At 66.9% G+C, this 54,034-nt stretch carries 50 protein-coding genes and 2 tRNA genes; 27 read left to right on the forward strand and 25 right to left on the reverse strand.

The features are described 5' to 3' along the window. Positions 1-219 precede the first annotated feature (219 nt). The 4 genes from V7Q42_RS15035 to V7Q42_RS15050 all read right to left on the reverse strand — a co-directional run bounded on the left by V7Q42_RS15035 (position 220) and on the right by V7Q42_RS15050 (position 3,688). Positions 220-1,017 (reverse strand): ABC transporter ATP-binding protein, encoded by a 798-nt coding sequence (locus V7Q42_RS15035; RefSeq protein ID WP_333824910.1) that lies wholly within the window; start codon positions 1,015-1,017, stop codon positions 220-222. After that, complete coding sequence (locus V7Q42_RS15040) at positions 1,014-2,063, reverse strand: FecCD family ABC transporter permease (RefSeq protein ID WP_333824911.1); 1,050 nt, start codon at positions 2,061-2,063, stop codon at positions 1,014-1,016. Before V7Q42_RS15040 ends, V7Q42_RS15035 begins: the two co-directional genes overlap by 4 nt. Next, entirely contained in the window at positions 2,060-3,175 is a 1,116-nt protein-coding gene (locus tag V7Q42_RS15045) for an ABC transporter substrate-binding protein (protein ID WP_333824912.1), read from the reverse strand. Before V7Q42_RS15045 ends, V7Q42_RS15040 begins: the two co-directional genes overlap by 4 nt. Before the next feature lie 150 nt (positions 3,176-3,325). Beyond that, positions 3,326-3,688, reverse strand: a complete 363-nt coding sequence (locus V7Q42_RS15050; RefSeq protein WP_333824913.1) for a DUF2946 family protein — start codon at positions 3,686-3,688, stop codon at positions 3,326-3,328. 291 nt (positions 3,689-3,979) lie between these two features. Here V7Q42_RS15050 and V7Q42_RS15055 point away from each other — a divergent pair, with 291 nt between their 5' ends. Continuing rightward, a complete protein-coding gene (locus tag V7Q42_RS15055) occupies positions 3,980-4,411 on the forward strand; it encodes an Hsp20 family protein (protein ID WP_333824914.1) in 432 nt (143 codons plus the stop codon). Between the two features lie 80 nt (positions 4,412-4,491). Further along, complete coding sequence (locus V7Q42_RS15060) at positions 4,492-4,749, forward strand: DUF1150 domain-containing protein (RefSeq protein ID WP_333824915.1); 258 nt, start codon at positions 4,492-4,494, stop codon at positions 4,747-4,749. A 195-nt stretch (positions 4,750-4,944) separates the two neighbouring features. Here the strand turns inward: V7Q42_RS15060 and V7Q42_RS15065 are convergent, their stop codons facing one another. The 9 genes from V7Q42_RS15065 to V7Q42_RS15105 form a co-directional block, all read right to left on the reverse strand. Continuing rightward, positions 4,945-5,409 carry a PTS sugar transporter subunit IIA gene (locus tag V7Q42_RS15065; RefSeq protein WP_333824916.1) on the reverse strand — a complete coding sequence of 155 codons (465 nt, stop codon included), beginning with the start codon at positions 5,407-5,409 and terminating at the stop codon, positions 4,945-4,947. 199 nt (positions 5,410-5,608) lie between these two features. Next, entirely contained in the window at positions 5,609-6,181 is a 573-nt protein-coding gene (gene hpf, locus V7Q42_RS15070) for a ribosome hibernation-promoting factor, HPF/YfiA family (RefSeq protein WP_333824917.1), read from the reverse strand. A gap of 198 nt (positions 6,182-6,379) precedes the next feature. Continuing rightward, a complete protein-coding gene (gene rpoN, locus V7Q42_RS15075; protein WP_333824918.1) occupies positions 6,380-7,960 on the reverse strand; it encodes an RNA polymerase factor sigma-54 in 1,581 nt (526 codons plus the stop codon). Positions 7,961-8,098: 138 nt separating this feature from the next. Beyond that, on the reverse strand, positions 8,099-8,812 hold the full coding sequence (lptB, locus tag V7Q42_RS15080; RefSeq protein WP_442958210.1) for an LPS export ABC transporter ATP-binding protein: 714 nt from the start codon (positions 8,810-8,812) through the stop codon (positions 8,099-8,101). Positions 8,813-8,957: 145 nt separating this feature from the next. Next, positions 8,958-9,536 (reverse strand): LptA/OstA family protein, encoded by a 579-nt coding sequence (locus V7Q42_RS15085; protein ID WP_333824920.1) that lies wholly within the window; start codon positions 9,534-9,536, stop codon positions 8,958-8,960. A gap of 7 nt (positions 9,537-9,543) precedes the next feature. Next, positions 9,544-10,278 carry an LPS export ABC transporter periplasmic protein LptC gene (gene lptC, locus V7Q42_RS15090; protein ID WP_333824921.1) on the reverse strand — a complete coding sequence of 245 codons (735 nt, stop codon included), beginning with the start codon at positions 10,276-10,278 and terminating at the stop codon, positions 9,544-9,546. Positions 10,279-10,328: 50 nt separating this feature from the next. Beyond that, entirely contained in the window at positions 10,329-10,943 is a 615-nt protein-coding gene (locus tag V7Q42_RS15095; protein WP_333824922.1) for a ribonuclease D, read from the reverse strand. A gap of 126 nt (positions 10,944-11,069) precedes the next feature. After that, positions 11,070-11,543, reverse strand: coding sequence for a hypothetical protein (locus V7Q42_RS15100; protein ID WP_333824923.1), 474 nt, complete (start codon positions 11,541-11,543; stop codon positions 11,070-11,072). A 10-nt stretch (positions 11,544-11,553) separates the two neighbouring features. Continuing rightward, positions 11,554-11,967, reverse strand: a complete 414-nt coding sequence (locus V7Q42_RS15105; protein ID WP_333824924.1) for a bacteriohemerythrin — start codon at positions 11,965-11,967, stop codon at positions 11,554-11,556. A gap of 212 nt (positions 11,968-12,179) precedes the next feature. Between V7Q42_RS15105 and V7Q42_RS15110 the strand changes: the two genes are divergently transcribed. The 9 genes from V7Q42_RS15110 (at position 12,180) to V7Q42_RS15150 (ending at position 21,843) form a co-directional block, all read left to right on the forward strand. Then, positions 12,180-12,965: a 3-hydroxybutyrate dehydrogenase gene (locus tag V7Q42_RS15110; RefSeq protein WP_333824925.1), complete on the forward strand. Its 786-nt coding sequence runs from the start codon at positions 12,180-12,182 to the stop codon at positions 12,963-12,965. 224 nt (positions 12,966-13,189) lie between these two features. Further along, the gene (locus tag V7Q42_RS15115) at positions 13,190-13,681 is read left to right on the forward strand and encodes a hypothetical protein (protein ID WP_333824926.1); all 492 of its coding nucleotides are present in this window, start codon (positions 13,190-13,192) and stop codon (positions 13,679-13,681) included. Between the two features lie 95 nt (positions 13,682-13,776). Next, complete coding sequence (locus V7Q42_RS15120; RefSeq protein ID WP_333824927.1) at positions 13,777-14,469, forward strand: phosphoribosylanthranilate isomerase; 693 nt, start codon at positions 13,777-13,779, stop codon at positions 14,467-14,469. Then, positions 14,466-15,704 carry a tryptophan synthase subunit beta gene (gene trpB / locus V7Q42_RS15125; protein WP_333824928.1) on the forward strand — a complete coding sequence of 413 codons (1,239 nt, stop codon included), beginning with the start codon at positions 14,466-14,468 and terminating at the stop codon, positions 15,702-15,704. Before V7Q42_RS15120 ends, trpB begins: the two co-directional genes overlap by 4 nt. 8 nt (positions 15,705-15,712) lie before the next feature. Beyond that, positions 15,713-16,552 (forward strand): tryptophan synthase subunit alpha, encoded by an 840-nt coding sequence (gene trpA, locus V7Q42_RS15130; RefSeq protein ID WP_333824929.1) that lies wholly within the window; start codon positions 15,713-15,715, stop codon positions 16,550-16,552. A 180-nt stretch (positions 16,553-16,732) separates the two neighbouring features. Further along, positions 16,733-17,620, forward strand: coding sequence for an acetyl-CoA carboxylase, carboxyltransferase subunit beta (gene accD / locus V7Q42_RS15135; RefSeq protein ID WP_333824930.1), 888 nt, complete (start codon positions 16,733-16,735; stop codon positions 17,618-17,620). Between the two features lie 25 nt (positions 17,621-17,645). Next, the gene (locus V7Q42_RS15140; RefSeq protein ID WP_333824931.1) at positions 17,646-18,989 is read left to right on the forward strand and encodes a bifunctional folylpolyglutamate synthase/dihydrofolate synthase; all 1,344 of its coding nucleotides are present in this window, start codon (positions 17,646-17,648) and stop codon (positions 18,987-18,989) included. Positions 18,990-19,090: 101 nt separating this feature from the next. Beyond that, positions 19,091-21,361: an FAD-binding protein gene (locus V7Q42_RS15145; RefSeq protein WP_333824932.1), complete on the forward strand. Its 2,271-nt coding sequence runs from the start codon at positions 19,091-19,093 to the stop codon at positions 21,359-21,361. A 17-nt stretch (positions 21,362-21,378) separates the two neighbouring features. Then, positions 21,379-21,843, forward strand: a complete 465-nt coding sequence (locus tag V7Q42_RS15150; protein ID WP_333824933.1) for a MarR family winged helix-turn-helix transcriptional regulator — start codon at positions 21,379-21,381, stop codon at positions 21,841-21,843. A gap of 46 nt (positions 21,844-21,889) precedes the next feature. Here V7Q42_RS15150 and V7Q42_RS15155 read toward each other — a convergent pair whose 3' ends face one another. Together V7Q42_RS15155 and V7Q42_RS15160 are read right to left on the reverse strand one after the other, a co-directional pair. Then, complete coding sequence (locus V7Q42_RS15155) at positions 21,890-24,163, reverse strand: transglycosylase domain-containing protein (RefSeq protein ID WP_333824934.1); 2,274 nt, start codon at positions 24,161-24,163, stop codon at positions 21,890-21,892. Between the two features lie 124 nt (positions 24,164-24,287). Further along, positions 24,288-26,627, reverse strand: coding sequence for an NADP-dependent malic enzyme (locus tag V7Q42_RS15160; protein ID WP_333824935.1), 2,340 nt, complete (start codon positions 26,625-26,627; stop codon positions 24,288-24,290). Positions 26,628-26,995: 368 nt separating this feature from the next. Here V7Q42_RS15160 and V7Q42_RS15165 point away from each other — a divergent pair, with 368 nt between their 5' ends. The 3 genes from V7Q42_RS15165 to V7Q42_RS15175 all read left to right on the forward strand — a co-directional run bounded on the left by V7Q42_RS15165 (position 26,996) and on the right by V7Q42_RS15175 (position 29,116). Then, complete coding sequence (locus V7Q42_RS15165; RefSeq protein WP_333824936.1) at positions 26,996-27,304, forward strand: hypothetical protein; 309 nt, start codon at positions 26,996-26,998, stop codon at positions 27,302-27,304. A 278-nt stretch (positions 27,305-27,582) separates the two neighbouring features. Continuing rightward, entirely contained in the window at positions 27,583-28,542 is a 960-nt protein-coding gene (locus tag V7Q42_RS15170) for a CHAD domain-containing protein (RefSeq protein WP_333824937.1), read from the forward strand. A 52-nt stretch (positions 28,543-28,594) separates the two neighbouring features. Next, positions 28,595-29,116, forward strand: a complete 522-nt coding sequence (locus tag V7Q42_RS15175; protein WP_333824938.1) for a TIGR00645 family protein — start codon at positions 28,595-28,597, stop codon at positions 29,114-29,116. Between the two features lie 188 nt (positions 29,117-29,304). Here the strand turns inward: V7Q42_RS15175 and mepA are convergent, their stop codons facing one another. The 10 genes from mepA to V7Q42_RS15225 all read right to left on the reverse strand — a co-directional run bounded on the left by mepA (position 29,305) and on the right by V7Q42_RS15225 (position 39,726). Next, entirely contained in the window at positions 29,305-30,219 is a 915-nt protein-coding gene (gene mepA / locus V7Q42_RS15180; protein WP_333824939.1) for a penicillin-insensitive murein endopeptidase, read from the reverse strand. Positions 30,220-30,363: 144 nt separating this feature from the next. After that, positions 30,364-31,323, reverse strand: a complete 960-nt coding sequence (locus V7Q42_RS15185; protein WP_333824940.1) for an ornithine cyclodeaminase family protein — start codon at positions 31,321-31,323, stop codon at positions 30,364-30,366. 76 nt (positions 31,324-31,399) lie between these two features. Further along, the gene (locus V7Q42_RS15190) at positions 31,400-31,771 is read right to left on the reverse strand and encodes a LapA family protein (RefSeq protein WP_333824941.1); all 372 of its coding nucleotides are present in this window, start codon (positions 31,769-31,771) and stop codon (positions 31,400-31,402) included. Positions 31,772-31,805: 34 nt separating this feature from the next. Next, positions 31,806-32,102: an integration host factor subunit beta gene (locus V7Q42_RS15195; RefSeq protein WP_333824942.1), complete on the reverse strand. Its 297-nt coding sequence runs from the start codon at positions 32,100-32,102 to the stop codon at positions 31,806-31,808. Continuing rightward, positions 32,099-33,085, reverse strand: coding sequence for a signal peptide peptidase SppA (gene sppA, locus V7Q42_RS15200; RefSeq protein ID WP_333824943.1), 987 nt, complete (start codon positions 33,083-33,085; stop codon positions 32,099-32,101). The genes V7Q42_RS15195 and sppA overlap by 4 nt, the downstream gene beginning before the upstream one ends. Positions 33,086-33,177: 92 nt before the next feature. After that, positions 33,178-34,845, reverse strand: coding sequence for a Na/Pi cotransporter family protein (locus V7Q42_RS15205; RefSeq protein ID WP_333824944.1), 1,668 nt, complete (start codon positions 34,843-34,845; stop codon positions 33,178-33,180). Between the two features lie 372 nt (positions 34,846-35,217). Next, the gene (rpsA, locus tag V7Q42_RS15210; RefSeq protein WP_333824945.1) at positions 35,218-36,912 is read right to left on the reverse strand and encodes a 30S ribosomal protein S1; all 1,695 of its coding nucleotides are present in this window, start codon (positions 36,910-36,912) and stop codon (positions 35,218-35,220) included. Positions 36,913-37,156: 244 nt separating this feature from the next. After that, a complete protein-coding gene (gene cmk / locus V7Q42_RS15215) occupies positions 37,157-37,819 on the reverse strand; it encodes a (d)CMP kinase (RefSeq protein ID WP_333824946.1) in 663 nt (220 codons plus the stop codon). A 6-nt stretch (positions 37,820-37,825) separates the two neighbouring features. Then, positions 37,826-38,518 (reverse strand): glutathione S-transferase family protein, encoded by a 693-nt coding sequence (locus V7Q42_RS15220; RefSeq protein ID WP_333824959.1) that lies wholly within the window; start codon positions 38,516-38,518, stop codon positions 37,826-37,828. A 218-nt stretch (positions 38,519-38,736) separates the two neighbouring features. Beyond that, positions 38,737-39,726 carry a complex I NDUFA9 subunit family protein gene (locus V7Q42_RS15225; protein WP_333824947.1) on the reverse strand — a complete coding sequence of 330 codons (990 nt, stop codon included), beginning with the start codon at positions 39,724-39,726 and terminating at the stop codon, positions 38,737-38,739. A 158-nt stretch (positions 39,727-39,884) separates the two neighbouring features. Here V7Q42_RS15225 and V7Q42_RS15230 point away from each other — a divergent pair. The 13 genes from V7Q42_RS15230 to tcmP all read left to right on the forward strand — a co-directional run. Further along, positions 39,885-39,969 (forward strand) — tRNA-Leu (locus tag V7Q42_RS15230). A 165-nt stretch (positions 39,970-40,134) separates the two neighbouring features. After that, positions 40,135-41,349, forward strand: coding sequence for a tyrosine-type recombinase/integrase (locus V7Q42_RS15235; protein ID WP_333824948.1), 1,215 nt, complete (start codon positions 40,135-40,137; stop codon positions 41,347-41,349). Positions 41,350-41,444: 95 nt separating this feature from the next. Beyond that, the gene (locus V7Q42_RS15240; protein WP_333824949.1) at positions 41,445-42,137 is read left to right on the forward strand and encodes a hypothetical protein; all 693 of its coding nucleotides are present in this window, start codon (positions 41,445-41,447) and stop codon (positions 42,135-42,137) included. 134 nt (positions 42,138-42,271) lie between these two features. Next, complete coding sequence (locus V7Q42_RS15245) at positions 42,272-42,484, forward strand: helix-turn-helix transcriptional regulator (RefSeq protein ID WP_333824950.1); 213 nt, start codon at positions 42,272-42,274, stop codon at positions 42,482-42,484. Between the two features lie 7 nt (positions 42,485-42,491). Next, positions 42,492-42,983 (forward strand): helix-turn-helix domain-containing protein, encoded by a 492-nt coding sequence (locus V7Q42_RS15250; protein ID WP_333824951.1) that lies wholly within the window; start codon positions 42,492-42,494, stop codon positions 42,981-42,983. A gap of 4 nt (positions 42,984-42,987) precedes the next feature. Then, a complete protein-coding gene (locus tag V7Q42_RS15255) occupies positions 42,988-44,091 on the forward strand; it encodes a tyrosine-type recombinase/integrase (protein ID WP_333824952.1) in 1,104 nt (367 codons plus the stop codon). A 100-nt stretch (positions 44,092-44,191) separates the two neighbouring features. Further along, on the forward strand, positions 44,192-46,975 hold the full coding sequence (locus tag V7Q42_RS15260) for a class I SAM-dependent DNA methyltransferase (RefSeq protein ID WP_333824953.1): 2,784 nt from the start codon (positions 44,192-44,194) through the stop codon (positions 46,973-46,975). Continuing rightward, on the forward strand, positions 46,972-48,003 hold the full coding sequence (locus V7Q42_RS15265) for a hypothetical protein (protein WP_333824954.1): 1,032 nt from the start codon (positions 46,972-46,974) through the stop codon (positions 48,001-48,003). The genes V7Q42_RS15260 and V7Q42_RS15265 overlap by 4 nt, the downstream gene beginning before the upstream one ends. Before the next feature lie 10 nt (positions 48,004-48,013). Continuing rightward, positions 48,014-50,068 carry a DEAD/DEAH box helicase gene (locus tag V7Q42_RS15270; RefSeq protein ID WP_333824955.1) on the forward strand — a complete coding sequence of 685 codons (2,055 nt, stop codon included), beginning with the start codon at positions 48,014-48,016 and terminating at the stop codon, positions 50,066-50,068. Beyond that, positions 50,061-51,263: a GIY-YIG nuclease family protein gene (locus V7Q42_RS15275; protein ID WP_333824956.1), complete on the forward strand. Its 1,203-nt coding sequence runs from the start codon at positions 50,061-50,063 to the stop codon at positions 51,261-51,263. The genes V7Q42_RS15270 and V7Q42_RS15275 overlap by 8 nt, the downstream gene beginning before the upstream one ends. Before the next feature lie 511 nt (positions 51,264-51,774). Then, positions 51,775-51,864, forward strand: a tRNA-Ser gene (locus V7Q42_RS15280). 381 nt (positions 51,865-52,245) lie between these two features. Further along, positions 52,246-53,013 (forward strand): DUF5131 family protein, encoded by a 768-nt coding sequence (locus tag V7Q42_RS15285; RefSeq protein WP_333824957.1) that lies wholly within the window; start codon positions 52,246-52,248, stop codon positions 53,011-53,013. Next, the coding region (gene tcmP, locus V7Q42_RS15290) for a three-Cys-motif partner protein TcmP (protein WP_333824958.1) at positions 53,013-54,034 on the forward strand (1,022 nt) is incomplete at its 3' end. The genes V7Q42_RS15285 and tcmP, both read left to right, overlap by 1 nt.

The following is a 54,034-nucleotide window of genomic DNA, read 5'->3' on the forward strand; positions in this document are numbered from 1 at the left end:
ATAGCGGCCCGGCGGCTGGGCGGCGCGGGGGCCCGGCGGCATAGCGGCGGGGCGGCGGGCGGCGGGCGGCGGAGCGAAAGATGCCCGGGGCGGGCGCACGCGTGCGACGCGCGCGGCCGGGAACGCGGCCGCCGGAGAGCGGTGCGACGGGTCACGAGGGAAGAAGGGGAAGGTCGGGGAGACGCGGGGTGGGGCTGACCCGCGCGCCTCCCCGACCGCTCAGGCGCGGCCGCCAGGGGCGGCGGCGGCCGGCCGAGAGATGCCCGCGGCGAGGGCGCCGAGGGGGGTGACGGTGGGCAGAGCCTCGTCGTCGAGGGTGATGCGGGCGGTGACGCCCCACACTTCGGCGAGAAGGCCGTCGTCGATCACCGCATGGGGAGGGCCGCAGCGGCGAAGCCGGCCATCGTGGAGAACGGCGAGGCGATCGGCGAAGCGGGCGGCGGCGTTGAGATCGTGCAGGGTGACGATGGTGGTCAGGCCGCGGGAGCGCGTCTCGCGGCGGACGAGATCGAGGAGGTGAAGCTGGTTCCTGAGATCGAGGGCGCTGGTCGGCTCGTCGAGGAAGATCACCCTCGGCTCGCGGGCGAGCACCTGGGCGAAATGGACGAGCTGTCGCTGTCCGCCGGAGAGTTCGCCGATGTGGGCCTCGGCGAGATGGGCGACGCCGACGACGTCGAGGGCGCGCGAGGCGGCGGCGAGATCGCCTTCCGACACCTTGACCCCGAGCCGCGACAGGCGGCCGAGCAGCACCACCTCGAAGACGGTGAGCGCGGCGCGCGCGGCGGTGTCCTGCGGCATGTAGCCGATCACCTCGCGGGGCGTCGCCGCATGGTCGCCGAAGCGCACGCGGCCCCGGTGCGGGAGCATGCCGCAGAGCGTCTTCAGGAGCGTCGTCTTGCCCGAACCGTTGGGTCCGACCAGCGCCGTCACCGTGCCCGGTTCGGCGGAGAAGTCGAGACCGTGGAGAATGTCGCGTCCGCCGAGACGGACGCCGAGATCGTCGGCCGTGATCCTCACCAGAAGGCCCTCCGTGTGCGCATCACCAGGAAGAGGAAGAAGGGGACGCCGATCAGCGCCGTGACGATGCCGATCGGAAAGATCGCGCCGGGCACCACCGACTTGGAGACGATCGAGGCCGCGGACAGGACGAGCGCACCGCACAGCGCCGCACCCGGCAGGAAGAAGCGTTGGTCCTCGCCGATGGTCATGCGCGCCACGTGCGGGGCGACGATGCCGACGAAGCCGATGGTGCCGACGAAGGCGACCGCGGCGGCCGTCAGCACCGAGACCACCGCCAGCGAGCGCATCCTCAGCCGCGCCACGTCGACGCCGAGGGCGCGGGCCTTCTCGTCGCCGAGCTTCAGCGCGGTGAGTTTCCAGGCGTCGAGAGCGAGGATCGGCAGCATCACCGCGACGAGACCGGTGACGATCGCAAGCCGGCCCCAGGTGGCCCGCGTCAGACTGCCGAAGAGCCAGAAGACGATCTCGGCCAGCGCCTCGGGCGAGGCGATGAACTGCAACAGCGAGGTCAGTGCCTGGAACAGGAAGAGCAGGGCGACGCCGGCGAGGACCAGACCCTCCGGCGTCGAGCCGCGCGCCCGCCCGAGCCCCCAGACCAGGGAGGAGGCGAGCGAGGCGAAGAGGAAGGCGGCGAGCGGGATCGCCTCCGCCTCGGGCAGCGGCAGCACCGCGCCGAAGACGATGACCAGAGCCGCACCGAAGCCGGCGCCCGACGCCACACCGAGCGTGTAGCCGGAGGCGAGCGGGTTCGCCAGGATCGTCTGCATCACCGCCCCGGTGAGACCGAGCGCCGCCCCGACCACCAGCGCCATCGACGCCACCGGCAGACGGATCGACCAGACGATGGTGTCGACGGTGCGATCCTCGGCGAGGCGCAGGATCGAGCGAGCCACCGTCCACGGCGACAGGAACGCCGGGCCGGTGGCCACGTCGACGACGAAGGCGACGACGATCAGGGCGAAGACCACGCCGAGGGTGGCCCGGCGGCGACGGGCGAGCCGCCGCCAGGCTTCCGCGTGGTCCGGGGCGGCGACGCCGCTCATGCGAGCGACGCCATCCAGGTGCCGGAGAAGGGCACCGGCAGGTACTTCGCGTGGTACTCGGCGAAGGACTTCACCGGATCGACGTCGGCGAAGGCGGCCGGATAGAGCCGCTTGGCGATGTACTGCATCGCAACGTAGTCGAAGAGGGTGCGGGCGAGGCCGTGCTCGATGGCGTGGATCTCGCCCGATTTCACCGCCTTCAGACCCGCCCAGCCGGGCCGTGCGGCATAGGGCGCCAGCGTCTTGCGGGTGGTGGCGAGGTCGGTGTCGTAGCCGGTCTTCACCGCGTTCGGCCGGTTCACCCAGGACGATCCGGCGATGAAGACGAAGTCGGGATCTGCGGCCAGCACCATCTCGGGGTTGAGCGGCCCCCAGGGTCCCGGCAGCTTGCCCTCGGCGATGTTCTCGGCGCCGAGCAGAGTGGCGATCTTGCCCCACATGGTGCCGGAATAGGAGTTGCCGATCTTCTCGGCGCCGTCGCGGCCGAGTTCGAAATGGATCTTCGGCTTCACCTTCGGGGCGGCGGCGGCGATGCGGTCCATGATGTCGCGGTAGCGGGTCTCGTAGAGGCTCGCCAGTTCCTCGGCCCGCGCCTCGGCGCCCATCACCGCGCCGATCGCCCGGGTCGAGGCGAGATGGCGGTCGAGGAGCTGGGCGTTGTAGTCGACGACGACGATCGGGATACCCGCCGCCTCGAGCTGGGCGCGCTGGGTCTCCAGCACCTTCCAGCCCCATTCGGCGAGGAACAGCACGTCGGGCTCGAGCGCGATCACCTTCTCGACGTTGAACGAGTTCTCGTCGGTGTTGCCGATCTCGGGCATCGCCGCGAGGTTCGGAATGATCGGCTTGTATTTGGCGAAGATCGCCGGACGCCAACCCTCCCAGAGGCTGCGCGACATGCCGACGACGCGCTTCCAGCCGTCGACGCCGGAGACGGCGGTGAATTCCTCGAAGTTGAAGTTGACGACGACGCGCTCGACCCTGGTCGGCACCTCGACCTTGCGGCCGAGGGCATCGACGACGGTGCGGGTGGCGGCGTGAGCGCGGCGGGAAAGGGCCGGCAGTGCGGCGAGGCCGGCGGCGCCGGCGAGAAGCGAACGACGGGTGATCATGGGTCTGAAGTCTCTCGTCCGGATCCGCTCGGGTCGGCGCGACGGGCATCCGACGCATCGCGAGCGCTCGGACGGTCTGTCGTCGTCACCACGGGCCGCGTGGCGGATCGATCGTGTCTGGAACGGGGGCGCGCGCGTTCGCGCGGATGGTCAGACGAGAGCGGGAGGAGCGCGAGCGCGGGCGCGGTCGGGCGCGCGTCGGCCGACGAGGTCACGGCTCTCGTCGGTCCACACCACGGCGAGGACGACCTCGACCGCGACCGGCAGTTCGGCCGCTTCGACCGGCGGGGCCATGCCGCCCTTGCAGACGACGTCGCAGAGGCGACAGGCCTCATCCGTTCCGGCGGGCTGGTCGGGGTCGCCGGGGCCGGCGTGGCCGCAGATCCAGGCGCCGGCGAGGGGGTCGGTGGCGGCGGCGACCATGTTGGCGCCGGCGAGGACCGGGGCGACGATCTGCACGATCATCGCCAGCCACACGCCCAGCCAGATGGTTCGCTTGCGCAGCGACGTCACCGTTGCCGTTCCCCCTTCGAGGCGCCCAATGGACACCGCTCGAACCGATTTGTCGAGGGACGTGATGTCCCGGAGGGGATCACGCGCGATCGACCGTGAGCAGCTTCCCCCGAGGGGCGAGCGACCGCATTACCGGAAATCAACCGTTCCGCCGGCCGAACGCGCCGCGACGGCGCCGGCGCTTGAACCGCTTTCGCCGGCGCACCATATTGCGGAAGACGGGCTCCGCCCGGGCGGTCGCTCCGGAAATGGGGGCCGTGATCGACGGTCGCTTCCGGTGAGGACCTCGTGATGTCGCGTTTTCCGGGCTTCTCCAGCCCCTTCCTGCTCGGCTTCGACGAGATCGAGCGTGTGCTCGATCGGGTCTCGAAAGCCGCCGCCGACGGCTACCCGCCGTACAACATCGAGCGCATCTCGGCCGACGACGACCGGCGCGACGTCCTGCGCATCACGCTCGCGGTCGCCGGGTTCACCCGCGACCAGCTCGACGTGACGCTGGAGGACAGCCAGCTCGTCATCCGCGGACGGCAGGTCGACGACGATCGGCCGCGCCAGTTCCTGCATCGCGGTATCGCCGCGCGCCAGTTCCAGCGTGTCTTCGTGCTCGCCGAGGGCATCGAGGTCGCCGGCGCCGAGTTGAAGGACGGGCTTCTCGCCATCGACCTCGCTCGGCCGGAACCCGAACGCGTGGTCCGCCGCATCGACATCGCCGGCGGCGAATGAAACGACCGACCGCATTTCACTTCGACGCTCCCGCCGATCGCGGGGGAGCGAACGAAACCCCGTCCAACGAGGAGGGACCCATGAGCAACCAGACCGCAGGCCCGCTCTACACCGCGGAAGTCTTCGCCCATCTCGGCGAAGGACACGTCGCCTATGTGCGCGAGGTGAAGTCCGAGGATCTCGGCGCCCTCGTCCCCGACGCGCCGCCGGTGCCGCCGGGACTGAAGCTGTGGGCGCTGATCGGCGCCGCAGGCACCCCCATCCTGATCTCCGACGATCGCGACGCGGCCATCGCCGGCGCCGAGGAGAACGATCTCGTCATGGTGGCGCTGCACTGATACTGGGCTGATGAATTTCGGACTCGTCCGAAATTCATCAGCGTTACGGCCTGACCGGCCGACGCCCGTTCGGGCTTGCCATCGCCCATGAAGTTCTGAACAGGTCGGAACTTCATGGGCTCGGTATGACGCCCGGCGCGACGCGATCCGGCCGCGGACGGCGGTCGGATCCGGCGTCGCGGGCCGCACGCCGCCTCAGGCGGCGTCGGGGGTCGGGGCGTGGATGAGGAGCGCGTAGAGGGCGCTCGGGTCCGCGCTGGCGCGCAGTTTGGCCGTCACTGCGCCGTCGCGCAGGACGCGGGCGATGCGGGCGAGCGCCTTGAGGTGATCGGCGCCGGCGCCGACCGGCGACAACAGCGTGAAGATCAGATCGACCGGCAGGCCGTCTTCCGAATCGAAATCGATCGGCCGTTCCAGCCGCGCGAAGATGCCGACGAGCCGGGCGAGGCCCGGGACCGGTCCGTGCGGGATGGCGATGCCGTGGCCGACGCCGGTCGAGCCGAGGCGCTCGCGCTGGAGCAGCACGTCGAAGATCTCGCGCTCGGGAATGCCGGTGACGACGGCGCCGCGGCCCGCCAGTTCCTGGAGGACCTGACGCTTCGATTTGGCCTTCATGGCCGGAACGACCGCTTCGAGGCCGAGGAGATCGCCGAGATCCATGAAGGTGCCGTCGCGAATCCTGTCGAGGGACCACCGCGCCTTCGGCGCGTGTACCCATTCCGTCGCCTTCGTTTAGCGGAAGTTCGTGACGGATGAAACCGCGAGCCGTCACATCCGCGCGGTTTCCACCGCGAGAGTCGTTCGTCTCGCCGCCGAGGGCGAGCGGCCGCGACGCGTGGACGTCGCGGCCGAACTCGGATCAGGCGTTGCCGAGGGTCGGATCGACCCAGCCGATGTTGCCGTCGTCGCGACGATAGACGACGTTGAGGCCGCCGTGGCCGGCGTTCCGGAACATCACGAAGGGCGCACCGGTCAGGTCGAGTTCCTGGACCGCATCGCCGACCGACAGAACCTTGAGCGGCTTGGTCGATTCGGCGATGACCGCCGGATGGAAGTCGACCGGGACCTCCTCGTCCTCGCCCGGCGCCTCGAGCACGCGATAGGCGGTCTCGACGGCGTGGGCACGACCTTCGGCATTGTGGTGTTCGCGCAGACGGCGCTTGTAACGACGCAACTGCTTCTCGATGCGATCGATCGCCTGATCGACACTGAGATACGGATCCTGCGCCGCGCCGACCGCCTGTACGGTGATGCCGGTGCCCAGATGCAGGGCGCACTCGGTCCGAAAACCGATACCTTCCTTCTCGACGGTCGCGTGGCCCTTGTAGGTGCCCGCGAAATACTTGGCCAGCGCTTCACCGACGCGCTGCTCCGCGTGTCCGCGCAGCGATTCGCCGATGTCGACATTCTTGCCGGAAACCCTGAGGGTCATGGATTCTCGACCTCCCGGTCGGCCGCCGGACCCCTCACGAGGAGCGGCGGCCATCTTGCTTCGTCACGCCCGTCTCCCTGTCGGCGCCGGACCGAACCTCGGTTCGATCCACCTCGGGGAGGCGGTCAGTCGGATCGGTCCCGGTTCGCCGGCGGCCGGCCTCTGGGCGAGACGGCCGGGGGTGGGAGCGGGACCACTTCAGGCCAGCACCTGCTTTTCCCTGCGGCGCTGGACGGAAGAGGGTATGTTCATCGCCTCACGGTATTTTGCGACCGTTCGGCGTGCGATGTCGATTCCTGCTTCGCGCAGCATCTTCACGATCGTGTCGTCGGACAGGACGTCGTCCGCCGTCTCGCGATCGATCAGTTCCTTGATGCGGTGGCGAACCGACTCGGAGGAATGGGCTTCGCCACCCTCGGCGGAGGCTATGGCCGAAGTGAAGAAATACTTCAACTCGAAGATGCCTCGCGCCGTCGCCATGTATTTGTTGGAGGTGACGCGGCTCACCGTCGACTCGTGCATGCCGACGGCGTCGGCGATGATCCGGAGATTGAGCGGCTTCAGGTACTGGATGCCGTGGGTGAGGAAGGCGTCCTGCTGGCGGACGATCTCGCTCGCCACCTTGAGGATGGTCTTGGCGCGCTGATCGAGGCTCTTCACCAGCCAGTTGGCCGTCTGCATGCACTCCGACAGATAGAGCTTGTCCTTCTCGCCGCGCGCCGCCTTGGCGACCTGGGCGAAATAGGTCTGATTGACCAGGACCTTGGGCAGCGTCTCGGAATTCAGTTCGACGAGCCAACCGCCGTCGGGACCGGCCCGGACCACCACGTCGGGCACCACCGGCTGGACCACCGCCGAGCCGAAGGCGTTGCCGGGCTTGGGATCGAGGGCGCGGATCTCGGCCACCATGTCGGCGAGATCCTCGTCGTCGACCCGGGTGAGCTTGCGCAGGGCGGCGAAGTCGCGTCTGGCCAGAAGCTCGAGGTTCTCCACCAGGGTGCGCATGGCCGGATCGTAGCGGTCGCGTTCCTTCAGCTGCAGCGCCAGGCATTCCTGGAGATCGCGGGCGCAGACGCCGGCGGGATCGAAGCCCTGCAGGATCGCCAGAACCTCCTCGACCAGCTCGATCGGCGCGCCGAGCTTCTCGGCCACCGAGGCGAGGTCGGTGCGCAGGTAGCCGGCTTCGTCGACGGCGTCGAGGAGATAGCGGCCGATCATGCGGCGCATCGGATCGGAGACGGCGAGCGCCAACTGCTCGGCGAGATGATCGGCGAGCGAGGTTTCGGCCGCCACCCAGGATTCGAGATCGTAGCCCTCGTCGGAGCCGCCGGCGCGGCCGGAGGTCTGCGACCAGGTCTCGCCGACCAGCCGGCTCGGATCCAGGCCTTCCGGCGCGGCGTCGTCCTGGAAGACGTTGGTGTAATCGGCGTCGAGACGCTCGCCGAGATCGGGCGCGTCGTTGTCGAAGGCGGTGTCGAGCGCCGGCCCGGACCCGTCGATGCCGGCTTCGGCGGCCTCGGCGGCGAAGTCCGACGTCTCGCCGTTCGCCGCACCTTCGGCAGCGCCATCGGTCGCGGCCGGCGCTTCGGCGGCCGGCTCGAGGGTCGGCCGATCCTCGCTCTCGTCGCGTTCGAGGAGCGGATTGCGTTCGAGTTCGGCGTCGACGTAGGCGACCAGATCGAGACTACCGAGTTGAAGCAGCTTGATCGCCTGCATCAACTGCGGCGTCATCACCAGAGACTGGCTCTGTCTGAGCTCCAGTTTCGGGGTGAGCGCCATCCGGCGGTCGCATCCTCTCGTCGTGAAACCGGAGCGGTTGGTCCGGTTCTTGCCTGTCGAAAGACAAGTGTTATCCCACCCGGGCGGCCCGGCAAAGGGAATTCTGCCGATCCGACGGGACGGAAGAATCCGGATGGTTCAGAAACTGAATCCTTCGCCGAGGTAGAGGCGGCGGACATCCGGGTTGTCGACGATCTCGCGCGGGTGGCCCTCGGTCAGGACGTGGCCGCCGGCGATGATGAAGGCGCGGTCGATCAGGCCGAGGGTTTCGCGGACGTTGTGGTCGGTGATGAGCACGCCGATGCCGCGCTGCGTCAGGTGGCGCACCAGCGCCTGGATGTCGCCCACCGCGATCGGGTCGATGCCGGCGAAGGGCTCGTCGAGCAACATGAAGGAAGGGCGCGAGGCGAGCGCGCGGGCGATCTCACAGCGCCGACGCTCACCGCCGGACAGCGCGATCGACGGCGACTTCCTCAGGTGCTCGATGTGGAATTCGGCGAGCAGTTCCTCGAGGCTCTCCTTGCGGCGGCGGCGATCGCTCTCCACCACCTCGAGCACCGCCATGATGTTGTCCTCGACCGACAGGCCGCGGAAGATCGAGGCTTCCTGCGGCAGATAGCCGATGCCGAGGCGGGCGCGGCGGTACATCGGCAGATTGGTGATGTCGTAGCCGTCGAGTTCGATGCGGCCGGCGTCGGGGCGGATCAGGCCGGTGATCATGTAGAAGACGGTGGTCTTGCCGGCGCCGTTGGGGCCGAGCAGGCCGACCGCCTCGCCGCGATGGACGTCGAGGGAGACGTTCTCCACCACCCGCCGCTTCTTGTAGGCCTTGGCGACCGCATGGACGATCAACCCCTCGGCGTGGGCCGGCCCGTCGACCGGGTGGCCGCCCTCGGTGGGAGGCGCGAGAGTGCGCGCGGCGAGTGCGCCAGGAAGGGGAAGCAGTCTCACGGGTGGCTCCCGGGCCGAGATGGGTCGGACGATACGGCGATGCGGATCACTGGCCGGCGGGCTTGCCGCCCTCCTTCGGCTCGAGGATCAGCTGGACGCGGCCGCCGGTGTTCTCGAGCTTGTAGCGGCCGGTCTTCAGGTCGACCGACAGCTTGTCGCCACGCGCCACGTTCTTTCCTTGCGTCAACACCACCTGGCCGGTGATCTGCGCGGTCTGCGAGCGCATGTCGAACCAGCCCTGGTCGCCGGTGACCGTCTGGTCCTTCTGATTGATCAGGATGCGGCCCTCCGCCTCGAAGCGGCGGATCTGCTGGTTGGAACCGGCGGCCGGCTGGGCGACGCCGTCGGCGGCCTTGCCTTCGTAGAAGACCTTGAGACGCTGGGTCTTCAGCACGGTGTCGCGCTGGCGGACGTTGACGTTGCCGGTGAAGACGGCGTTGCGGTCGCGGTCCATGACGTCGAGGCTGTCCGCCTCGATCTGGATCGGATCCTTGCCGTTGGAGCCGAGGCCCTTGAAGGCTTCCGACATCGCGCCCTCGCCGGCGGCGAAGGCCGGCGCGACGCACAGGAGGCCGGCGGCGAGAGCCAGGCCGGCGCGGACGGGAGCGAGGTGCGATCGGGTCATGGTCATCTCACGGACGAGGTGGGGAGGCCGCCGGTCCCTCGCCGGTCGTCGCGCCGGGAAGGAGAAGCATACGGACGTTACCAGTGAAACGGATGCGGTGGCCACCGTCGGAGACGTCGACGCCGTCGGCGTCGATACTGCCGGTGCGGCCGGTGATGCGTACCGCCGATCCGGTGTTGATGTGACCGTTGCTCAGATCGGTCTCGGCGTGTTCGCTCACCGCCCGCCAGCCGTTGGAGGTGGTCACGGTCACCGAACCGTCGAGGGTGAGCCATTCGCGGGTGCCGTCGTAACGGCCGCGTGCCGACTCGATCTTGGTCCAGCTGCCGTCGGCCATCTCGATCCGGCCGTCGATGCCTTCGAGGCCGATGATCTTCGGGTTCTGGATGTTCTGGAAGGCGCGTGCGGCCGAGACGTCGTAGGCGCGGCCCTCGGCGTGGCCCGACAGGTGCGGCTCGACCATGGTCAGGCCGTCCTTCGAGAAGAGCACGTTCTTGACGTCGAGCGCGCCCAGCAGGCGCGACTGGACCCAGGCGACGGCGACGATGCCGAGGACGATCACGATCGCCGCCGTCGGCAGCAGGATCTTCAGGCGGCGGACGCGACGGGAATGACGATCGGCGGCGATGCGGGCGGCCGTCGGCAGGGGCGCCGGGCGCAGACGCGACGCCGGCGCGGCGTGACGCAGGTCGTCGTCGCCGATCCCTCCTCGTCCGATTGCTCCGTCCATCGCTTCGCTCATGTCGCGTCCGTCGGCGTGGTCCGCCCGTTCTCTTGGACCAGGATCGTGGCTCAGGAATGGTCGAGGATGTCGCCGTCGAGCCATCCCATGAGATCGAGCCGCGCCCGGGTCGGCAGGTAGTCGAAACAGGCCTGCGCGATGTCGGCGCGACCCTCGCGCTCGAGGACGGGCTTCAGCTTGTCGACCAGGGCGTGGAGATGGAGCACGTCGGAGGCGGCGTAGTTCATCTGCGCGTCGCTGAGGTCCGCCGCCCCCCAGTCGGAGGACTGCTGCTGCTTCGACAATTCGACGCCGAGGAGGTCGCGGCAGAGATCCTTCAGACCGTGGCGATCGGTGTAGGTGCGGGTCAGCTTGGAGGCGACCTTGGTGCAGAAGATCGGCTGCGGCATCACCCCGAAGGCGTGGAACAGCACCGCCAGATCGAAGCGGGCGTAGTGGAAGATCTTGGTGACCTTCGGATCGGCGAGGAGTTTCTCGAGATTGGGGGCGCGCTTCTGGCCGAGAGCGATCTTGACCACGTCGACGGTGCCGTCACCGGGCGACAGTTGCACGACGCAGAGCCGGTCGCGATGCGGCAGGAGCCCCATCGTCTCGGTGTCGATGGCGACGCTGTCGCGGTAGTTCGCCAGGTCGGGAAGATCTTCGTGATGGAAACGGATGGTCATGAAATGGGCTCACTCCGGCGCGTCCGCGCGATCGGCGCGAAGCACTCCGCTCCGCCCGCTTCGCGCCGGAATACCACGACGGGCGTCGCGAAACGACCCCCGGTGGCCGGCGCTCGGGTGCGGACGTCACAAACCTCCGTGAGCGCCGAGGACCGCACCTGTCACGGTGACGAGCGCGGCGAAGGAGAGCACGCGGTGCAGGCGCAGCACGAGGCGCATGGTGCCATCGGGATCGACGGCGGCGCGGTTCGAGAACCAGCGGTGGAGCACCAGCGGTTCGAGCACGAAGAGCACCAGGGTGAATATCGCCCACAGCGCCACCATCGCATGCATGAACCAGAAGCGGCCGGGATCGAGGAAACGATCGAAGGCCTCCATCCGCCAGGTGAGCCAGAAGCCGCTCGCGCCGGCGAGAACCGTGGAGATGCGTGCCTGGAAGGCGAAGCGATTCTCCACCTCCTCGAAGAAGGCGACACGCCGCGCCGGCTCGGCGAAGCGCGCGACCGCCGGCAGGATCACGAAGGTGACGAACCAGACGCCGCCGATCCAATGGGCGACGGCCGCGACGTGAACCGCGCGGAGGACCGTGAACTCGTCCATGCGGGTGACGTCACTCTGCCGGCAGGCGGAGATTGTCGAAGGCGTTCGCGGCGAGACCCCCGGTCAGGAAGCGCGACGTGACGAGATCGACGCTCGCCACGTGGCCGGCCAGCAGTTCGGCCAGCACTTCGCCGATCAGGCGGCGCACGGTGGCCGCATCGCCGCTCTCGACGATGCGACGCGCCGCGTCGAACTCGGAGAGCACGAGGGCGTGTTGGGTCTTGTGGCAGTGGGCGATCGGCAACTGCGCCTCGTCGATCAGCACTTCCTCGCGGGTGAAGTGGTCGCGCACCTCGGCGTCGATCTCGGCGAACAGGGCCGCCAGATCGGCATCGGCGGTCGATCCGACACGCTCGAACATCGCATGCAACTTCTCGTGATCGGCGTCCATCTCGGGCACACCGAGAACCAGGACTTCGCTCATCGTCGGCCTCGCCTCGATCTTCTCATCCGTCCGCTGCCTAGACCCGCGTGTCCCGCCACGCCTTGACCGATGTCGAGAACGACCGGAAAAAACAAACGTAGCGCTTGTCCGACGGCGAGCCTCTTTCCAAGATGCCACGCCAGCGCGGCGACGACACCCCGGACGGTTGTCGCACCCCGCGTCACGTTCAATCCCCGATCGAGGAAGATCCCATGAGCTTCAAAGGCAAGACCGCCCTGGTGACCGGTTCGACCAGCGGCATCGGCCTCGCCGTCGCCACCCGCTTCGCCTCGCTCGGCGCCAACGTCGTCCTCAACGGCTTCGGCGACGCCGCCGAGATCGAGAAGATCCGAGCGTTCCTCGCCGCGACCCACGGCGTCGAGGTGACCTACGACGGTGCCGACATGTCGAAGCCGGCCGAGATCGCGGCGATGGTGGAGAAGGCGATCGCCCGCTTCGGCGCCGTCGACATCCTGGTCAACAACGCCGGCATCCAGTTCGTCTCGCCGGTGGAGGACTTCCCCATCGAGAAGTGGGACGCGATCATCGCCATCAACCTCTCCTCGTCGTTCCACACCATCCGCGCGGCGCTGCCGGCGATGAAGGCGCGAGGAGCCGGCACGATCATCAACATCGCCTCGGCGCACGCGCTGATCGCCTCGCCGTTCAAGTCGGCCTACGTCTCGGCCAAGCACGGCGTCGCCGGCCTGACCAAGACGGTGGCGCTCGAGGTGGCGGAGATGGGGATCACCTGCAACGCCATCTGCCCGGGCTACGTGCTGACGCCGCTGGTCGAGAAGCAGATCCCCGACACGGCCAAGGCGCGCAACATGACCGAAGAAGAGGTGATCAAGAAGGTCATCCTCGAGGCGCAGCCGACCAAGCGCTTCGTCAAGGTCGAGGAAGTGGCCGGCATCGCCGCCTTCCTCGCCTCGCCCGACGCCGCCTCGATCACCGGCGCGACGATCTCGGTCGACGGCGGCTGGTCGGCGCGCTGAGCGCCGACCCACGAAGGAACATCGGCGCGTCGAGCGCCGGCGCGAGACGTATTTCGGCGCGGGGGCTCCCTCCCCCGCGCCGCATTCTCTTTCGCGGGAATCCCTGACGAAACGGCACGGATCTGCGTAGCGATACGGAATGGCGGGCCGGCGCGGACGGGTCCACGCTGAGCGATCGGACACCCGGCGACGAGACCGGGGCCGGGATGGCGGAGGGTACGGCGATGCGGACGGTCATGACATCGATGTTCGTCGCTCTGGCGACGGTCGCGGCGAATGCGGCGGAGACGGCGGCGGACAAGTTCGTCGGCGAGATCGTCTCGACCTGCGCCGTCTCGGCGACGGTCAAACAGGTCAGGGCGCACTATTCCAACCGCTTCGTGCCCGAGAACAAGACGGCGGCGACGGAGCTGCCGAAGGCGCTGAAGCCGTTCATCGGCGAGGCGGCGGCGGAGAAGAAAGAGGGCTACGTCGCGGTGCGCGTGCCGATCAAGGCGACGGTCAAGGGGCTGAAGGTGATGCGCGTCAACTTCACCATCGGGGTGGAGAACGGCATCGACGCCCAGGTGGTCACCTTCGCCGCACCCCTCGATCAGGTGGAGAAGAAGCTCGGCGACACGGTCAGGAAGATCCGCGCCAAGGGCGCCGAGGGCATCGAAGTGCTGCTCGAACCCGAAGGCGAGACGACCGACTACGTCTGCGACCACTCGATGTGAGGCGCGCCGGCGACATGCCGGCCGCGCCGAAACAATGGACATGAGCCGCGCGTCGTGGCACTGATCGCCGCTTTCGTGAGGAGACGGCGGCCATCATGGCGCTCGACGTGAAGATCTGCGGCCTGAAGACGGTCGAGGCGGTCGAGGCCGCCCTCGCCGCCGGTGCCGATCTTCTCGGTTTCGTCTTCTTCCCCAAGAGCCCGCGCAACGTGTCCGTCGCCGAGGCGGCGGCGCTCGCCGCACCGGCGCGCGGCCGGGCGAGGATCGTGGCGCTGGCCGTCGATCCCGACGATGCGCTCGTCGAGGCGATCGTCTCCGGGCTCCAGCCCGACCTCCTCCAGTTGCACGGCAAGGAGACGCCGGAGCGCGTCGCCGAGATCGGCGCGCGGTGGGGGATCGAGATCATGAAGGCGATCCCGATCGCCGAGGCGGACGACCTCGCCGTCGTGCCGGGATACGTGCCGCGCGTCTCGCGCATCCTGTTCGACGCCAAACCGCCGAAGACGCCGCAGGCGCTGCCCGGCGGCAACGGTCTTCCCTTCGACTGGCGGCTGGTGCGCGACCTCGACCCGGGTCGGCCGGTCATGCTATCGGGAGGGCTCGATCCCACCAACGTGGCGGAAGCGATCGCGGTGACCGGGGTTTCCGCCGTCGACGTCTCGTCGGGGGTGGAGAGCGCGCCCGGCGTCAAGGATCCCGAGAAGATCGCCGCCTTCGTTCGCAATGCCCGTGCCGCCGCGACCGGCGCGCGCCGCCCCCAGACCGCAACCGAGGACCTCGAGCCTTGAACACCACGCCCAATTCGCTGCGCAACGGTCCCGACGACCGCGGCTTCTTCGGCCTCTACGGCGGCCGCTTCGTCGCCGAGACGCTGATGCCGCTGATCCTCGAATTGGAGCAGGCCTACGCCGATGCCAAGGCCGACCCGAGTTTCGAGGCGGAGCTCTCGGCGCTGTCGACCCACTACGCCGGACGGCCGAGCGCGCTCTACTACGCCGAGCGGCTGACCGAATGGTGCCGCGAGAAGTCGGGTGGCAAGTTCGGCGCCGAGATCTGGTTCAAGCGCGAGGAGCTGAACCACACCGGCTCCCACAAGATCAACAACTGCCTCGGCCAGATCCTGCTCGCCCGCCGCATGGGCAAGACGCGGATCATCGCCGAGACCGGCGCCGGCCAGCACGGTGTGGCGTCGGCCACCGTCTCGGCCCGTTTCGGCCTGCCCTGCATGGTCTACATGGGCGCCGTCGACGTCGAACGGCAGAAGCCCAACGTCTTCCGCATGAAGCTGCTCGGCGCGGAAGTCACCCCGGTCACCTCCGGCGCCGGCACGCTCAAGGACGCGATGAACGAAGCTCTTCGGGATTGGGTCACCAACGTCGCGGACACCTACTACCTGATCGGCACGGCGGCGGGTCCGCATCCCTATCCGGCGATGGTGCGCGACTTCCAGTCGGTGATCGGCTCGGAGACCAAGGCGCAGTTCTTCGCCCAGAAGGGCAAGCTGCCGGACACCGTCGTCGCCTGCATCGGCGGCGGCTCGAACGCCATCGGCCTGTTCCATCCCTTCCTCGACGACCCGTCGGTCGAGATCGTCGGCGTCGAGGCCGGCGGCCACGGCATCGACGTCGAGAACGGCCATGCCGCCTCGATGACCGGCGGCCGTCCGGGCGTGCTGCACGGCAACCGCACCTATCTTCTCCAGGACGGCGACGGCCAGATCCTCGAGGGCCACTCGATCTCCGCCGGCCTCGACTATCCGGGCGTCGGGCCGGAGCATTCGTGGCTGAAGGACACCGGCCGCGTCAGCTACGTGCCGGCGACGGACAAGGAGGCGCTCGAGGCGTTCCAGGTCTGCTCGCGGCTCGAGGGCATCATCCCGGCGCTGGAGCCGAGCCACGCGCTCGCCCATGTGCTGAAGATGGCGCCGACCATGGACAAGGACAAATCGATCGTCCTGTGCCTGTCGGGCCGTGGCGACAAGGACGTGTTCTCGGTCGCCGACCACCTCGGCGAGACGATGTGAGAGACGCCATGACCGAAACCCGCATCTCCCGCCGCTTCGCCGAATGCGCGGCCGCCGGCCGCCCGGCGCTCGTCACCTTCGTGATGGCCGGCGATCCCGACCTCGAGACGTCGCTCGCCGTGGCGAAGACGCTCGCCGCGTCGGGCGCCGACGTCATCGAACTGGGCATGCCCTTCTCCGATCCGATGGCCGACGGCCCGGCGATCCAGGCGGCCGGCCAGCGGGCGCTGAAGGGCGGCCAGACGATGGCCAGGACGCTCGATCTCGTCCGCCGCTTCCGCGAGAGCGACGCGACGACGCCGATCGTGCTGATGGGCTACTACAACCCGATCTACGTCCGCGGCTCCGAGGCCTTCGTCGCCGAGGCGAAGGACGCCGGGGTCGACGGTCTGATCATCGTCGACCTGCCGCCGGAGGCCGACGACGAGCTGTGCCTGCCGGCGCTCGGCGCCGGCCTCAACTTCATCCGCCTGGCGACGCCGACCACCGACGACCGGCGTCTGCCGGCGGTGCTCGCGAACACCTCCGGTTTCGTCTATTACGTCTCGATCACCGGCATCACCGGCTCGGCGGCGCCGGACGCGACCAAGGTGGCGGAGGCGGTCGGCCGCATCAAGCGCCACACCGGCCTGCCGGTCGCGGTCGGCTTCGGCGTGCGCGACGCGGCGACGGCCCGCGAGATCGGCCGCAACGCCGACGGCGTGGTGGTCGGCTCGGCGCTGGTGGCGGCGATCGCCGCCTCGCTCGACGCGGACGGGCGCGCCACGGCGAAGACCGTGCCGGCGATCGGCACGCTCGTCGCCGACCTCGCCTCGGGGGTGCGTGCGGCGCGCCTCGCGGCGGAATGATGCCATCGGCCATCGAAACCGACCGATGGTATTCCTGGCGCGAATTTCTCATGCCTCTGATGCAGATGAGAAATTCGCGCGCCTTCAGAGGCCGGGCGCATCGGCGCCTCCGGCCTCTGGTATGATCACGGGCCGGCGCGTCCGCGCGCCGTTGCGAACCACGTCCGGAGTATCGACCCAGTGAACTGGCTCACCAACGTCGTCCGACCGAAGATCAAGAACCTCCTGACCAAGAAGGAGGTTCCCGAGAACCTGTGGATCAAGTGCCCCGAGACCGGCGAGATGGTGTTCCATCGCGATCTCGAGGCGAACCAGTACGTGGTGCCGGCGTCGGGCTACCACATGCGCGTTCCGGCCAAGATGCGCCTCGACACGCTGTTCGACGGCGGCGAGTGGGAGGCGATCCCCTTGCCGACGGTCGTCGCCGATCCGCTCAAGTTCCGCGACGAGCGCCGTTATTCCGACCGCATCAAGGACGCCCGCGCCAAAACCGGCAAGGAGGACGCGGTCCTGGTCGGCCACGGCACGCTCGACGGACTGCCGGTGACCGCGGCGGTACAGGACTTCGAGTTCATGGGCGGGTCGCTCGGCATGGCGGCGGGCGAAGCGATCGTCGTCGGCCTGGAGACGGCGCGCGAGCGCGGCACGCCCTTCGTGCTGTTCGTCGCCTCGGGTGGCGCGCGCATGCAGGAGGGCATCCTGTCGCTGATGCAGATGCCGCGCACCACCGTGGCGGTGCAGGCGCTGCGGCGGGCTCGGCTGCCCTATTTCGTCGTGCTCACCAACCCGACGACCGGCGGCGTCACCGCCTCCTACGCCATGCTCGGCGACGTCCACATCGCCGAACCGGGGGCGCTGATCGGCTTCGCCGGGCCGCGCGTCATCGAACAGACGATCCGCGAGAAGCTGCCGGAGGGCTTCCAGCGCTCCGAATATCTCTACGATCACGGCATGGTCGACATGGTCGTCCACCGCCACGAGATCCGCGCCACGCTCTCCCGCCTCGCCCATCTCTTCATGAAGAGGGCGTCGCCGGAGAAGCCGGGAACCGCCGTGGTGGCCGCCTGAGGCCGCCGCACTCGGGGAGGCGTCGATGACCGGCCCGTCGGGTGATCCGTCCCGGACGCCGTCCGCCGGCGCCTCGCCGCTCGACGCTCTCGTCGCGCGCATGGCGGTGACGATCCCCGCCGGCTGGGACTTCGGGCTCGAGCGGATGACGCGGGTGCTCGCCCGCCTCGGCGACCCGCACTTGCGGATTCCGCCACCGTTCCACATCGCCGGCACCAACGGCAAGGGCTCGGTCGGGGCGCATCTGCGCGCCATGCTGGAGGCGTCCGGCCGTACCGTCCACGCCTTCACCTCGCCCCATCTCGTCCGTTTCAACGAGCGCGTCCGCGTCTCGGGTAAGCTGGCGGGCGACGAGATGCTAGTCGACGCGATCGAACGGGCCGAGGCCGCCAATGCCGGCGAACCGATCACCTTCTTCGAACTGACGACGCTCGCCGCCTTCCTGCTCTTCGCCGAACATCCGGCCGACGTGACCCTGCTCGAGGTCGGCCTCGGCGGCCGGCTCGACGCCACCAACGCGGTCACCGACCGCCTCGTCTCGGTGATCACCTCGATCTCGATCGACCACGAGAAGTTCCTCGGAACCACACTCGCCGCGATCGCCGGCGAGAAGGCCGGCATCGTCGAGCGCGGCCGGCCGGTGGTGTCGAGCCCGCAGGCGGACGAGGTCGTCGCGGTGCTGGAGCGCGCCGCGGCGCGGGCCGGCGTGCCGCTCCTCCTCGGCGGGCGCGACTGGACGGCGACGACGGAGGACGGCCGCCTCGTCTTCCGCAGCGAACACGGGCTCATCGACCTGCCGCCGTCGCGTCTCGTCGGCGCGCATCAGACGATCAATGCCGGCACCGCCATCGCGGCGCTGGAAGCGAGCGGCCTCGACGTCGGCGCGGACGCGATCGAGCGCGGCCTCTCGACCGTCGACTGGCCGGCACGGATGCAGCGGCTGACCCGCGGCGCGCTCGTCGACCTCGTCCCCGGGGGCGAGATCTGGCTCGACGGCGGCCACAATCCCGGTGCCGGCGAGGTCGTCGCCGCGGCGCTCGCCGACCTCGGCCGGCGGGCGCCGAAGCCGCTCCATCTCGTCGCCGGCATGCTGGAGACCAAGGATCCGATCGGCTTCTTCCGCCCCTTCGCCGGTCTCGCGACGTCGGTCGCCTGCGTGCCGGTCACCGGCGACCATCCCGGACGGCCGCCGGCGGCGCTGGCCGAAGCGGCGCGCGCCGCCGGTCTCGCGGCGACGGTCCACGCGCGCCCGGAAGAGGCGCTGCGGGCGATCGCGGCGGCGGCACGCGAGCCGATCCGCCTCCTGATCTGCGGCTCGCTGCATCTGGCCGGCGAAGTGCTGGCGAAGAACGGCACCCCACCCGCCTGAACCGGCCTCCTCCGTCCGCTTCGGCATGCCCGCATCGGTGTCATTGTATCTTCATAGTTTATAATATAAACTGTTCATATGTGGAACTTTGGAGAAGAGCCATGGCCGAGCGGTGGGATGCGATCGTCGTCGGATCGGGGATCGGCGGTCTGAGCGCGGCGGGGCTTCTCGCCCGGGTCGCCGGCAAGCGCGTCCTGGTGCTGGAGAAGCACTTCGAACGAGGTGGGCAGACCCACGTCTTTCGTCGCGACGGCGCGCCCTGGGACGTCGGCCTGCACTATGTCGGCAATCTCGAGCCGGGAACCTTCGAACGAAAGCTGTTCGACTTCCTTTCCGGTGGTGCGCTCGCGTGGAACCGCATGGCCGACGACTTCGAGCGCTTCGTCTATCCCGACCTCGAGTTCCGTGTGCCTTCCGATCCCAAACGCTACGAGGCACGGCTGATCGAGCGTTTCCCCGAAGAGGCGGCGGCGATCCGGCGCTGGTTCCGAGACCTGCGCGCCGCCGCACGGTGGTACGTCCTCGCCCTCCAGCAGCAGATGATGCCGGCGCCGCTCGGTCGTCTCGTCGGTTGGTATCGCCGCTTCGGCGCCGATCTCGCCACCCGCACCACCGGCGAGCATCTCGACCGCACTTTCCGCTCGCCGCAGCTGAAGGCCCTGCTCGCCTCGCAGTGGGGCGACTACGGGCTGCCACCGAGGGAGAGCGCCTTCGCTCTCCATGCGTTGGTGGTCGCCAGCTATTTCCGGGGCGCCTGGTACCCCGAAGGCGGCGCCGGCCGCATCGCCCGCACCTTCGAGACCGGTATCGAAGCGGCCGGCGGTGAGATCCGGGTTTCGCACGAGGTGACCGAGATCCTCGTCCGCGACGGCCGCGCCGTCGGGGTCGAGGCGGTGGACCGACGCGGGCCGGAACCGGTCACGGTGAGGTTCGAGGCGCCGATCGTCGTTTCCGACATCGGCGCACGCCTCACCTACGAGACGCTGCTCGCCACCGACGGCGAGATCGGCCGTCGCACCGCGGCGATCCGCGCCCGCCTCGCCGGCCTCGACGGCGGTGTCTCGGCGGTGACGCTCTACGTCCGCCTGAAGGAACCCGCGTCGACCCTCGGGGTCGCCGGCGAGAACGTCTGGATCAACACCGCGTACGACCACGACGATCTCGACGGAGGCACCGCGGCGGCGATGGCGGGCGAACCACGCCACGCCTATCTGTCGTTCCCGTCGGCCAAGTCGGGCGACGACCGCTTCCACACCGCCGAGATCATCACCATGCTGCGGCCGGAGGCGTTCGACGTCTGGCGCGGCACGACGGGCGGTGATCGCGGCGCCGACTACGTCGCTCTCAAGGACCGCATCGCCGCCGGCCTCCTCGGCCTCGCGGAAAAGGCGGTGCCGGGTTTCGCGGCGCAGGTAGGTTACGCCGAATTGTCGACGCCGCTGACGGTCGAACAGTTCACCTCGCATCCGCGAGGTCGCTTCTACGGTCTGGCGGGACGGCCGGAGCGCTACCGCGGCGATCCGATCACCAGCCGGACGCCGATCGACGGGCTCCATCTCGCCGGCTGCGACGTCGCCAGCCTCGGCATCGTCGGGGCGATGATCGGCGGTGTCATCGCCGCGAGCGGCATCCTCGGGTCGGCGGGCTTCCCGCGCATCATGGCGAAGGTCGGCCGTGGTCCGGCAGCGGCCACCCCCGTGCCCGCCGCGCGACGTCCGCCGGAGAAGCGTCCGGCGCGGCTCGTCGCCTCGATGGCCCTGACGCCGACGATCCGGCGGCTCGAATTCGAGCTCGAAGCCCCCCTCTCCTTCGTTCCCGGCCAATACGTCAAGCTGCGTGTCGCGCCGTTCGAATGGCGCGACTATTCGATCGCCGGGGTCGAGGGGCGGCGGCTGACGCTCCTGGTGTCGAACCGCACCGGCGGCGACGGCTCGCGGTTCGCCGACACCGTAGCGCTGGGCGCCGAGACCGAGATCGAAGGCCCGCTCGGTGCCTTTCGGTCGGCGCCGGGCGACCACCGCCGGGTGTTCGTCGCCACCGGCACGGGGCTGGCGCCGTTCCTGGCGATGTTCCGGCAATCGGCGGCGGCGGGCGAGAGCGCGCGGGACGAGCTCTTCTTCGGCTGCGCCACGCCGGCCGACGACCTCACCCGCCATCTCTCCGGCCTGCCGGCAAAGACCACGGTGTGCACGAGCCGAGCCGAACCGCCGGCCGGCGGTGTGCGCGGGTGGGTGACCGCGGCACTGGCGCAGCTCGTCTTCGATCCCGCGACGACGGACTTCTACGTCTGCGGCTCGGCGGCGATGGTGGCCGACTGCCGTGCCGTCCTGGCGGCGGCCGGGGCGCGGCGGGTCTTGACGGAGCCGTTCTGATCGACCCACAAACGACGATGAAATCCTCGTCCTGGTTCACCGAGACCGAAGTCTTCCTCATGCACGAGATCGTCGCCCGCTTCGACCGGCTGGCGCGGCGCCTGGTGCTCGACGACCACGGCATCAGCTATGCCGAGTTCCTCATCGCCATGGCGGTGCGGGAGATGGGGCGGCCGACGCAGAACGAGGTGTGCGAACTGCTCGACACGAGCAAGTCGCTGGTCAGCCAGCGCGTGGGTGCGTTGGCGGCCAAGAACATCCTCGTCCAGCACCGCGATGCGGAAAACCGGCGGCAGGTCCGTCTCGAGTTGACGCCGACGGGTCGCGAGACGCTGGAGACGATCTACGGCGAACTGGCGACCCATGCCGCGCCGGCCTTCGAAGCGATGGGCGCCGCCCGCCCCGGCTTCCGCACCGCCCTCCTCCGCCTGCGCGACGCGCTGATCGAGAAGGAGACGGAGGGTGCGGGCGGGACGGGCTGATGGGCGCCGCGGCTCGCCGAAGTCGCCGAAGGTCCGGTGACGGGTCTCACCCGCCGAAGAGCTTTCCGAGCAGGTCCGTCAGGCCCCGCGGCCGCTCCTCGGTCCGCATCACGCTGCCGGTGGTCGCCGGGTCGGCCGGACGGGGGCGGGACGAGGTGGGCAGCGGCGCGGCGGTGGCGCTGGCGGCGGGGAGCGCCGCATCGGCGGACGACGGGGCGCCCGCCAGCCGCTCGATCGTGGTCGGCAGGCTGCTTCCGGGGATCGCCACCGCCTGATGGCCGCGGTGGGCGTCGAGCATGAAGCGCTGCCAGACCACGGCGGCGAGCGAGCCGCCGGTGCCGCGCTTGGTCGGGGCGCCGTCGTCGTTGCCGAGCCAGACGCCGGTGGTGAGCATCCCCGTATAGCCGATGAACCAGGCGTCGCGGAAATCCTGGGAGGTGCCGGTCTTGCCGCCGGCCGGCCAGCCGGGGATCTGCGCCTTCCTGGCGGTGCCGGAGGCGAGGGTCTCGGCCAGCATGGTGTTCATCTCGGCGAGCGGCACCGGATCGATCACCCGGCCGATGCCCGAGCCCTTGCGGGCGTAGAGCACCTTGCCGTCGGCGGAGGTGATGCGGGTGACGATGTGCGGGACGATGCCGAGGCCGCCGTTGGAGAAGGGCACGAAGGCGGCGGTGATCTCGAGCGGCGTCACCTCGGAGGTGCCGAGTGCGATCGAGGGCGTCGCCATCAGCGGCGAGGTGATGCCCATGCGCATCGCCGTCTCGGCGACGTTCTTCGGGCCGACCTCGACGGCGAGCTTGGCCGCCACCGTGTTGATCGAATGGGCGAGCGCGTCCTTCAGCGTCACCGGGCCCTTGAAGCCCTTCTCGTAGTTCTTCGGGCTCCACCCCTTGTAGGTGAAGGGTTCGTCGGAGCGGATGGTGTCGGGGGTGAGCCCCTTCTCCATCGCGGCCAGATAGACGAAGGGCTTGAAGGTCGAGCCGGGCTGGCGCTTGGCCTGGACCGCCCGGTTGAACTGGCTCTTGGAATAATCGACGCCGCCGACCAGCGCCTTGACCGCGCCGCTCGGGTCGATCGAGACGACCGCGCCCTGGCTGACGTCCTTCTTGTCGCCGAACTGCGCCATGCCGGCCTGCAACGCGGCTTCCGCCAGCATCTGCAGCGACGAGTCGATGGTCGTGGTGACGACGATGTCCTTGTCGACGGCGCCGATCCAGCTCGGCAGCTGATCCATCACCCAGTCGGCGACGTAGTTCTCCGAGCCGTTGTCGACCCGGGCGTAGCTCATGTGCGGCTGGGCCAGCGCCATGGCGCGCTGATCGGGGGTCAGCACGCCGGTGTCGACCATGGCGGCGAGCACCACTTCGGCGCGGCCGCGCGCCTTCTCCGGGTCGTGCGAGGGGGCGTAGCGCGACGGCGCCTTGAGGAGACCGGCGAGCATCGCCGCCTCCATCGGGTTCACCTCGCGCGCCGACTTGCCGAAGTAGCGCCGCGCCGCGGCATCGACGCCGTAGGCGCCGGCGCCCATGTAGACGCGGTTGAGGTAGAGCTCGAGGATCTGATCCTTCGAATATTCGTGCTCCAGCCACAGCGCCAGCAGCACCTCCTGGACCTTGCGGCCGAAGGTGCGCTCCTGGGTCAGGAAGAGGTTCTTGGCGAGCTGCTGGGTGAGCGTCGAACCGCCCTGGGAGACGCCGCGGCGGGTGAGGTTGACCGCGACGGCGCGCAGGAGGCCGATCGGATCGACGCCGAAATGCGAGCGGAAGCGCCTATCCTCGATGGCGACGACGGCGCCGGGCAGCCACGGCGGCATGTCGGCGAGGCGGACGGCCTCGCCACCGGTGTCGCCGCGATTGCCGACCAGTTTGCCGTCGGCGGAGACGATCTTGACGTTGGCGGGGCGCTTCGGCACCGCCCATTCGGAGGTCGGCGGCAGGCGGGCGCCGTAGTAGACGACGACGCCGGCGACGGCGATGCCGGCCCAGATCGACAGCACCAGTCCCCAATAGACGAGACGGCGCAGGGCCCGGCCGAAGCCGCCCGGCGGACGACCACCCTTGCGGCGAGAGCGGCGGGGCCGGCGTTCGGAAACGTCCTCGTCCATGATCTCGGTCTCGTCGGCGGAGCCGCTCCGGCGGCGGGACCGCTCTTCGGAGCGATACGAAGCGGCGACGTCGTCCTCGCCGGCGGCGAAGGAGGGCTCGTGGCGATCGCGACCACGGTCGCGCGACGGACGGCGGCGGGCGGGGCCGCGCATCGGCGTCGGCCGGTCCTCCGGGCCGAGGCGCAGGTCGAGGCGGTCCGGCTCGTCGGCAGGCATGTCGAAGACGGGTTCGCGTCTCGATTCCGACCGTCTCGCCAAATCGCCCTCCACCCTGGCGCCACGCTCGGCGCGCGGCGGCGCACCCCTCATCCGACGCTAATTCGGGCGATTTAAGGCGGAGTTAAGCCATCGCCGCGGCACGCGACCCGGCCTCGACGGCGGCGAGCGTCGACATGTTGACGACGCCGCGCGAGGTCACCGAGGGGGTCAGCACGTGCGCCACCTTGGCCGCCCCGAGCAGGATCGGTCCGACGTGGAGGGCGTCGGTCATCGCCTTGACCAGGTTCAACGTGATGTTGGCGGCGTCGAGCGAGGGGAAGACCAGCAGGTTCGCCTCACCCTTCAGCGGCGAATTCGGCATCATGCGCTCGCGCACCGCGGTGTTGAGTGCGGCGTCGCCGTGCATCTCGCCGTCGATCTCGAGATCCGGCTCGAGCCGGTGCACGATGGCCAGCGCCGCCCGCATCTTGGCGGCGGAAGCGAGGTCGCGCGAGCCGAAGTTCGACGCCGACAGGAGTGCCGCCTTGGGTGGCAGGCCGAAGCGGCGGATGTGACGGGCGGCGAGGATGGTGGTGCGAGCGATTTCCTCGGGCGTCGGCTCGGGCGTACCGTAGGTGTCGGTGAGGAACCACGAACCGCGCTGCGACAGGAGCAGCGACAGGGTGGCGAAATGCGCCTCCGGACTCTCCAGGCCGATGACGTCCTCGACCACCTTCAGGTGACGGATGAAGCCGCCCTCCAGGCCGCAGATCAGCACGTCGGCCTCGCCGCGTTCCACCGCCACGGCGCCGATCACGGTGGCGTTGGAGCGCACGATCGTCCTGGCGGCGTCCGGGGTGACGCCCTTGCGGCCGACCTTGGCGAAATAGGTGGCGACGTAATCGTTGTAGCGGTGGTCGTGGGCCGGATCGACGACCTCGAGGTCGACGTCGGGCCGGATCTTGAGACCGAAACGTTCGCAGCGCGTGGCGATCACCCTGGGCCGGCCGATCAGGATCGGCGTGGCGATGCCCTCTTCGAGCAGCACCTGGGCGGCGCGCAGCACGCGCTCGTCCTCGCCGTCGGAATAGACGATGCGGCTCTTGACCTTCGCCGCCTTGGCGACGGCGGTCACCGGCTTCATCACCAGACCGGAGCGGAAGACGAAGCGGACGAGGCGGTCGTGATAGGCGTCGAAATCGCGGATCGGCCGCGTCGCCACCCCGGTCTCCATCGCGGCGCGGGCGACGGCCGGAGCGATGCGCAGGATGAGGCGCTGATCGAAGGGCGAGGGAATGAGGTATTCCGGCCCGAAGGTGTGGGTGACGCCGCCATAGGCGCGCGCCGCAACTTCCGAGGGCTCCTCACGGGCGAGAGCGGCGATGGCCTCGACCGCCGCGCGCTTCATCTCCTCGTTGATCGCGGTGGCGCCGGCGTCGAGGGCGCCGCGGAAGATGTAGGGGAAGCAGAGGACGTTGTTGACCTGATTGGGAAAATCGGAGCGTCCGGTGCAGACCATGGCGTCGGGGCGCAGCCTGCGGGCGACTTCGGGCATGATCTCGGGCGTCGGATTGGCGAGCGCCAGGATCATCGGACGGTCGGCCATGCGGACGAGCAGCTCCGGCTTCAGCACACCGCCGGCGGAGAGGCCGAGGAAGACGTCGGCACCGTCGATGACGTCGGCGAGAGTGCGCTTGTCGGTCGCCTTGGCGTAGATCGCCTTGTAGGGATCCATGTGGACCGTGCGGCCCTCGAAGACGAGACCCTCGAGGTCGCAGACCCAGATGTTGTCGCGCTTCGCCCCGAGCGTGACCAGGAGATTGAGGCAGGCGAGCGCCGCGGCGCCGGCGCCGGAGGCGACGATCTTCACCTCGGCGAGCGACTTGCCGGCGATCTCCAGGCCGTTGCGGATCGCCGCGGCGACGATGATGGCGGTGCCGTGCTGGTCGTCGTGGAAGACCGGGATCTTCATCTTCTCGCGCAGGATGCGCTCGACCTCGAAGCACTCCGGCGCCTTGATGTCCTCGAGGTTGATGCCGCCGAAGGTCGGCTCGAGCGCCGAGACGGTGTCGACCATGCGCTCGACGGTGGGTGCGTCGATCTCGATGTCGAAGACGTCGATGTCGGCGAACTTCTTGAAGAGGACGGCCTTGCCCTCCATCACCGGCTTCGACGCCAAGGGGCCGATGTTGCCGAGCCCGAGCACCGCCGTGCCGTTGGAGACGACGGCGACGAGATTGCCGCGGGCGGTGTAGTCGGCGACCGTCTCGGGATCGTCGCGGATGGCGAGACAGGGGGCGGCGACGCCCGGCGAATAGGCGAGCGCCAGGTCGCGCTGGTTGCCGAGCGGCTTGGTCGCCTGGATCTCGAGCTTGCCCGGGCGCGGCATGCGATGGAAGAACAGAGCGGCTTCGGAGAGTTCGTCGTTGTGGCCGCGGCCGGCGTGATCGGCCCGAGCCGGAGAGATGTCGTCCGTCGCCATGCGCGTCCCCCTCCGGGATCGGGCGGAGCGGCGGCGCATCGTACCGTTGCGCGCCCTCTCGGGGATCCCCTTCGTCTTCGTGGAACCGGCCGCCGCTTCGTCTCGGTCTTCGGGGCTGCGACCTCTCGTCGCAACGGTTAACCGGAGCCGCTGCCCGGCGCAAGCGGCACGGAGAGCATAAAATTGCGCGTAATCGATTGAATTTCCCCGCTGAATCATGTTGCATCGCACACATCGAGGTCGTGAGACGCTTCCGGCGACGGATCGGTTGCGACACGCGGGGAGAAGCCCCACGTTTCATCGGGACGGACCGGCGAATCGACGGCAGGTCGGCGGCGTGGAGTGAAGGGTCGGACGGAATGCTCAGGATGATCGCGCGCACTCTCGGATTGTGGACGGTGGCGGGCGCCTTCGTCGCCGCGGTGATCGACGGCATGAGGTCGATCGCCGCGTCGCAGGTGGTGACGACCTCGAGCTTCGCCGCCTGGAGCGAACTGGCGCCGTCGTCGCTCGGCGCGCTGCGCGGCGTCGTCGAGGGGCGGATCGGCGCGGCGGCCTGGACGGCCACGACCGGGACGGTGCTGGCGTTGCCGACCTGGGCGCTGCTCGCGATCATCGGCGCGCTTCTCATCGCGCTCGGCCGCAAACGGGTCGCCCCGATCGGGGTCGTTCCGTGACGGGCGAGGCGGCGCGACGGGGTGGGCGTCACGGAATCGTCGAACGGCGCCCCTATCGGTGACCGGTCCCGCGTAGGACGCCCGCGGGAGCACCCATCGGCCCGACGACGAAGCGCCGAGGCGACGAAACGGCGTTCACCGGAGAGGAGGAGGCGCATGTTCGAACCCGAACTCCCGACGAAGCCCCTCGGGCTCGCCGGCGTACGCCCCCCGAGCGCCGACCGGGTCGGCCTCGCGGGTCGACGCGTCGCTCTTCGGTTTCCTTCGGGAGTTCGATCATGACCGCCCTCGAAGACGATCCGAGATCCTCGTCCTACGACGACACGCCGCTGGAGATCGCGCCGAACGCGTCCGGAAAGAGCCGCTTCGATCTGCTGCCCGGCGAAACGCTGGCGCAGGGACTGAAGCGGGTGTTGCTCGGCGAGATCGTCAGCGCCCGGGATGCGCTCACCGACCGGACGATCGCGCCGGAGGAGGCGATCCACCGTGTGCGGCGGCGGCTGAAGCGGGTGCGCAGCATCTTCTTCGTCCTCGACGAGGTGCCGGGCGCCAATCGCGAGAACCGGACGATCCTGGCGCGCGACACGGCGCGGCTGCTGGCCACGGCGCGCGACGCCGACGTGGCGACGTTCGAGGCGCGCCGCATCCTCGCCCGCGCCGAAGGGCGCGACGTCGCCGCCGCGGGTCTCCTGGTCGAACGGCTGGAGATCGAACGGGCCGTGGCCCATCGCACCCTGCCGCCGCTCGACGAGGTCGCGTCACGCCTCAGGGCGAGCGAGGCCGACGCCCGATCGCTGCCCAATCGCTTCGAGGCGGGACGCCTCCTCGCCGACGCGCTGATCGCGTCCTATCGCCGCGGTCGGCGCGACTGGCGCGAGTTGACCGACGGCTTCACCGTCGAGACGCTGCACGACTGGCGCAAGCGGGTGAAGCAGCGCCGCCATCTCTCGGCGCTGGTGCCGATCGAGACCGAACTCACCACCCACGCCCTCCAGCGCGATCTCGAAGATCTCGGCGAAATCCTCGGCGAGGAACACGATCTGGCGGTCCTCCAACAGCGGATCGAGACCGACGAACGGCTGCTGCGCCCACGCGAAGGCCGCGCCGGGGTGGTCGATCTCATCGCCGGCCGGCGCCGCAAATTCACCAAGAAGGCGTTGGAACTGGGGGAAGAACTCTACGGTTCGCGGACCCGGGTCGCCGCCGCGGCGCTGGATGAGCTCCGAGAACTCTGGTAACCGGGGGCCACCCCCGGAAAGTCGAACGAAAGGTACGGATGTGTCGAAAGGTGTGGAACGGTTCATCGAACGCGGGTTGTTCGCCAGTCGCTGGCTGATGGCGCCGATGTACATCGGCCTCGTCGGCGCGCTGCTCATCCTGATGTTCAAGTTCCTCCAGGGGCTCGCCGAGTTCGCCCTCCACGCGCTGACCGCCAGCGAGAGCGAGGTGGTGTTGGCGCTGCTGTCGCTGATCGACCTGACGCTCGCCGGCAACCTGCTGCTGATCGTCGTCTTCTCCGGCTACGAGAACTTCGTCTCCAAGATCGACGTCGGCGATCACGAGGACCAACCGGACTGGAAGGGCAAGGTCGACTTCGCCGGACTGAAGCTCAAGCTGATCGCCTCGATCGTCGCCATCTCGGGCATCCACCTGCTCAAGATCTTCATGGACATCCCGAAGTACACCGACCGCGACATCATGTGGATGACCATCATCCACGTCGTCTTCGTCGGCTCGGGCGTCTTCCTGGCGCTGATGGACCGCATCCACGTCCAGCACGAGGCGGAAGGCCCGGCGATCGGCGGGCACTGATACCGGGCTGATGAATTTCGGACTCGTCCGAAATTCATCAGCGTTACCGCCTGACCGGCCGACGCCCGTTCGGGCTTGCCATCGCCCATGAAGTTCTGAACAGGTCGGAACTTCATGGGCTCGGTATGATACCGGGCTCGTGAAGTTCACCAAGTCCGAATTTCACGAGGTCGGTCCGGGGCGGAGCCTCACTCCGCCACCAGCACCCGGGAGCAGGCCGCCGGCAGATCGGCCAGTTTCAGCGGCGGGCGCGGCTTTTCCGGCGGCGACGGCTTCCACGGCTCCGGGCCGAGCCACCAGGCGAGATCGGCGCCGCAGCCGTCGCCGTCCGGGACCGACGCCTGATCCTTGCAGTCGGCCATGCCGGCGGGACAGGCGAGGCGGACGTGGAAGTGGTAGTTGTGGCCGTACCAGGGGCGAACCTTGCCGAGCCAACCGCGATCGCCCTTCGCCGTGTCGCACATCACCTTCTTGATCGCCGGATTGACGAAGATCCGCGCCACGTCTTCGTCGAGCGCCGCCTGACGCACCAGTGCCATGCGGGTCGGGGTCCAGGCCGACGGGTCGATCTCGCGCGTCCTCATGTTCACCATCGACACCGCCGAGAGGGTCTCGCGCTCGGCGCGGCTCAGCTCCTTCGCCGGCATCGGCAGGAACCAGATGTCGGCGTCGAGGCCGATCTGGTGGCTGGCGTGGCCGGTGATCATCGGCCCGCCGCGCGGCTGCGACAGGTCGCCGACCAGGAGGCCCGGCCAACCGACCGACCTGCCGCTGTCGGCGAAGCGCTCGAGGAAGGCGACGAGACGCGGGTGGCCCCAGTTGCGGTTGCGCGACAGGCGCATCACCTGCCAGGTCGCGCCGTCGACCGGCAGCGCCACGGCGCCGGCGAGGCAGCCGCGCGAATAGGCGCCGATCGAGCGGGCGGCGAGCGGCGCCGGCGCCTTCGCGCCGCCGAACAGCACCTTGGCGGCGTCGGCGGGCAGCTCGGCCTTCACCTTGGCGACGGCTCGGCTGGTTTCTTCCGCCGTGTCCTGGGCCGCTACGGGCGTGGCGGCGAACAGGAGGCCGAGCAGGGGGGCGAGAGCAAGGGGGAGACGGCGCATGACGGATTTCCCGGGGGCATCGATCCGGCCAGGATGACACGGCGGATCTTCACCGATGGTTAACCATGTTCCGCCGCGAGCGGACGGGCGGCCGGTTCACCGATCCGGCGGCCACGAGCCGACGACGGCGCGACCGTCATCCGATCAGGCGATGCGGGCGAAGACGAGGCGAGCGGCGACGAGATCCTCGAGCGCGGTGCCGACCGACTTGAAGAGGGTGATCTCGGCCTCGGAGCGGCGACCGGGATCGCGGCCGCGGCACAGATCGGCGAGGTCGGCGACGACGTCGTCGGGCTTCAGGATGCCGCCGGCGATCGGCTGCGTCAGGTCGCCGGCCTCCTTCAACGCGCCGGCGCGGGTGTCGACGTAGACGCGGGCGCGGGCGATCGCCGCATCGTCGGCCTCGCGCATGGTCGGCGTGTAGCCGCCGACGAGATCGACGTGGGTGCCGGGGGCGAGGCGGGCGCCGCGGACGAGCGGTTCGCTCGACATGGTGGCGGCGGAGACGATGTCGGCGTCGGCGAGCGCCGCATCGAGATCACTCACCGCGTTCACGGCCCAGAGACGGCCGGCGAATTTCGCCGCGAGGGCCTCCGCCCTGTCGGCGGAGCGGTTCCAAACCGAGACGCGGCGGATCGGCCGGATCGCGGTATGAGCCTCGATCAGGTGTTCGGCGAGCGCCCCGGCCCCGACCATCACCATATGGGAGGCGTCGGGCCGGGCGAGGAAGTCGGCCGCCAACGCGGAAGCCGCGGCGGTGCGCCACAGGGTGAGGCGGGTGCCGTCGAGGACGGCGAGCGGCTCGCCGGTGACGCCCGACATCAGCACATAGGCGCCGATCACCGACGGCAGGCTCCGAGCGGCGTTGCCCGGCACCACCGAGACGAGCTTCACGCCCATCACCGCATCGGCGCCGACGCCGCGGCTCGTGTCGGTCCAGGCCGGCATGAGCAGCAGCATGGTGTCGGGTTCGCCGGCCCGCGCCATCGGATGGTGATGGCGAACCGGGGTGACCACGTCCTCGCGGAAACCGGCGCGCAGCGCTTCGACGAGATCGGCGCGGGTGAGGACCGAATCGATGGCGGCGGCGTCGATGGTGCGCATGGCGATCCCCGTGGGAGCGGGACGGCGGAGTCCGGTCGCGGCGCCACCGTGAACGAGCGGACGACGCGCGGACCGATCAGGCGACGCGGCGCGGTCCGGCGGCCGGCAGAGCGAGGCCGGCGGCGGGGGCGGTCTCGTTGCGCGCGGCGAGATCGGAGGCGAGGCGATCGCGCTCGTCGGCGAGGCGAGCGGCCTCACGACGGCCGACGCGGGCGGCGCGGCGATGGATGCGCTGGTGCCACCACACGGTGAAGCCGCCGAGCAGGATGCCGAAGACCATGGCGCCGAGCACCAGGGCGAAGAGCGGCACGTCGACGGCGAAGGCGGGATCCTCGGGCCGGAAGGGATCGAGCGCCACGGTCACCGGCTTGCGGTTGGTGACGGAGAGGGCGACGACGACGGCGCCGAAGGGCACCGCCAGGAGCCAGGTCAGGAGGCGTGACAACACCGATCTTCTCTCCTCGCGTGCGCGTCCGGCCGGGTCAGTCGCCGAGATCGACACCGTCGTTGAGACGCTCGCGCATCTCCTTGCCGGTCTTGAAGAACGGCACGTATTTCTCGGTGACGGCGACCTTCTGACCGGTGCGCGGGTTGCGGCCGGTGCGGGCCGGGCGGTTCTTGACCGAGAAGGCGCCGAAGCCGCGCAACTCGACGCGGTCGCCACGGGTCAGCGCCGCGGTGACCTCGTCGAGGACGGCGTTGACGATGTGCTCGACGTCGCGCTGGTACAAGTGAGGGTTGCGCTCGGCCAACCTGGTCACCAGCTCGGACTTGATCATCGACCGATCCCCCCGGAATTGCTCGGATTTTCGCCCGTCCCAAGGTGCCAGCGCGATTGCAGTCCGTCAAGCGAACGGATCGATTCGACCCCCGATTCGAGGCCCAGCCCGGACACGATGCCGCGGACCAGGGCCGCGGCGATCGATTCGGCGAGCGGCCAGTCGCCGAGCTTCTTCTCCGGCTTCCAGTCGCGGATCTTGAGGTCCTTGGCGACGCCCTTGCTCTCCAGCCAGGCGACGGCGACGCTCTCCTCGCCGAGTTCGTCGACGAGTTTCAGCGGGAGCGCCTGGGCGCCGTTGACGACGCGGCCGTCGGCGAGCTCCTGCGCCTTGTCGGCGGCGAGGCCGCGGCGTTCGGCGACGAGACCGACGAACCAGGCGTAGGTGTCCTTCACCACCCGGTCGAGCATGGCGCGGGCTTCCGGCGAGGTCGGCTTGAAGGGGTTCGGCTCGGCCTTCATCGGCGAGGATTTCACCTCTTCGAGCTTGACGCCCACGGTCTTCATCAGGTCGGAGACGTCGCCCCACTGGACGAGCACGCCGATCGAGCCGGTGAGCGCAGTGCGGCGGGCGACGATGTGGTCGGTGCCGATGGCGGCGAGATAGCCGGCGGAGGCGGCGAGCGAGCCGACATGGGCCACCGTCGGCTTCTTGGCGGCGAGCTTGCGCAGCGCCGTGTAGAGGCCTTCGCCAGCCGAGGTGGCGCCGCCGGGGCTGTCGATCGAGACGATCACGCCCTTGACCGCATCGGTCGTCGTCAGCGTCTCGACGGTCTCGAGCAGCTTGCGATCGGGCAGCATGACGCCCTGGATGGTCAGACGGGCGATGTGCGGCCGGGCCTTGTCGACCAGATCGCCGAGGCCGCCGAGCCGGGCGGCGACGGCGAGGATCGCCACCACCGCGAGGACGAAGGCGAGCGTCCGCCACAGACCGAGCTTGCGCTTCAGGCGGCGGCGATCGGCGACGACATCGGGATCGAGCATCGGGTCATCCTCGGGTCGGGGTTCCGCCGAGGGGTATCAGGGCTCGCCCGTGGCCGCAAGCGAGGGCTGCCCGCACCCGCCGAGCGCCACGGTCACGACCCCGGGGTCGCTCCGGCCTCGCGCAGGCGGGTGCTCATGAGATCGCCGCCGCGTTCGAGCAGCGGATAGGCGGCGCCGGCGACGAGATGATCGTTGAGGCGCTTGAGATCGCGGATGAGGTCGAGATGCAGGGCGCTCGCTTCGCGCGCGCCGTTCGGCGCTTCGCGCAGGCGGGAGAAGTGATCGGCGAGAAGGCGGGTCTCGATGGTGCGGAAGACCTGTTTCTCGGCGGCGAGAATGCGCGCGGCGGCGAGGTTCTCGGTGACGAAGATCGATGCGGCGGCGCGCAGGTTGGCGAGGACGCGGTCGAACACCGCCTGGATCTCGGTCTCCGCCGAGGGCGCCAAGGCGAAGCCGCGCTCGACGTATTTGCCGACGCTGGCGCCGACGTCGCGCTTGAGGATGTCGCCGGCGTTCTCGAGATTGACGACGAAGGCGAGGACGGCGGCGAGCCGCGCCTCGTCGCCGGCCTGGAGGCCGTCGGGCTCGAGGCGCGACAGATAGGTCTTCACCGCGCCGTTCAGCCGATCGAGCGCGTCGTCGAGGCCGACCGCCTCGGCGATGCGGCGGCGGTCGCGATCGTCGAGGGCGGCGCGCATCGCCACCACCATCTCCTCGAACAGATCGGCCATGCGCAACGCCTCGCGCGCGGCGTGGCCGATCGCCAGGGCCGGCGTCGTGGTCGCAGCGGGATCGAGATAGAGCGGACGCGAGGGATCGTGCGGTTCGACGCGATCGGGGAACCACGCTTCGAGCATCCGCGCGACCGGTACGAGGAACGGCAGCGCGACCGCCAACAGAGCGACGTTGAAGGCGGTGTGGGCGAGCGCCACGGCGTGGCCGGCATCGCCGAAGAGGGCCGACGTCGCGGTGGCGACGAACGGTAGGCCGGCGAGAACCGCGACGGCGCCGAGACCGCGCAGGACGAGATTGCCGACGGCGACGCGGCGACCTGCGGGATCGCTGCGTCCCTCGATCACCGGATTGAGGGAGGTGCCGAGATTGGCGCCGAGCACCAGGGCGATCGCGCCTTCCGGGCCGATCACCCTCTGAGCGGCGAAGGACATCACCAGAAGCACGGTGGCGACACTCGAATGGGCGAGCCAGGTGACGAAGGCGGCGACGAGGAGTGCCACCACGGGATCGCCGGCGACCGTGGCGATCACGCTGCGCACCGTCGGATCCTGCTGATGCGGCGCCACCACCGCGACGAGACGGGCGAGGGCGATCAGCATCAGCCCGAGGCCGATCGCCACCCGTCCGAGATCGCGGCTGCGGGTGAGACCGCCGGTGCGGAACATGACGACGCCGACGAGGACGGCGAGCGGCGCGAGATGGCCGACGTCGAAGGCGAAGAGCTGGACGATGAGGGTCGTGCCGACGTTGGCGCCGAGCATCACGGCGAGCGCCGGGACCGTGGCGATCAGGCCGTCGGCGGCGAGGGATGCGACCATCAGGCCGGTGGCGGTCGACGACTGCAGCGCGGCGGTGACGAAGAGACCGGCGGCGGCGGCGCGCAGGCGATCGCCCACCAGCCGGCCGAGCAGGCGCCGGAGGTCGGAGCCGAAGGCGCGCTGGATGCCGGTCTGCACCATGTGCAGACCCCACAGCAGCAGCGCCACCGCGCCGGCGAGATCGAGGATGAGAAGCGTCGTCGACACCGCCGCTCCCCTTTGCGGATCGTGCCGGCCCCGTGGCCGACCGCCCGCCTTCTCGCGCCGGCAACGGGCGAGAAGCGAACGACCTTCCGCATTAGGCGACGAAGTAATTCGTTCGTCCAGTCCCCTCGCGCGAACGTGACGCCGGGAGCGCTCGCGAGGGCGACGGGCGGCTCGGGCCCCATGAAAAAACCCGCGCCGGTCGCCCGGCGCGGGTTTCGTGCGAGGGGAACCGGAGAGACCCGGCTCCGATCATACGAGATCCGGCGGATCGCTTCGCGACGCCGGATCGAACTCATCCGTGAACCCCTCGTGTGGACGAGGTTCACGGATGAGCGGAATACCAGGTCCGGATGGAATCATCCGGACTTCGTATCACTTGTCTTCGGAGCGGGCGCGCAGCGCCGCACCGAGGATGTCGCCGAGCGAGGCGCCCGAGTCGGACGAACCGAACTGAGCGATCGCTTCCTTCTCCTCGGCCACTTCGAGCGCCTTGATCGAAACGCCGACCTTGCGGGTCTTGCGGTCGAACTGGATGACGCGGGCGTCGAGGCGCTCGCCGACGGCGAAGCGATCCGGACGCTGGTCGCCGCGCTCACGCGCGAGCTCGGAGCGCTTGATGAAGGTCGAGAACTCGGTGTCGACGATCTTCACGTCGATGCCCGAATCCTTCACCTCGGTCACTTCGCAGGTGACGATGGCGCCGCGACGGATGTCGCCGGCCTTCTCGAAGGGGTCGCCGGCGAGCTGCTTGACGCCGAGCGAGATGCGCTCCTTGTCGACGTCGACGTCGAGGACCACCGCCTTGATGCGGTCGCCGCGACGGAACTCCTCGATGACCTGCTCGCCCGGACGGTTCCAGTCGAGGTCGGAGAGGTGGACCATGCCGTCGACGTCGCCGTCGAGACCGACGAACAGACCGAACTCGGTCTTGTTCTTGACCTCGCCCTCGACCACGGTGCCCGGCGGATACTTCTCGACGAAGGTCTCCCACGGGTTGGCGAGCGTCTGCTTGAGGCCGAGCGAGATGCGGCGCTTGACCGGATCGACCTCGAGCACCATCACCTCGACCTCCTGAGAGGTGGAGACGATCTTGCCCGGATGGACGTTCTTCTTGGTCCAGCTCATCTCGGAGACGTGGATCAGGCCTTCGATGCCCGGCTCCAGTTCGACGAAGGCGCCGTAGTCGGTGATGTTGGTCACGCGACCGGCGAACTTCGCACCGACGGGATACTTGGCGACGATGCCGTCCCACGGATCCGCCTCGAGCTGCTTCATGCCGAGCGAGATGCGGTGGGTCTCCGGGTTGACGCGGATGATCTGGACCCGGACGGTCTGACCGATCGTGAGCACCTCGGAGGGATGGTTGATGCGGCGCCACGCGATGTCGGTGACGTGCAGCAGGCCGTCGATGCCGCCGAGGTCGACGAACGCACCGTAATCGGTGATGTTCTTGACCACGCCGTCGACGATCTGGCCTTCCTGCAGGCTCTGGACGAGCTCGGAACGCTGCTCCGCGCGGGTCTCTTCCAGAACGGTGCGGCGCGACACGACGATGTTGCCGCGGCGCTTGTCCATCTTGAGGATCTGGAAGGGCTGCGGCACGTGCATCAGCGGGCCGACGTCGCGGACCGGACGGATGTCGACCTGGGAACGCGGCAGGAACGCCACGGCGCCGTCGAGGTCGACGGTGAAGCCACCCTTGACCTGGTTGAAGATGAGGCCGGTGACCTTCTCGTTCTTGGCGAAGGCCTCCTCGAGACGGGTCCAGCTCTCTTCGCGGCGCGCCTTCTCGCGGGAGATGACGGCTTCGCCGAGAGCGTTCTCGACACGGTCGAGATAGACCTCGACCTCGTCACCGACCTTGAGGCCGCCGTCGCGGCCCTGGGCGCCGAATTCCTTGAGCGCGACGCGACCTTCGACCTTGAGGCCGACGTCGATGACCGCGAGATCCTTCTCGATCGCGACGATCTTGCCCTTGACGACGGTCCCTTCGTAGAGGTTGGACTGCTCGAGGGACTCTTCGAGAAGGGCGGCGAATTCGTCGCGGGTGGGGTTCATCTGAGACATTGAAACTCCTGGTGCCGAATACGGCGTGCGCCGGCGGGTTGGTGTCGTGGGGCGGTTCGATCATGTCCGGATCCCCGTGGGTGGGGGACCTGCCGTGGAGTTCTCCCCACGGGCCGGCGCCGGCGAACGACGATGAAACCGGATGTCCGTCCGCGCGAGTTCGGGCCTCGAAGGCCGTGATCCCACGCGAACCGGCGTTCCATAGCGGAAGCGCCGGTCTCGAGCAAGCACGATACGGCGGAAATCAGCCCTCGGCGGCGCGTTTCGCGGCGACGATGGCGAGTGCGGCGGAAAGTGCCGCCTCGCGGTCGAGGTTCGAGGTGTCGAGCACCACCGCATCGGCCGCGGGCTTCAGCGGCGCGACGGCACGATTGCTGTCGCGATCGTCGCGATCGCGCGTCTCCTCGAGGATACGGGCGTAGTCGACGTCGCGGCCCTTGGCGAGAAGTTCGTCGGTGCGGCGGCGGGCGCGCACCTCGGGCGAGGCGGTGACGAAGATCTTCACCGTCGCGTCGGGACAGATCACCGTGCCGATGTCGCGGCCGTCGAGGACGGCGCCCGGGTCGCGGGCGGCGAAGGCGCGCTGGAAGTCGACGAGGGCGGCGCGGACCTCGGGGTGGACGGCGACGCGCGAGGCGAGTTCGCCGGCCTCGCGGCCGCGCAGGTCGTCGCGTTTCAAGTCGTCGGGATCGAGGTTGCGGGCGAACTCACCCGCCAGCTCGGCGTCGTCGAGATCGAAGCCGCGCAGCGCCATCAGCTTGCCGATGGCGCGATAGAGCAGGCCGGTGTCGAGATGGGGCAGGCCGAGATGGTCGGCCAGCGCCAGGGCGAGCGTGCCCTTGCCGGCGGCGGCGGGGCCGTCGATGGCGACGACGAAGGGGCGGTGCGCAGAGATGGTCGCAGGCATGACGGGTCAGAAATCGAGATCGGCGTAGGTGGCGGCCGGCGGAATCGCCAAGATGCGATCGGCGAGCAGCGGGCGGAACGACGGCCGCGACTTGATCAGGCCGTACCACGCCCGGGTGGTCTCGTCGGCGTCCCAGGGCACCTCGCCGAGATAGTCCACACAGGACAATGCGGCGGCGGCGGCGAGATCGGCGAAGGAGATCCGGCCGCCGGCGAGCCAGTCGCGGGTGGCGGTGAGCCAGCCGATGTACTTCAGGTGATGACGGATGTTGGCGCGGGCGGCGCGCAGCACCGCCGAATCCGGTTCGCCGCCGCCCTTGTCGCGCGGGATCTCCAGCTTGAAGATCTTCTCGTGGACGAGATAGCCGACGACCTCGGCGTCGAACTTGCCGAGGAACCAGTCGACGAGACGGCGCACCTCGGCGCGGGTCTCGGCATGGTTCGGCATCAGCCGGCGGTCGCCCATGGCGTAGCCGCGCGTCTCGTCGAGATACTCCATGATGACCGAGGCGCCGCAGATCGGCGGGCCGTCGTTCTCCACCAGCACCGGCAGGGTGCCGGCCGGGTTGAGCATCAGGAAATCGCGCCGCCGTTCCCAGGGCTTCTCGACCACGAGATCGAGGGAGAGGCCGTATTCGGCCGCGACCAGACGGACGAAGCGGCTCGCGGTGGAGAAGGGGTGGTGGTGGAGCGTCAGCATCGGGGCCATCGGCGGCTCGGGCGGCGATCGCCGGAGCTCGGTCTTCCCCTATAGGCCGGTGACGCGCGGCGGACAAGCGCCGTGGCGCCGGCGGTCCCGCCGCGCAAGTGCGAAACGAAACGAGGCCCGCATGGGGCCTCGTCGCAGGATCGAACCGGTTCGCCGCCTCACATCGGTCGGCGAAGCTTCGACCGGGTCGAAGCGTCGCGCGCCCGATCTCACGCCGGCTTGCGGTCGAACTGACCGTGCGGGCGGAAGCGCCAGAGATAGGCGTCGAGTTCGGCCTCGATCGAGGTCGGTTCGATGCCGAGCCCGGCGAGGGTGCGTCCCTCGGCGACCGCGGCGTCCGACACGACGTTGTCGGTCTTGAGCAGTTCGACCTGATCGACGGTGAGCAGCGGCTTCGGCAGCAGCTGCAGGAAGCGGGCCTGGAACTTGGCGAGCGCGAAGGGCAGCGGCACCATCGGGCGCTTGCGATGGGTGGCGGCGCACACCGCCTCGGCGCATTCGCGGAAGGTCTTCACCTCGGGACCGCCGAGTTCGTAGACGGCGCCGGGCTTCGCCCCGCCTTCCACCGCGTTCGCCACGGCTTCGGCGACGTCGCGCACGAAGACCGGCTGGAAGCGAGTCGCGCCGCCGCCGATCAGCGGCATCACCGGCGTGAGCGAGGCGAGGAAGCCGAGCAGATTGAAGAAGCCGTCGTCGGGTCCGAAGATCACCGAGGGGCGCAGCACGACGGAATTCGGCAGGATGGCGAGCACCGCGGCTTCGCCGGCCGCCTTGGCGCGGGCATAGGCGGCGGTGCCGTTGGCGTCGGCGCCGATCGCCGAGACGTGGACCATACGGTCGAGGCCGGCGGCCTTGGCCTTCTCGGCGATCAGACGGGCGCCGTCGGCCATGACGTCGTCGAAGTTCTGTTTGCCGCCCTCCGCCAGGAGGCCGACGAGATTGACCACCGCGTCGGCGCCTTCGATGGCGCGTTCGACCGACCAGGCGTGTTCGCGGCGGACGTTGGCCTGGACGGCGGCGATCTGACCGGGATTGCCGCAGGGCTGGAGCGAACCGGCGAGATCGGGGCGGCGCACCGCGGCGCGAATGCGCCAGCCGCGGCGAGCGAGAGCGCGAACGACCTGGCGGCCGACGAAACCCGAGCCGCCGAAGACGGTGACGAGCCTACCCTGGGCGGAACCGTTGAGGGGAGCGGACATGCGCGAGAACCTCGTCGTCTCGAAATGAGATCCGCCGCTGTTTAGCCTTCCGTGCGCCTCCTGTGAAGCCGCAACGCCACGACCTTCGACGAAAGCGGGGAGGAGGAGACGCGAAGCGATTGACAAGCGCCTCGCCAGCCCGTAATCACGCCGCCGTTGCCCAGGTGGCGGAATTGGTAGACGCGCACGGTTCAGGTCCGTGTTCCGCAAGGAGTGGAGGTTCGAGTCCTCTCCTGGGCACCATCTCACCTTCCAGAGATGGCCACCGACGTCTACAAACCCTCAGATTTGCTAGGAATTTGGTGCCGGATATGTCCGGCGCCGTCCGGGGGCATTCGTTGGCAGCCAGCGAAATTGGGGGTACATTTGGGGGTATCCAGGGCATACCCCCAGCGAGGCACCGCCCCCATGCCTCTCACCGATACGGCCATCCGCGCCGCCAAACCCTCTCAGAAGCCCTACAAGCTCACCGACGGCGGTGGATTGTTTCTTCTCGTCAATCCGACCGGCTCGCGCTTGTGGCGCTTCAAGTATCGGATCGAGGGACGGGAGAAGCTCCTCGCGATCGGCTCTTACCCGGAGCTGAGTCTCGCCAAGGCGCGCGAGCGGCGCGACGACGCCCGTAGGACGTTGGCCGACGGTGGCGATCCATCGGCCTTGAAGCAGGAAGCGCGGAAGCAGGCCGAAGCGGCGATCAACGACACGTTCCGAGCCGTTGCGAACGAGCACCTCGCCAAGCTGGAACGCGAAGGCCTCGCCGAAATCACCTTGGCGAAGCGCCGTTGGCTCCTCGACTTCGCATTGCCGGCGCTCGGTGATCGCAACGTCGCGCAGATCACGGCGGCCGATGTTCTCGCCGTGCTTCGGTCCGTCGAGACGACCGGCCGACACGAGACGGCGCGCCGGCTTCGATCAGTCGTCGGCGCGGTGTTCCGCTACGCCATTGCGACGGCACGAGCCGACAACGATCCGACGTTCGCGTTACGTGATGCGCTCACGGCGCCGAAGGTCGAGCACCGCGCAGCCATCACGTCGCCGGCCAAACTCGGAAAGCTGCTGCGCGCAATCGATGATTATCGGGGGCAGCCCGCGACCAAGGCTGCGCTTCAGCTAATGGCGATCTTGTTCCAGCGGCCGGGGGAACTGCGCGCCGCCAAGTGGGCCGAGTTCGACCTCGACAAGGCCATCTGGTCCATACCCGCGGACCGAATGAAGATGCGCCGACCGCATCGCGTGCCCTTGCCGCACCAAGCCGTCGCTGTCCTGCGCGGTCTTGAGGCGCTGACCGGCGGCGTCGACCTCGTATTCCCGTGCATCGGCAGGGGGCAGAAGCCCATCAGCGAAAACACCATGAACGGCGCCTTGCGGCGGCTCGGTTTCGGCTCGGATGTCGCGACCGCGCACGGCTTCCGCGCGACGGCATCCACCCTGTTGAACGAGAGCGGCAAGTGGAACCCTGACGCGATCGAGCGGCAACTCGCCCATGCCGAGAACAACGAAGTGCGCCGCGCCTACGCGCGCGGCGAACATTGGGATGAGCGGGTCGCGATGCTCCAATGGTGGGCGGACCATCTCGACGCGCTCAAGGCAGGCGGGAAGGTGCTTCGGTTGGTCGGAGAGTAGAACGAGCCTTCGACCGTGTTCGCTCGGAAAGGAATGGACGGCGTTGAGTACGCGGCCGATGATGAGTGCGCGATTCATACCATCGGTACGCTGTCATGACTGATCTCGATCGCTGGAAGCATGTCGAAGAGTTGAACGTCTACCAGATTTCGTTGCTATTGGCGGGGCTGGACCCCGCGCCTTTTGAAAGGATATCGAGAAAGCATATCGACATAGAAACTGAGGATTTGATTGCTCCCTATTTGATTTCCCTGAGAAATGCCATTCAATCAAAGAAATTGGAAGCGATAATAATCTGGAATAATGGTGATTTCGGATATTATGATTGGGAAAAGACATTGATTGATATTGGGGCTTTGAAGGAATGGTTGCTCAAGAGAGGTCTAACGAACAATTTTTTCGTTCCGGGCGGCTCCGTGGGGACAAGCTTCATGGTCCCGTGGGGCTCCCATTACGCGCCAAAATTGGCGGCTGCGGTGGCTGCGTGGGAGGCGGTCACGTCCGATCCCAAGAGGCTGCGCGGCAAGTCGCCTAAGCAGGCGCTCGAGGCTTGGCTGACCGAGCATGCGGCCGAGTATGAACTCGTCAACAAGGACGGCACGCCGAACAAGACTGGAATCAGTGAAGCCGCCAAGGTCGCGAACTGGCAACCGGCGGGTGGGGCACCGAAGACACCAGCCCCTTCGCCGAAACCCTCCCTAGGGTTTGGGCAGAACCCTACCCATGGTTACGTCGAACGGGAGGGTGGGTTCAAGGAAACCCCTCCTGAAGACGAGGTCCCCTTCTAGGGCGATCCCACCCCGGTCCCTCCCTATGCATTAACCGATTGTTGGGATGGAGTTTTCTCTATCCAGGCCCGCTATTTTCAGTTCGCTGGAATCGCCATGTTCCCCTTGTGTTCAATCGGACGCAGGCGGACATCATGACCGACGATCGTTCCCATCCCCGCACCACTCTGATCCGTCTCGATCGGGTGAAGGCGCGCACCTGCCTCAGCCGCAGCACCATCTACGCCTACATGCGCGATGGTCGCTTCCCCCAGCCCGTGACCATCTCCGAGCGCTGCGTCGCCTGGGTCGAAGCCGAAGTCGAAGCCTGGATCGCCGAGCGCATCGCCGCCCGCCGGAGCTCGTGAGGCGATCATGCGGCGAAACCGCAAGGCGCCCTCCCGGCGCATCCCGATCCACCGGATCAAGTCGTCCGCGACCTACGAGGTTGCGGAAGCGGCCAAGCTGCTCGGCGTCCACCGCAACACCGTGCGGCGCTGGCTTGCGGACGGATTGGCTCCCCTCGACGACCGCCGACCGACGCTGATCATGGGGTCGACGTTGGCGGCCTTCCACCGGTCGAGGCGCGCCGACCGTCGCACCCCCTGCGGGCCGAGTGAGTTCTATTGCTTTCGCTGCCGCGCGCCGCGCAAGCCCTTCGGCGGCCTCGTCGACGTCCGCCACCGCACCGAAAAGATCAGCCGCCTGAGCGGACTCTGCGAGTGTTGCGACACGCCGATCCACCGCACCGCGCGCCGCTCCGACCTGCCGAAACTCGCCGCCTTGTTCGATCTCCAGACGATGGCGGAGGAACGACTAGAAGAGCGTTCCGCCCCCAAGCTCAATGGTGACTCCACGGAAGGATGACGACATGGCGAAGATCAATCCGTGGAACGAGCGCATCAAGCGTGACCATCTGCGCTATCTGAAGGAGGCGCGCGGCAAGAGCGAGGCGACCCTCGACATGGTGCGCAAGGCGCTCGCGCGCTTCGAGGCGTCGACCGGTGGCAAGGACTTCAAGACCTTCCGCCGCGAGCAGGCCATCGCCTTCAAGGACCGTCTGGGCGAGACCGACGGCCTTCGGACCGGTGAGCCCTTGAGTGCGGCGACCCAGACCGCGACGCTCTCGGCCGTGAAGGAGTTCTTCCTCTGGCTCGCGTGGCAGCCGGGGTTCAAGAGCCGCATTCGTCGCGACGACGTGGAATACCTCAATCCGTCTCGGAAGGACGTCGCCAAGGCCAAGGCCGCCAAGCTGCGCGACTTCCCTAGCCTCGAGCAGGTTCGGGCGGTGGTCGAAGTCATGCCGAGTGAGACGGTGGTCGATCGGCGCAATCGCGCTCTGGTCGCCTTCACGATCCTCACGGGCATCCGCGACCGGGCGACGGTGTCGCTGTCGCTTCGTCACGTCGACCCGACGCGCGATCCGCCGGTGGTGATGCAGGACCCGAACACGGTCGAGACCAAGTTCGCCAAGGGCATCACGACCTACTTCTTCCCCCTCGGCGAAGATCTGAAGGCGATCGTTCTCGACTGGATCGGCGAACTGCGGAACGTGCATCTGTTCGGCCCGACCGATCCGCTCTTCCCGCGCACCTCGATCGCGGTCGGCGTGAGTGGCGAGTTCACGGCGACGGGCATCGAACGGGCGCACTGGAGCGATGCCTCGCCGATGCGCGACATCTTCCGCAAGGCGTTCGTCCGCGCCGGCCTGCCCTACCATTCGCCCCACACGTTCCGTCACACGCTCGGGCACTTGATGCAGACCATGTGTCGGTCGCCCGAGGAGGTGAAGGCCTGGAGTCAGAACCTCGGCCACGAGAACGTCGCCACTACCTATGGATCTTACGGCCGGATCGACCCGCATCGGCAGGGCGAGTTGATCGCCCGCCTGGGCGCTTCTCAGTCGGAGCCGGGAGATCTCGCCGCGGAAATGGCGGCCTTGCTCGCTCGTCACGGTGGCCGCCAGACCGGGTGACGCAAGGGCCGATTGCCGAGCGCTCGAATTTTGGATTCTATCCCCATGCGCCCGCCCTGGCGCCGACTCAGCGATACACCGTCGGGATGGAACGAGCGACATGAACGCCGTCGAGATCGAAGAAGCGATATCTGCGCTCGCCGAGCAGCCGTTCGATGCCGAGGAGTTTCCCTACGCCTTTCTCGAGGCCTTCGGGAACAAGGAGACCACGCTCCGGCGTTTGCGCAAGGGCGAGTCCAACAAGTCCGATCTGGGCGGCGTGCTTCAGACCAACAACATTCACATCGCCACTTGCAAGCCGGGCGAAGTCACACGGACGCTGACGGCATTGAAGGCCAGCCCGGCGACGGCGCGGGCGAAGGCGCGCTTCGTGCTGGCCACGGATGGCGACCTGTTCGAGGCCGAAGACCTCACAACCGACGACGCGCCGATCTCCTGCACCTACGCCGATTTCCCGAACCACTTCGGCTTCTTCCTGCCGTTGGCAGGGATCACCACGGTCAAGCAGGTTCGAGAAAGTTCGTTCGACATCCGGGCGACCAGCCGACTGAACCGGCTCTATGTAGAGCTACTGAAGGACAACCCCGAATGGGGCACGGCGCAGCGCCGGCACGACATGAACCACTTCATGGCGCGGCTGATCTTCTGTTTCTTCGCGGAGGACACCGATATCTTCGACGGCGCCGGCGCCTTTACGTCGACGATCGAGACGATGAGCGCGAAGGATTCCTCGAACACCGCCGAGGTGATCAGCACCATATTCCGCGCCATGAACACGAAGACGGGGGATCGCGCATCAGGCGGCGTTCCGCGCTGGGCCAATCGCTTTCCCTATGTGAACGGCGGGCTCTTTTCCGGCAGCACGGACGTGCCGCGGTTCAGCCGCATCGCACGCTCCTACCTGCTGCATATCGGCAGCCTCGACTGGAAAAAGATCAACCCGGACATCTTTGGATCGATGATCCAGGCCGTAGCCGATGATGACGAGCGCGGGGCGCTCGGGATGCACTACACAAGCGTGCCGAACATCCTGAAGGTGCTGAACCCGCTGTTTCTCGACGATCTGCGGGAGAAGCTGGCCGAGGCCGGCGATAATCCGCGCATGCTGCTCAACCTGCGCAAGCGCATGGCGAGGATCCGAGTGTTCGATCCGGCCTGCGGCTCGGGGAACTTCCTCGTCATCGCCTACAAGGAGATGCGGGCGATCGAAGCGGAGATCAATCGGCGGCGCGGCGAGGCCGACCGGCGGGCGGAAATCCCGCTGACCAACTTCCGCGGGATCGAACTGCGCGACTTTCCCGCCGAGATCGCCCGCCTGGCGCTCATCATCGCAGAATACCAGTGCGATGTGACCTATCGCGGCCAGAAGGAGGCGCTCAGGGACTTCCTGCCGCTGGACGCAATGAACTGGATCACCTGCGGCAATGCCCTCCGGCTGGATTGGTTGACCATCTGCCCACCGACGGGAACAGGTGTGAAACATCACGCTGATGACCTGTTCCACACGCCACTCAATCAGGCTGAGATTGAGTTCGAGAACGAAGGTGGTGAGACTTATATTTGCGGGAATCCTCCCTATCTCGGGAGCAAATGGCAAAACGACAGCCAGAAAGAAGACCTCAAGGCAGTCTTCAGCGAGCGAACAACTGCATGGAAGTCTCTCGACTATGTCGCCGGTTGGTTCATGAAAGCGGCAGACTATGGTGTGCGATCCAACTCATCAGCTGCGTTCGTTTCGACGAATTCTATTTGCCAGGGCCAACAAGTCCCGATCCTGTGGCCGCTTGTGTTTGAAACGGGCCATCAGATATGCTTCGCTCATACGTCGTTCAAATGGACAAATTTAGCAAGTCACAACGCGGGCGTTATTGTTGCCATTGTTGCAATAACACGCAATCCAACTTCTCCGAAGAGGCTGTTCTCAATCGCGGATGACGGCTCAGTGGTTGAGCGACAGGTGAGTAACATCAATGCCTACCTAGTGGCAGGTGCAAATAGAACCATTGATGTCGCACGAAACCCGGTTGGGGATTTGTCCCCTATGTTGTTTGGAAATATGCCGCGAGATGGCGGACATTTTATTCTGTCAGGCGAGGATAGGCGGCATGTACTAGGTTCATACCCTGAACTCGCTAGATTTATCAGACCTTACCTTGGGTCTGAGCAGATGATCCAAGGCAAACCTCGCTGGTGTTTTTGGATTGAAGCTAGGGATGCTGAGTTTGCGGGCAGTCATCCGTATATGAAAAGTCTGTTGGGTCGAGTGAGTGAATTCCGTGCCAGTAGTGCCGCCGCATCAACTCGTGATTTCGCGTCTAAGGCTTACCGCTTTGTTCAAATAGCAGGTACCGCGAAACGTTACACGTTAGCTGTCGCAAAAGTGTCTTCCGAACGAAGGCCGTACCTGCCTATACACTTGTTTGATCGAGACACGATTGTCAGTGATCTTCTGTTTGCACTTTACGATGCTCCTCTGTGGAATATGGCACTAGTTGCGTCACGTCTGCATCTTGTTTGGATCTCGACAGTCTGTGGAAAAATGAAGACAGATTTTCGCTATTCCAATACGCTAGGCTGGAATACCTTCCCTGTCCCGGCCCTTACCGAAAAGAATAAAGACGACCTTACCCGTTGTGCGGAAAACATCCTTCTTGCGCGGGAAGCCCACTTCCCCGCGACAATTGCCGACCTCTATGAACCGGAGGCGATGCCGGCCGATCTTCGTGAAGCCCATGAGCACTGCGATGAGGTGTTGGAGCGGATATACATCGGACGTCGCTTTCGCAACGACACTGAGCGGCTCGAAAAGTTGTTTGATCTTTATACCCGGATTGCTGCGGCGAGTGCCCCCTCTGCATTATACGGAAGAAGAGCACGCAGATGAAGATTCATGCATATATTCAATCAATGAAGGGGCAGGCAACTACGCTTTCGGAGCTTCTCCGTGTGCATAACTGGGCTGCGACAGAAAAATACTTTGGGCTGTATGCATACGCCACTCAATCAGGCGCTGTCACTTTTGACTTAGCGTTCGGGGGTGACTTTTGGAGCGATGTTCCATCGAGGTGGTTGTTCGGCATCGACTATGGTCGAACGCAACCTCAGGCCCTTAGGTACATTATGGGTAAGCCAAATACCGAAGTGAGAATTCATGATGGGGCATGGGTTGTGTCCAATGATGGCTTTCTGCCGCGCCAAGACTTTCACATGAAGACGAGCTTCCTAACTAATCAAAGTGAAGTACGTTTCGGCATGGTGGCTGGTTCAGGCAACTTTTCATCGAATGGACTTCGTCACTCATTGGAATGTGGCGCCAGTTTCCGAACCCAGGTTGAGAAGGAGTACAATGGAACATTTCGGTCTGCATTTACGGCTGCGAATAGCCTATGGGATGATGCAACTCCCGTCGATGAAATTATAGAAATATATGATCAACGTTGGAAGGTATCTCAGGCTAAATTTACGGAGACATCAAATGAACCAGACCCAAACTTCGATGATGTCGAGGCTTTTTGGATTGAAGCTGGGTACGTCACTCGCAATAGAGGGCCAAGCAAGCCAGGAAATCAGATTGACATGCCTCGCGGGATGAATCGATATTTCGGCTTTACAGCCCCAGAAGATCTTCCGGTAAATTCTGTTATTGGGCCTGTTACGTTTGAGTCGCCTTCTGGGAATATTGTTTCCAATAATCTTAGGCTTGGAAACAATATGATGGAGAAAATATCGCTTCCAATACCTGAGCAGCATGGCTTTGATATGTACGACGGAAAAGTACTTGTCTTTTCTCTGAGTAATGGTCGTTTTCGAATGTGGGCACTGGAGGCTGCTGAATTCGATTCTGCTTTTGGTCATAGACTAGGTGCGGTTCGGTCGATGGGAAGTGGAAGACGCTACGGCTACATCAAGTGAGCAAAATCGAATGATCGAATCTCGAACCGTTCCTTCTGTGTCAGTTTCCTACGCCAGCAACGGCAGCTCGACCAAGGCCAACGAATTCGGCATGCGGCCGATGCAGGAACGCGCCTTCGAAAAGCGCGGCGAGCAATATCTGCTGATCAAATCGCCGCCGGCCTCGGGCAAGAGCCGTGCACTGATGTTCATCGCGCTCGACAAGCTGATCAATCAGGGCGTGAAGCAGGCCATCATCGTCGTGCCGGAAAAGTCCATCGGCTCCAGCTTCCACGACGAGGCGCTCACACGGCACGGCTTCTGGGCTGACTGGCATGTGGAGCCGCGCTGGAACCTTTGTGACGCGCCCGGCAACGACAATGGCGGCAAGGTCAATGCGCTCGGCACCTTCCTCGAAAGCGGCGACAAGGTGCTGGTCTGCACCCATGCAACATTCCGCTTCGCCGTCGACAAGTTCGGGGTCGAAGCTTTCGACGACCGGCTGATCGCCGTCGACGAATTCCACCATGTCTCGGCCAATCCCGACAACAAGCTTGGTCTGCATCTGGGCGAGTTCATTACGCGGAATCGCGTGCATATCGTCGCGATGACCGGTTCCTATTTTCGCGGCGATGCCGAAGCTGTCCTGTCACCTCAGGACGAGGGCAAGTTCGAGACCGTCACCTACACCTACTATGAGCAGTTGAACGGCTATCAATATCTGAAGCGGCTCGACATCGGCTATTTCTTCTATGCGGACTCCTATGCCGACGACATCTTGAAGGTGCTGAACCCCGCTGAGAAGACGATCGTCCACATCCCCAATGTCAATTCGCGCGAGAGCACGAAAGACAAGATCAAGGAAGTCGAGCACATCATCGAGATGCTGGGGCAATGGCAGGGGACGGACCCCGCCACCGGCTTCCAATTGGTCAAGACGGCTGACGGCCGGATGCTGCGCATTGCCGACCTAGTCGACGACGACGCGGCCAAGCGGGATCGCGTGTCCGCGGCGCTGAAGGATCCGGCGCAGAAGAACAATCGCGACCATGTCGACATCATCATCGCGCTCGGCATGGCGAAGGAAGGCTTCGACTGGATCTGGTGCGAACACGCGCTGACGGTCGGCTATCGATCCAGCCTCACCGAAATCGTCCAGATCATCGGCCGCGCCACCCGCGACGCGCCGGGCAAGACCCGTGCGCGCTTCTCGAACCTGATTGCCGAACCGGCTGCCGCCGACGACATCGTCACCGAGGCCGTCAACGACACGCTGAAGGCTATCGCGGCCAGCCTGCTGATGGAGCAGGTGCTGGCGCCGCGCTTCGAGTTTAAGCCGAAGAATCCGCAGAATGGCCCGACCCCGGGCTTCGACTATGGCGAGGGCGGCTACGACCCGGAGAAATGCAATGTCGGTTTCAACGAGGAAACCGGCAAGTTCCAGATCGAGATCAAGGGCCTCGCTGTGCCCAAGAGCGAGGAGGCGGCACGGATCTGTCAGGAGGATCTGAACGAGGTGATCGCGGCCTTCGTGCAGGACAAGACGGCGATCGAGCGCGGCCTGTTTGACGAGGAGCTGGTGCCCGAGGAACTGACGCAGCTGCGCATGGGTAAGATCGTCAAGGACAAGTTCCCTCATCTCGACGCGGAGGATCAGGAAGCCGTGCGCCAGCATGCCGTGGCGGCGCTGAACCTGACCCAGAAGGCGAAGGAAGTCGCCGCCGGCAGTTCTCTCGGCGAGGAGAGTGCGAACACGGCCTTTGTCGACGGGGTGCGCAAGTTCGCGATGGATGTGCGCGAGCTGGACATCGACCTGATCGACCGGGTGAACCCCTTCGGTGAAGCCTATGCCATTCTGGCCAAGACCATGAGCGAGGAGAGCCTGAAGCAGGTGGCGGCGGCGATCGCAGCCAAGCGCACAACCTTGACGCCCGAGGAGGCGAAGGACTTGGCGGTGCGCGCCGTCCGGTTCAAGAAGGAGCGGGGTCGGCTGCCGTCGATCAGTTCCACCGACATCTGGGAGAAGCGCATGGCTGAAGGCGCGGCGGCTTTCGTCCGCTTCAAGGATGAGGGTCGCTATGAGTGATCTCGACCTCGACGACCTGCGCTCGGAGCTCGATGAGTTCGCCCAGCCGGAGAAGGCGGGCGGGCGTTCGGCCCGCGAGGAACGCATCATTGCGGGCTTCGAGGAAATTCAGCGGTTCGTCGAGAAGAACGGTCGCGTCCCCCGACACAGCGAAGACGGCAACATCTTCGAGCGGCTCTACGCCGTACGCCTGGATCGCATCCGCCTGCTCGAGGAATGCCGATCGCTGCTGAAGCCGCTCGACCATCAAGGCTTGTTGACAGGCGCGCCAGTCCGATCGTCCGCCTCGCAGGAATCGATCGACGACGAAGAATTGCTCTCCGAGTTGGAAGGGGCGGCGGGCTCTTCCGACATCACCACGCTGCGTCACGTCCGCACCAGTACCGAGAAGCGGGAAGCCGAAGAGATCGCGAGCCGGGAGAAGTGCTCCGACTTCGAGAAGTTCAAACCATTTTTCCAGAGGGTGCAGAGCGACCTCGACAGTGGCGTGCGAACGACGCGGCGGTTCGTCAAGGATTCGGGTTTCCTGAAGGCCGATATTCAGGCTGGGCAGTTCTTCATCCTTGGTGGACAGATCGCGTATGTCGCCGAGGTCGGGGAGCCGATCAAGGCGCCGAATGGCGAGACCGACGCCCGCCTTCGGGTGATCTACTCCAACGGAACCGAAAGCGATCTGCTGCTTCGATCGCTCCAGCGAGCGCTCTACAAGGACGAGGCTGGCCGGCGTATCACGGAACCTTCCGCGGGTCCGCTCTTTGCCGCCCAGAGCGAAGAGGGCGAAGAGGCGACTGGGGTCGTCTATGTGTTGCGAAGCAAAGCGGACCACCCGACGGTCGCAGCCCATCGCGAGATTTTGCACAAGATCGGCGTCACCGGCGGCGATGTGGCGCGACGGATCGCCAATGCTCGCCTCGATCCGACGTTTCTCATGGCCGACGTCGAGATCGTCGCGACCTACGAGTTGTACAACGTGAATCGGACGCGACTCGAGAACCTGATCCACCGGATATTCGGCCCGGCTCGCCTCGACATCGAAATCAAGGATCGCTTCGGCCATCCCATCACGCCTCGCGAATGGTTCCTCGTACCTCTCTTCGTCGTCGACGAGGCGATCGACCGAATCAGGAACGGCTCGATTACAGAATTCGTCTACGACCCGAGCGCGGCGGCGCTCGTGAAAGTTGGCTCACGGTGACAATCCGATGATTCGCACGGTCCCCAACATGGCGGAGAGGCGTCTCTGGGGGGCTCACTCGCAGGCGTTGGGGGTACGAATGGGGGTATGATGCATTTGAACGACAAAATATTCTTTTGATATCAGATCTTTGAAAGACACATTTGCTGCCTCTCCTGGCACCATCACCCTCGATGCGAGCGGCGGTAATCCGCCGCTTTTTCTTTTTCGGGGCGGCGCGCGGCGCGCGGGAGACGCTCCATCCGGATTTCCGGCGCCACCGCCGAGGTACCGACGCCCGACGCTCCCGCCGCCACGTCCGACCGTGTCCCACGACGCTCCTCACCGCGGGCGACCCGGAGATGCCGAAAAAATTCGCCGGTAACGCGACCGTCGGAAGACTTCGCCGTTCTTGTTTCCGAGAACCGGATCACGATCCTTCGCGACCCGACCGATCGCGATGCTCACGGGGCTTGTCACCCCGTTTCGCCCTGTGTATAGGGACGACGCTCGTTCGACCCGAGTTTCTCGCGGAGAGGTGCCGGAGTGGTCGATCGGGGCGGTCTCGAAAACCGTTGTACGTTCACGCGTACCGTGGGTTCGAATCCCACCCTCTCCGCCACTTGCCCCTGCGAAAGCGTTCTCCCGATCCGGCTCCGGCCGGATTTTTCCGTTGTATTCGGGGGTTATGCGGGAGGGGCTGTTAACTGGCCCACGCCCCGAAGGGCGCACACGCGTTCTCTCCGGGCCGGTATTCTCCGGACCTGTTAACCGCCGCGCTTTCGGTGAACAGCTTTAAGTCATTGCTTTCAAGTGATCTTTCGAAGTCCGTGATGCACGCGATTTAGAAAATTCATCTGGATGGCGGATGGAACAGAGATCGAACGCCGCCCATTGCGCGCTGGTTCGGCTGCAGCTGGGACCAATCTCACCCCAGCCGCTGTTCGTGCTTTGTGCTGAGTCAACCGCGTGTTACCGTTGTGAAAAAGTGTGAGGCGAGCAGTTGGCCCAGAAGTCAGACATCGAATGGACGGACGCGACGTGGAACCCGGTGACGGGCTGCACCAAGGTCGGTCCCGGTTGTGACAACTGCTACGCCGAGCGGTTCGCAGAGCGCTGGCGTGGAATCCCTGGACACCCCTACGAGCAGGGCTTTGACCTGACACTCTGGCCGTCGAGGCTGAAGCAGCCCGTGCTCTGGAAAAAGCCGCGGATGATCTTCGTGAACTCGATGAGCGACCTCTTCCACAAGGACATCGACCGTACATTCATCGACGCGGTGTTCGACGCCATGGAGCTGGCGGACTGGCACGTCTACCAGGTGCTGACCAAGCGGAGCTCGCTCATGCGCAACTACGTTCGGAAGCGGTATGATGGAGGGCCGGTCCCTCGGCACATCTGGCTCGGCGTTTCGGTCGAGGACGCCGCACACACGAGCCGGATCGAGCACCTGAAGCAGATCAATTCCGACGCATGCTTTATCTCGTTTGAGCCGCTGCTCGGACCGATCGGGGATGTTGATCTGCTGGGCGTCGCTTGGGCCATCGTCGGGGGGGAGAGCGGGCCTCGAGCACGACCCATGGACGAAAGCTGGGCCCGCCAGCTTCGTGACATCTGCGACCGTGATGATGTGGCGTTCTTCTTCAAGCAATGGGGCGGTGCGCGACCGAAGTCGGGCGGGCGTCTGCTCGATGGTGAAGAGTGGAACGGCTTTCCGTGGAAGATCGTCCCGAAGCCAATACTCGATGCTTTGCAGCCTGAGCACGCCTGATGCAGCCAAATGTCGAATATTATCAGGGCCGTGAGCAATCTTACATCAAGCACCTGTTTCTTCAGAAGTACTTCGAAAGTGCTGCTTACAAGCTGTTTCAGGGCAGATCACCTGTTTTCAATTTTGTGGATGCCTTCGCAGGTCCGTGGCGAAATACAGATAAGGCGAGGCAAACGGACACGTCCTTCGCACTTGCCCTCGCAACTCTCGAAAATGTTCGCAGCATTCTCGAAGGGATCGGACTTCGTGGCCTAAAGGTTCGCTTTCGTTTCTGCGAACGCGATCCCGATTCTTTCGCAAGGCTCCAAGCCTTTGCTTCCGAAAACTCGAAGTTCGACATCAAGGTTTTTCCGGGGGCATTCGAAGACAATCTCGGCGCCATTGAAGCGGCTTGTCGGGACATCAGCGGCAGTTTCACCTTCACCTTCGTCGATCCGACAGGATGGGATGTCGACTCGCGCCCGATATTCACGTTCCTGAAGGCCCAGCGTGGTGAAGTCCTATTCAACTTCATGTCGGAACACGTAAACAGGCACGCCGGCTGGGATGGTGTAGCCGCCTCAGTCGGCCGCTTCCTTGCCGATCCTGACTGGAAATCGGCCTTCGAGGCGCTGCCCGACGACTCGAACGAGTCGAAGATCCTGAAGCTTCTCAAGACAAGGATGGAAGCTGCCGGAGCTGCGACATGGTTGCCTGATTTCGCGATCCGCAAGCCCCGCGAAAACCGCATCAAGATGCGCCTCATTCTCGGAACGCACAGCGCGCATGGGGTCGAGGTCTTCCGAACTGTGCAGCAGAAGGTTGAAAAGGAAGGGTTCAGGGTTCGCCAGAACATCCGGACGGCCGAGATGGGGCAGTTATCGCTGTCGGACGACCTCTTCCTCGAATTGGACGCAAGCCGAGAGGGCGTTGGTTGCCCTGCCATGGTCGGCTGGGCCAGCGAAACAGTCCTCAAGGCCGTGTCCGCTGACCTTGCCCCCGGTTTGTCCCCGTTCATAACCAGAATCCGTTCCTGCTCTGG

The sequence above is a fragment of the Pinisolibacter sp. genome (assembly GCF_036782435.1).
Taxonomy (GTDB): domain Bacteria; phylum Pseudomonadota; class Alphaproteobacteria; order Rhizobiales; family Ancalomicrobiaceae; genus CALBKH01.

What these genes read in the sequence shown, in the direction of transcription:
- sppA (WP_333824943.1), bottom strand. Translation starts at nt 33,085, where the DNA reads ATGCTCGATCCCGATGTCGTCGCCGATCGCCGCCGCCTGAAGCGCAAG.
- mepA (WP_333824939.1), bottom strand. Translation starts at nt 30,219, where the DNA reads ATGCGCCGTCTCCCCCTTGCTCTCGCCCCCCTGCTCGGCCTCCTGTTC.
- V7Q42_RS15160 (WP_333824935.1), bottom strand. Translation starts at nt 26,627, where the DNA reads ATGGCGACGGACGACATCTCTCCGGCTCGGGCCGATCACGCCGGCCGC.
- hpf (WP_333824917.1), bottom strand. Translation starts at nt 6,181, where the DNA reads ATGACCCTCAGGGTTTCCGGCAAGAATGTCGACATCGGCGAATCGCTG.
- V7Q42_RS15115 (WP_333824926.1), top strand. Translation starts at nt 13,190, where the DNA reads ATGCGGACGGTCATGACATCGATGTTCGTCGCTCTGGCGACGGTCGCG.
- V7Q42_RS15085 (WP_333824920.1), bottom strand. Translation starts at nt 9,536, where the DNA reads ATGACCCGATCGCACCTCGCTCCCGTCCGCGCCGGCCTGGCTCTCGCC.
- V7Q42_RS15185 (WP_333824940.1), bottom strand. Translation starts at nt 31,323, where the DNA reads ATGCGCACCATCGACGCCGCCGCCATCGATTCGGTCCTCACCCGCGCC.
- V7Q42_RS15250 (WP_333824951.1), top strand. Translation starts at nt 42,492, where the DNA reads ATGCGGCGAAACCGCAAGGCGCCCTCCCGGCGCATCCCGATCCACCGG.
- V7Q42_RS15165 (WP_333824936.1), top strand. Translation starts at nt 26,996, where the DNA reads ATGATCGCGCGCACTCTCGGATTGTGGACGGTGGCGGGCGCCTTCGTC.
- V7Q42_RS15110 (WP_333824925.1), top strand. Translation starts at nt 12,180, where the DNA reads ATGAGCTTCAAAGGCAAGACCGCCCTGGTGACCGGTTCGACCAGCGGC.
- rpsA (WP_333824945.1), bottom strand. Translation starts at nt 36,912, where the DNA reads ATGTCTCAGATGAACCCCACCCGCGACGAATTCGCCGCCCTTCTCGAA.
- V7Q42_RS15145 (WP_333824932.1), top strand. Translation starts at nt 19,091, where the DNA reads ATGGCCGAGCGGTGGGATGCGATCGTCGTCGGATCGGGGATCGGCGGT.
- V7Q42_RS15100 (WP_333824923.1), bottom strand. Translation starts at nt 11,543, where the DNA reads ATGGACGAGTTCACGGTCCTCCGCGCGGTTCACGTCGCGGCCGTCGCC.
- V7Q42_RS15105 (WP_333824924.1), bottom strand. Translation starts at nt 11,967, where the DNA reads ATGAGCGAAGTCCTGGTTCTCGGTGTGCCCGAGATGGACGCCGATCAC.
- V7Q42_RS15095 (WP_333824922.1), bottom strand. Translation starts at nt 10,943, where the DNA reads ATGACCATCCGTTTCCATCACGAAGATCTTCCCGACCTGGCGAACTAC.
- cmk (WP_333824946.1), bottom strand. Translation starts at nt 37,819, where the DNA reads ATGCCTGCGACCATCTCTGCGCACCGCCCCTTCGTCGTCGCCATCGAC.
- V7Q42_RS15040 (WP_333824911.1), bottom strand. Translation starts at nt 2,063, where the DNA reads ATGAGCGGCGTCGCCGCCCCGGACCACGCGGAAGCCTGGCGGCGGCTC.
- V7Q42_RS15060 (WP_333824915.1), top strand. Translation starts at nt 4,492, where the DNA reads ATGAGCAACCAGACCGCAGGCCCGCTCTACACCGCGGAAGTCTTCGCC.
- V7Q42_RS15245 (WP_333824950.1), top strand. Translation starts at nt 42,272, where the DNA reads ATGACCGACGATCGTTCCCATCCCCGCACCACTCTGATCCGTCTCGAT.
- V7Q42_RS15140 (WP_333824931.1), top strand. Translation starts at nt 17,646, where the DNA reads ATGACCGGCCCGTCGGGTGATCCGTCCCGGACGCCGTCCGCCGGCGCC.
- V7Q42_RS15045 (WP_333824912.1), bottom strand. Translation starts at nt 3,175, where the DNA reads ATGATCACCCGTCGTTCGCTTCTCGCCGGCGCCGCCGGCCTCGCCGCA.
- V7Q42_RS15195 (WP_333824942.1), bottom strand. Translation starts at nt 32,102, where the DNA reads ATGATCAAGTCCGAGCTGGTGACCAGGTTGGCCGAGCGCAACCCTCAC.
- V7Q42_RS15170 (WP_333824937.1), top strand. Translation starts at nt 27,583, where the DNA reads ATGACCGCCCTCGAAGACGATCCGAGATCCTCGTCCTACGACGACACG.
- V7Q42_RS15260 (WP_333824953.1), top strand. Translation starts at nt 44,192, where the DNA reads ATGAACGCCGTCGAGATCGAAGAAGCGATATCTGCGCTCGCCGAGCAG.
- V7Q42_RS15225 (WP_333824947.1), bottom strand. Translation starts at nt 39,726, where the DNA reads ATGTCCGCTCCCCTCAACGGTTCCGCCCAGGGTAGGCTCGTCACCGTC.
- trpA (WP_333824929.1), top strand. Translation starts at nt 15,713, where the DNA reads ATGACCGAAACCCGCATCTCCCGCCGCTTCGCCGAATGCGCGGCCGCC.
- V7Q42_RS15255 (WP_333824952.1), top strand. Translation starts at nt 42,988, where the DNA reads ATGGCGAAGATCAATCCGTGGAACGAGCGCATCAAGCGTGACCATCTG.
- lptC (WP_333824921.1), bottom strand. Translation starts at nt 10,278, where the DNA reads ATGAGCGAAGCGATGGACGGAGCAATCGGACGAGGAGGGATCGGCGAC.
- V7Q42_RS15120 (WP_333824927.1), top strand. Translation starts at nt 13,777, where the DNA reads ATGGCGCTCGACGTGAAGATCTGCGGCCTGAAGACGGTCGAGGCGGTC.
- V7Q42_RS15150 (WP_333824933.1), top strand. Translation starts at nt 21,379, where the DNA reads ATGAAATCCTCGTCCTGGTTCACCGAGACCGAAGTCTTCCTCATGCAC.
- V7Q42_RS15265 (WP_333824954.1), top strand. Translation starts at nt 46,972, where the DNA reads ATGAAGATTCATGCATATATTCAATCAATGAAGGGGCAGGCAACTACG.
- V7Q42_RS15155 (WP_333824934.1), bottom strand. Translation starts at nt 24,163, where the DNA reads ATGCCTGCCGACGAGCCGGACCGCCTCGACCTGCGCCTCGGCCCGGAG.
- V7Q42_RS15240 (WP_333824949.1), top strand. Translation starts at nt 41,445, where the DNA reads ATGACTGATCTCGATCGCTGGAAGCATGTCGAAGAGTTGAACGTCTAC.
- V7Q42_RS15065 (WP_333824916.1), bottom strand. Translation starts at nt 5,409, where the DNA reads ATGGATCTCGGCGATCTCCTCGGCCTCGAAGCGGTCGTTCCGGCCATG.
- V7Q42_RS15275 (WP_333824956.1), top strand. Translation starts at nt 50,061, where the DNA reads ATGAGTGATCTCGACCTCGACGACCTGCGCTCGGAGCTCGATGAGTTC.
- V7Q42_RS15055 (WP_333824914.1), top strand. Translation starts at nt 3,980, where the DNA reads ATGTCGCGTTTTCCGGGCTTCTCCAGCCCCTTCCTGCTCGGCTTCGAC.
- V7Q42_RS15235 (WP_333824948.1), top strand. Translation starts at nt 40,135, where the DNA reads ATGCCTCTCACCGATACGGCCATCCGCGCCGCCAAACCCTCTCAGAAG.
- V7Q42_RS15220 (WP_333824959.1), bottom strand. Translation starts at nt 38,518, where the DNA reads ATGCTGACGCTCCACCACCACCCCTTCTCCACCGCGAGCCGCTTCGTC.
- V7Q42_RS15270 (WP_333824955.1), top strand. Translation starts at nt 48,014, where the DNA reads ATGATCGAATCTCGAACCGTTCCTTCTGTGTCAGTTTCCTACGCCAGC.
- rpoN (WP_333824918.1), bottom strand. Translation starts at nt 7,960, where the DNA reads ATGGCGCTCACCCCGAAACTGGAGCTCAGACAGAGCCAGTCTCTGGTG.